Raw genomic sequence first — 57,671 nt, forward strand, 5'->3', positions numbered from 1 at the left:
TCTCGCGGCCGGAATATTCCCCTTCCGCGCCGCACGGATCCTCGGCGTAGGCAAGCACATGATGCCGGTCGCGGCACAGGCGCACGGCATCCTTCAGCAGCCAGCCGCCGTTTGGATCAAGCGTGATGCGCGCATCCGGGAACCGTTCCGCCAGCGCGGTGACCGCCTCGATCTCCTCCTCGCCGCGCAGTACGCCGCCCTTGAGCTTAAAATCATTGAAGCCGTATTTATCATAAGCGGCTTCCGCCAGCGCCACGATCGCTTCCGTCGTCAGCGCTTCTTCATGGCGCAGGCGGTACCAGGCCACCTCGCTGTCCGGCTCGGAGGCGTAGGGCAGATCCGTTTTGCTGCGGTCTCCCACATAAAACAGGTAACCGAGCACATCCACCCGCTCGCGCTGCTGGCCTTCGCCGAGCAACGCGGCGACCGGAACGCCCAGGTACTGGCCGAGCAGATCGAGCAAGGCGGCTTCCACGGCAGTAACGGCGTGAATGGCGACGCGCAGGTCAAAGGTTTGCTGACCGCGCCCGCCGGCGTCACGATCCGCAAACGCCGTCCGCATCCGGGCCAGAATCTGGTTATAGGTGCCGATGGATTGCCCGATCACCAGCGTGCGCGCATCCTCCAGCGTCCGGCGGATGTTCTCCCCGCCCGGCACCTCGCCGACCCCGGTATGGCCGGAGCTGTCTTCCAGGATCACGATGTTGCGGGTAAAATAGGGGCCATGCGCGCCGCTTAAATTCATCAGCATGCTGTCCCGGCCGGCGACCGGAATCACCCGCATTCCAGTAATGACGGGCGTACCATGCAGTACCGGATTTTCTTGTTTGGCTGTTTGATTCAACATATCGATTCTCCTTTCAAGTGATCAGAGTTCCCCCGAAAGTCACGCTTTCTCCGCCCGGATCCCGGTGCCGTACCGCTGCGGAATGAGCATGGTGCGCAATACGGAGGAAACGGCGTGGCGGATATTGGCCGGCGTCTGGGCGATGGCCTGCTCCAGCGTCATCGGAGCCTGGGTGGCCCCGACCACAACGTCAATGCCGCTGTCGTACATGCCGCGGACTTCCGCGTCAATTCCGCCCGAGACGCAAATCACCGGCTTGTTGTGCAGCTTGGCCAGTTTGGCCACACCGGCGGGCGTTTTGCCGAACGCCGTCTGGGCATCGGTATGCCCTTCGCCCGTCAAGACAAGATCGGCATCGCGGACCTCTTCGGCAAATCGCGCGGCTTCCATCACAATGTCGATTCCCCGGGCCATGCCCGCGTCCAGAAAGGCGATCAGTCCCGCGCCGAGACCGCCCGCCGCCCCGGCGCCGGCAACACAAGCGATATCAACGCCAAGCTGTTCTCGTATGACCCCGGCCAGATGCCTCAGGCCATCGTCAAGCCTCGTGACCATCTCCGGCGTGGCGCCTTTTTGCGGGCCAAAGATGCGCGCGGCTCCCTGTTCCCCGCACAGCGGATTAGTCACATCGCTGGCAATCGTAATTTCGCAGCCGGCGACGCCGGGATGGAGTCCCGCCGTATCGATCGAGGCGATCCGGTGCAGTTCGCCGCCGCCGAAGCCGATTTCCGCGCCCGCTGCGTCCAGAAAGCGCACGCCCAGCGCCTGGGCCATGCCGACGCCGCCGTCATTGGTGGCGCTGCCCCCGATGCCGATGATCAGCTGCCGGCAGCCGGCGTCAAGCACGGCCTTGATGAGCTGTCCGGTGCCGTAGGTTGTGGCCGTCAGCGGATTCCTCCGCTCCGCCGGAACCAGCGTCAGCCCCGACGCGGATGCCATTTCAATGACGGCGGCACGCCCCTCGTCGAAGATACCGTACTCGGCGATCACGGGATCGCCCTGCGGGCCGACTACCTCCAGCTTTCGGCATTCACCGCCGGCAGCGCTGAGCATCGCTTCCACCGTGCCTTCGCCGCCATCGGCGATCGGAATTTTACGGATCACCGCTTCGGGCATCACTTCCAGAACGCCCTGTTCCATACAGTCCGCCACCGCCTTGGAGCTGAGACTGCCTTTATACGAATCGGGCGCAATCAAAATTTTCATTCCACCACTCCTACCGTCTCTCTTAGCCTGCAACCAATATCCCCGCAGCGAAAGTAAAGCCCAGTTGACGGCGCTTTCATTTTTACCGCGAAAACACGGGACAGACGCAATCTAGTTTCGGATTTGCAATATAGCCCCAGTCCACGCCTGCCGAACTTTGCCGGGTGTCCCGCGCTGCCCGGACCGGCTAGCTTTATCCGCATGACTTCACTATACACTCTTGTACTGTTTTTCACATTGGTCCGCACTCACAAAGTTTTTTCGCTTTTTCCCGGTAAAATTGGGCGTTCGCACAATGGTTCCACAGCCAAAAAATAGGCCGCCTATCCCGGATAGTCGGCCCTGTTCAGGTGAATAAAGACTACTGTTCATGTAACGGGGGCAGGATTGAAAAGACTTATTGCGTTATGCAGCCCCCATTGCTCGGCCCAAGTTTGCTTGCGCCCGCTGGCTACGTCCAAAATGAATCTGAAGATCTCCCAGCCGACATCCTCGATCGTGGCCTCGCCGTCCGCGATCCGTCCCGAGTTGATATCGATCAGGTCAGGCCATTGCTCGGCCAATGCATTGCGGCTCGCTACTTTAATGACTGGGGCCATCGCCAAGCCGTAAGGAGTGCCCCGGCCGGTCGTAAAGACCTGCACATTGATGCCGGAAGCAAGCTGCAGCGTGCCGCACACAAAATCGCTGGCCGGCGTCGCGGCAAAAATCAGCCCTTTTTGTGCCGCTTTTTCGCCGGGCCCCAGAACCGCCGTAATCGGGCTGCTGCCGGATTTGACGATCGAACCCAGCGATTTTTCCACAATGTTCGCCAGACCTCCTTTTTTGTTTCCCGGTGTCGGGTTAGCGCTCCGATCGGCCTGGCCGCGCTGCAAATAGGCATCGTACCATTCCATTTCACGGATCAGCGCCCGTCCGACCTCCTCATTCACGGCCCGCGGCGTAAGCAGATGAACGGCATCGCGAACCTCGGTCACTTCGGAGAACAGCACGGTCGCCCCGGCGCGCACCAGCAGATCGGCGGCATAACCGACAGCAGGATTCGCCGTAATCCCAGAGAAGGCGTCGCTTCCCCCGCATTGCAGGCCGACCACCAGACCGGAAGCGGGACAGGTAACGCGCTTACGGCGGTTCAATTTTTCCAGCCGTGCTTCCGCCATTTCCATAATCGCTTGAACCATCGGGATAAATCCTTGATAATCCTGCAGCGAAACCACCTTGGAGGCGCTATCTTGATCCGTAATGAGACGATCCGGCTGCAGCTTCTCGCAGCCTAAGCCGACAACCATCAGCTCGCCGCCAAAATTCGGATTAGCCGCGATGTTCCGAATGGTGCGAATCGGGATGACGGCATCGGGGGCCTGGATCGCCACGCCGCAGCCATACGTATGATGGATTGCCGCCACATCGTCCACCTGCGGATATTTGGGCAGCAGCTCTTCCTTGATCCGCTTTACCGCATAATCCAGCACACCCGACACGCACTGTACGCTCGTCGTAATCCCGAGGATGTTTTTGGTGCCGACGCTGCCATCCGGATTGAGGTATCCCTCGAACGTAAAGCCTTCAAGCGGCGGCTGAGACGGCGGCACTTTGGTGGCGAGCGGCAGCTCGCGGAGCAACGGCGGCGTTGGAAGTTCGATTAACGACTCGCCCACCCAACTGCCTTGCAGGATGGAGCGTAGCGCGTAGCCGATGATTTCACCATAACGAACGACAGCTTCTCCCTGGGCCACATTCGCCAAGGCGACCTTATGCCCCTGCGGAACATGCTCCGTTAGCTTAAGGCCGCATGGAAATACGGTGCCTTCGGGCAAACCTCCCGCATTGACAATGATCGCCACATTATCCTTTTCATGAACCTTAATGTACAAAGGAGCATCATTGCGTAAATCATTCATATGAACGGCCTCCTTACTCTTCCGCATGACCTCAATATACTCCCTTGTACTCTTATTCACATTGGCGCCCATCCCAAAGTTTTGCGCTTCTGGCCAGAAAAATTTGGACTCCCGCACAACAATTCGCAATCTACGTCCGCTTAACGTTTATCCTCCCGCGTCCTGCGTGCCGGCTGCCGAGTTTATCGGTTTAATGGGAAGAAGGACGGCCCAATAGGATCAACTGCAATCCCCCACGGCAATCAACTGCAAAAGTGCATTTGATTTCCCGTAAATTTACGTTTTTGAGCGATTGAAATGCAAAAGTGCATCTCATTCGGGGCTGTTCGATAAAAAAGGAACTTTTGACCGGGAATGAAATGCATTTTTGCAGTTGAGCCACCTATTTCGAGGAATTTCGACGAAATTCGCATGCACATTTGCATTTCGCAGGATTTCCCGGATTTCCCCCTCCTCCCACGCCTCTGCATTTTATTTTTTAAGCAAGGCAGTCATTCTAACGGTCGTCAGCGTCGTTAATTCGGAGAAATGTGGAAAAAAACAAATTTAACGGTTGTGTCAGAGCTTATTTCACCATTTTTCTGCGAACTCGAGCCTTGTTCACTCAAATAAGCGCGACTACAACCGTTAGCGAGGGTCTGAAGATCCGTTATTGGGGCAACGGCCGGGGATCGATCCGCCGGTTTTCCTCCCTGTTAAGGCAGCGGTATGTTTGGGCTAAATCATGACGTATCATTCTCCCGCAGCACAAAAAGACATGGCGGAATAATCCCTGCCATGTCTCTAGTCTTTCCATTCACTTTGCATGAACCTGTTATACAATCGTCCGCGCTTCCGGCGTCAAGGTTTTTTAGCTAACCTCTCCCTCGTCCCGGACCAGCGGAACGAATCTTCCTTTCACCTGCTCAGCCAGCAAATGCGGCTCAAGCTCCATCTGCAGCCCGATTTTGCCGGCACTGACCAAAATGGTATCCAGGCTTTCGGCCGTGCTGTCCAGGAAGGTGGGATACAGTTTCTTCATCCCTACCGGCGAACAGCCTCCGCGGACGTAGCCGGTCCGCTGCAGCAAATCCTTCAGCGGCAGCATCTCCACCTTTTTGACCCCGGCGGCTTTGGCCGCCTTTTTTAAATCGAGCTCCGCAGCTACCGGAATGATGAACACAAAAATCGCTTCCCCCTGATGGGCGACCAGCGTTTTATATACCTTCTCCGGCGCTTTGCCGATTTTCTCCGCGACCGCGGTGCCGTGAATCTGTCCGTCTTCCGGGTCGTACGTGTAAACTTCGTATGGCGTCTTGGATTTGTCGAGCAATCGCAAGGCGTTCGTTTTGACATCTGACATAGTTACTTAAAGCGCGTCCTTCCCAAAGGAACCTTCAAACAGCGATTCTTTCAGCGGACGGCGGTCGTTTGGTTGTTCGCGTTCCTGCAGGTTGTCCGGCAGAACTTCCTTTTCGCCTTGGTAACCGATGGCGATGACGGCTTGAATGGCATAATCGTCCGGTACATTCAGCACTTCGCGGGCTTTCCCGGGATCAAATCCTCCCATTGCATGGGTGATCAAACCTTTGTTATGCGCTTCTAAAGCAAGATACCCCCAAGCGGCGCCCGCATCAAAGGCATGCCAGCCGTTGGCTCCCCGTTCGGTCGCCGTTTGGGACAAGATCACGGCCAAGACGGGGGCTTTTGTACACCATACAAGGTTACCCGGCAAAATAAAGGAATGGAATTTCTCCCGATCCTCCTGCGTACGGGCGATAATAAACCGCCATGGCTGCACATTCGATGCCGAAGGAGCCCAACGTGCCGCCTCAAACAGGCTGAGCAGGACATCTTCAGGAATTTCTTTTTCCAAAAAAGAACGCGGCGACCAACGATTTATAAACTGAGACGAAACTTCGAAACCGGGTTTACGCAAGTCTGCGGCATTTGCCATTTTAAACACTCCTTAAGTCTACACTAGTTTGTTTTTTAACCTTCCGATGCCTTCAATCATGACTTCCATCTCATCTCCGGCTTTTAACCACGTCTGCCGGTCCGGCGGATAACCAAGGACAACACCTTCAGGCGTTCCCGTAAAAATAACATCACCCGGCTTCAGCGTCAGGTACCGGGATATGTAACTGATTAACGTCCTGCAGCCAAAAATCATGTTTTTCGTGTTGCTGGACTGCCTCAACTCTCCGTTCACTCTGCATTCGATCGCTAAGCCCGCCGGGTCCAGTTCATCGCCGGTGACGAGATAAGGTCCGATCGGCGCAAAGGAATCCAGCGTTTTGCCAAGCAGCCATTGGCTCGTTTTTAATTGCAGGTCACGGGCGGACACATCGTTGCCGGCGCTGTACCCATATACATAGGAAAGGGCATCTTCTTCGGACACATTTCGCGCCTCTTTGCCGATAACGATCACAAGCTCGGCTTCATAGTCCAGTTGCTGTGCCGATTGGGGCAAAACGATGTCCTGCTTGTGCCCTGCCAAGGCATTGTTGAATTTACTGAACAGTACGGGCGAATCCGGAACAGCCATATTGGACTCCAGGGCATGCGTCAGGTAGTTCAGCCCCACGCACAAAATTTTCTCCGGATTCAGTACAACGGACGCAAACTCGATTTCATCCTCATCGACGCGAAAATCACTTTGTTTGTCCTTCCCGTTCATCGCCCTCAGAACAGCGGCTAATTGCTCTGTCCCTTCGCTTCCGGAACGGATAAGCAAATCCAGCGAAACAGGGAATGGCAAGCCTTCTTTAGCGGCAAAACCGCTTAAATTATAGACGGCATCTTCCGTTTTCCAGCCGATGCATAACCCGCCGCCGTTCCAGAAATGCAGCAATTTCATGTAACGTCCTCCAGTGTGTGCGGGATTTTTCAATTCATTGATTACTGCGCGATGTAGACAAGACTAAACTGGTACAATAATATTAAACCAGAAAGAAATAATTTTCCAGTGGTCAAGAAAGAACGGAGATCAAATATGGCTGATGCATTAAAATTAATATATAATGAAGCGTTTCTGCGGGAATTTGGCGAAAAAGTTCACGCGGCTTACGCGCCGTTCGATACGGAGAAATTTGTGGCCGATACGATGGATACAACTTGGGACACGCTGGAGTTGAAAGCCAGAATGCGGCGGATTACGCTGACGCTGGGCAGCCAGTTGCCGCCGCGCTTTGAGGAAGCCGTATCCGTGCTGTTTGCCATCAACGAATCTTGCGTCGGGTTCCCTTACTTGTTTTTCCCGGACTTCGTGGAGGTTTACGGCAGCGCGGAGGAGGATTGGCTGCTGGCCATGCGGGCACTGGAGCGGTTCACGCCGAAATCGTCGGCCGAATTTGCCGTCCGCTCCTTCCTGCTGCGTGATCCAGAACGGATGATGAAGCAGATGGCGGCATGGTCCCAGCATGAGGATGAGCATGTGCGCCGCCTCGCCAGCGAAGGCTGCCGGCCCCGCCTGCCTTGGGGACAAGCTTTGCCGATGTTCAAGCGCGACCCGGCGCCGATTCTGCCGATCCTCGAGCAGTTGAAAGAGGACCCCAGCCTGTACGTGCGCAAAAGCGTGGCCAACAATCTGAACGACATCGCCAAGGATCACCCCGCGCTCGTGCTCGAACTAGCCCGGCGCTGGAAAGGCGCGGCGCACCCCTACACCGACTGGATCGTGCGCCACGGCTGCCGCACACTGATCCGCCAAGGTGGCCCCGAGGTGCTGGAGCTGTTTGGTTACGCCGCGCCGTCAGACACCAAGCCGGTGGTCTCGTCGGCGGCGCTCGCGGTGGAGCCTGGCACGCTCCGCATCGGCGACAGCTGCGAGCTCCGCTACGAGTTGACCGTGCGCGAAGGGGAGCCGGTGAAGGTACGCGTCGAATACGGCATCGACTTCGTCAAAGCCGGAGGCAAAACATCACGCAAGCTGTTCCTGCTGGCGGACAAAACCGTCCCCGGCGGCGCGGCCGTCAGCGGAACCCGGCGCCACAGCTGGGCGGATCTTACGACCCGCCGCCACTATCCCGGCGCGCACCGGATCGCCCTGCTCGTCAACGGCGCCGAAGTCGCTAGCGCGTTGCTGCAGCTGGAGGCCGCAGCAGCGAACGGTTAGCCGGTCGGCTGCGTTCAGTCGGCTTCTTTTGCTTCGGGCGCGGCCGAAGCGCTGATCAGCGCGCCTCCAACCTTGTCCAGATGGGCGCTCATAATGTCGGCCCCCCTGCGCCGGTCCTGGTTCCGAATCGCCAGGAGCATTTGATAATGCTCCTGGAACAGGCGGTGCGCCGACTCTTTTTCGCTGAACAACCACAGGCTCCTGCTGTCCCGGATCGCTCGCATCATCATCACCGAAATGCTCTCCATCATTTGCAGCAGCAGCGGATTTTGCGTTGCTTTGGCGATCGCGAAATGGAAATTGGCGTCATGCACCCGGCTGATCTCCTCATTGCCGATCGCTTCTTCCATATGGCTCACAATCCGGGCGAGCTCGTTTAAGTCCGCTTCACGCCGGTGCTCGGCAGCCAGCTCAATGCACCCGATTTCGAGGATTTTCCGTACCTGTAGCAACTGGATCAGCTCCTGACGATTCGCGATTTGCCGGGCTTCCATCGTCTCGAGCGCCTGGGCCCTGACATAAGTCCCACCGCCTTGCCTCGTTTCGATCAGCCCGCGGGCTTTCAGATGGCTAATCGCTTCGCGGACGGTGGAGCGGCCGACGTGATAACGCTTTGCCAAGTTTTCGATCGTGTCCAGCTTTTCGCCTGGCTTTACGAGACCGTTTTCGAGAATCCGCTGTAGTTCCTCAATCATAATATCGTAATTTTTTCGACCTAAATCCATATTTATTCCCTCTCCAAAACTGACTTGTTCTCCGAAATGCTTGCTAAATAACAGTCTATACAATTATCGTAAATTATGGTAGATTTATTTTAATTTTTAAATTCATCTGAGGACAGGCAGGGCCGATGGGTTGGTCGGCAGATCAACATCCGCTGTCCAGACGCTTTGCACGATTATCCCGTTTGATCATAAAGCAGAGAAGAAGATAAATTCAGGAGAAGGAGATATATTTGGGGGAAGCAGACATGTTCGAGATTTTTAGACCGATTTATGAGTAAAGGGCAGATTTAGGAGAAGTGAAGCAGTCCTGACGGAAGGGACGGGGCAAGACACCGGGAAAAATGAAAAGATCGTGATCTTGCCGCAGCCTGAATCCGTTTGCAGCACGTTCAAGCATTTCTATCAAGCTGCAGCCGCAAGGGGCTGGTTCGGTTGGCGCGCGATCAGTCGGCGGTAAGGGATCACCGGAATCGCCACACATGCGCAGCAACTTCTGCCGCATCGTTTCTTCCGCTCCGGGCAGGTGCCCGGTATACTCGTTCAGGTACGCCTGCAGAGGCTTCAGTCCCAAGGCTACATACATACTCTTCAGCGATTCCCACGCCTCTCTCACCACTTTTTCCTTATCTCTTTTTTCTTTATCCCATACATTAGCCCCCCTCCCCCCCCCCTTCTGAACGAAAGGGATAATCGTGCAAGGGAGCATGCAGAGACACCAAGACACGAACACTATAGACAGCCACCTCAACCACTCACATCAGCCACCCCCTATATTCTCCTTTTTTTGTCATATCTCAGCTCGCTATGAAAAAGCTCTATTACACTTCTTTTTTCTATGCGATTTTGGGTTTGCTGGTGGGGATTTTTTATCGGGAAGCGACCAGGCATAACGGGTTCACCGGCGAGACCGCGCTGGCTCCGCTGCATACCCACATTCTGGTGCTCGGGTTTTTATTTTTTCTCGTCGTGTTATGTTTGGGCAGGCTGTTCGGCTTGCATGAAGCCAGGTCGTTTGGCGCCTGGTATCTTGTTTACAATCTCGGTTTGCTGATCACCATCGGGACGATAGCCGTTCGGGGCATGCTGGAGGTGAAGGGCAGCGACATTGCTTCCCTGCCCTATATCGCCGGACTTGGCCACATGATACTTGGTGTTGGGGTCATCTGGCTGCTATTTTTGCTCGGAAAACGAATACAACGGGGTTAAGTGCAACCATAAAGCCAAGCCTAACGGACCACAGCGCCGTTATTTCGCCGGAATCTGCAGTTTTTGAAATGTAACGGACACCACTGACCTTATTCGCCATTTAGGTGCACGTATCCGGCCATTTTCGGACAAATAACGGCTCTCCTGTCCGTTAGAAATAAAAATGGTGTCTGTTCAGGCAAATAAGGTCGTTCATGTCCGTTAGCCTTCGGCTTCACCTTTATCCCGGCAATTCAAACCGGATCTCTACAGGCTCGGCGGCGGATGGAGCTTGCGGTATCCCTCCAGATATCCCCAGCTCCAGCGCCGCCGCAATCCGCTCCAGCGGTTTGACGCCAAAGCCCCGGCGCCGTTCCGGATCGTAGATCCACTCGGGTCTGGTCCGGCGTACACCCCAATTTTTCGACTTGGCCAGCAGTTGAAAGTTCTGCACCAGACAGCACGCCGCGGCAAAGTCCTCTTCCCGCTTGTGCGCATCCGCCTCTTCTTTCACCACAACGAGGAGGCAAGCTGGCGCTGGGCCCGAAACAACCGCTTGTGCATGGGCGCCGGTCATCCCGCCAGTCACAAAAATAAACCGCCAAGGCTCTCTTAACCGGTCATTCGGCGCCCAAACGGCATCGTTCAGCACTTCCAGAATGTTCTGCTCGGAAAACGGGGGCTGAAACTCCCTCTCAGGAGGCGCGTCACCAAGGCGAACGGCGGTCCATTTCTGCTCCGCCGGTGTTCTTTTCCGCGCCCTTGGAGCTTTATCGAAATAACCCATATGTAAAATGCCCGCGAATCTTTCGCCTTCCCGTAAACCTATTTCCGTAAAAAACAGTTCGCTTTGAAACAGCGGATCCGTATCCCACAACATGCCCAAACCGAGCTCCCAGCCCAGCAATTGAAAATTTTGCATGATGCCGCAGGCTGCCGCGTAATTTTCGTCGCTTTCCTGCTCGTCGGCTCCTGGTTCCGCCACAACGATCAGGTGCCCCGGGATATCCGCCACCCTCCTGCTCAGGATATCCAGCATTTTGGGAGGAATCAGCTTGCCGAACATGCTCTCTCTCGTTTTGGCCAGCATGCACTCCACCAGGCGCCGGCGCGACTCCGGTGTTCCGATGTAAACGCAGCGCCACCGGGGATTACCGTCAGATTCATACAGCTCCGCCGCCTGCTTTAAAAGGGACTCCACAAGTTCCCGGGAAACCGGGGAGACGTTGAAATTCCGGATCGTTCTGCGCTCCCGGATCGTTTTTGAAGAAATCATAGTTATACCCCTTTCAAATATTGTTTATAAGTAAACAATATGAAGACTTTTAATTAGATGCTGAATAGTCGATAACAATTGATCAATATAGTTTACTTATAAACTAAAATATCACATTTTTCCCGATCCGGCAAAAATCTTCTTACAGTAAGACCCGCATAATCCCGGTGCTCCCCGCTAACACTATTAACGGTTTTTATCAACATTAATGGTGAGTAAACTACGATGATAAACAAAACATTGTTCATGCGGGCTGCCATTTTGACATGGCTGCTTGGCTTCGCGGCTGCTTGCCATGCCGGACCCGCCGGGGCCGATCCCTCGCTCCCCATCATCAAGGAGGAGGGGGTGTATTCGTTGGAGATCTATCCCCGGCAGCATCGGTTAATCGTCAAAGTCCAAGGCCACAAGTACAAAACTTATCTCGTTGCCGTGGGCAACCCGTCCACGCCGACCCCTGTCGGCGAGTACCGGATTTCGTATAAAGGAAGGGATTGGGGACCGGCATTTGGTCCCAGATGGCTTGGGCTTAACGTTCCTTGGGGATACTACGGGATCCATGGCACGAACCGCCCCGACTCCATCGGCCGCCACCTCAGCCACGGCTGCATCCGGATGCGCAACCGAGACGTGCTCGAGCTTTACGATCTGGTCCCGATCGGGACCAAGGTGACCATTTACGGCCATATCCTGGGGGATGCCTGGGAGAATCCGCGGGATTTGGCGGAAGGTGATGTGGGGGGAGACGTGCAGCTGATTCAATCCCGCTTAAAAAGCGCCGGATATTTCCAAGGGGTGTGCAACGGCCGGTTTCGCGCCGACACGGCGGCGGCTTTGCGACAGTTTCAGCGGGATCACAACTTGATCCAGAACGGCGTTGTTTCCAGGAAGGTATACCAGGCCTTGGGATTATGGGAATAAAGGGGACAACCGGGGATAAAAACAAGGCTGCCGCTGGCGTTCCAGGGCAGCCTTTGTAAGTATGCTTGTTTAGATGAATACCTGTTCCAGTTCTATCGACCGTTCTTTCGATAAATCGCGGAAGCGCTCCTCATCGATCCGCACCAGCGGTTTAAAAATGTCCGCCGGATTGTTCCACACGATCGTGACGGTCTCTCCGTTGCTCAGCCGGGCTTTTTTGCCGATGAAATTAGGCAGCAGGTGGCGGGTCAACGCCTGCACTGCTTTTTCGTTCAGCTTCCCGAAACCAAGCTCGTAAGTTTTACGCAGCACGGTCAATAGATCTTGCCGCGAGCGGCTTCCGTCCGGCGCGGTCATCCCGACGAACACGTCGGCCACCGCCACGATTTCCGCATACGGGTGAATTTCCGCTTTTCCCAGGTTTTGAGGATAACCCGTGCCATCCTCCCGCTCATGGTGCTGAAGCGCTACCAATGCCGTCTTCTCTTCACCCATCGAATTCCGGATAATCTCATAACCATACGACGTATGGCGCTGCAATTCCTCCAGATCCTCCCCGGTCAGATCATGCTCGCGGTTGCGGAGCGACTGCCGAACCCGGCTTTTGCCGATATCATGCAGATATCCTGCTCTGCTGATCTCATAACATTCCTCGGCAGAATACCCAAGCCAGGTGGCTATGTAATATGACAACAAACCAACCTGCAACGAATGGTTATAAATATTTACATCGTCTTCGGTAAATGCAATAAGCAGCGAAACGACATCTTTATTGCGGTCAAGCACCTCGAGCATCGGCTCCAAATGCTGGTCGACCAGCGATTGGTTGAACTTGCCTGTAGTCAGCGCTTCAAGGAAAATCGATTGGAAACCTTTCAGCGTAAAATCGAAGTTGTCCTTGATCCGCTCTTTTATATCGGTTTGTTCGCTTTCAGGCTCGGATGCTTCGCTGCCGCGCGTCTCGATATCGACATAGTCGATGCTTTGGCGGATCAGAAGCGCAATTTCCTCCGTACGAATGCTCGTTCCTTTGGGAAGAACATGCAGCCCGGCCCGATTAAACACATCCGTTCTGAGCCGATCGCCTTCCAGAAGCTCCATGACGTGAATTCTCATTTTATTTTATCCCCTTCTTTTCCCCGCGACTCATGAAACGCCGATTAATTAACTTAATTACCTTTAATATCGATCGTGAATAACATTTCATAAATAGTGCTTTAGGAGGGATTTATGAGAAAAGACTGCTATGACTGTTCCTTTTTCCAGGGCGGATCCCCGTAGCGGCGGAATGCCCGGTTGACGGTATAAACTCCCCAGGGAATCGCCGCCGAAAGGACCGCGCACACCCACACCTTCATGGACGGCAAACGGTCCAGCACAAAGTGCCACATCCTCCATTTCCCCTTCCTTATTTCGTCTCGATCGTTGAGCCGAAAATCCGCACTTTGACCCGTGTCTCCAGCTCAATATCAGCCTGCGAAAAATAGTTTCCCCCCGGTCCCAATCGTTTTGGATTTTTTCCACGCCACGGGCTACTCTTACTTTAAATAGGTCCCAAGACCGATGACGTCCGACTTATACCCAAACTGAACTTCGGCCGGTCAGAATATTTTTCCTTTCTCAAGCAAATCTTAATAGGCAAAATCCGGCTTTAGGAAGGAGGAAACGTTCATGCCGTTTTGGAGAAAATTCCTGCGCACAATTCACGCCGGGAACGGAAAAGCCGCCGGAAATCCGGCAAGAGATCAAGGCGGGCCGGCGGCAAACGGGATGGCTTTAACCGGCAGTCTGGCGATCCGGCTCGCCTGGCTTAAGGAAGAGCTGAAAAACAGCTCGGATATTATCTACCGTGAGTTCGTGATCAGTACCGGTCAACGCTGCGTGCTCATCTACGTCCGCGGAATGATTGCCCAGGAAACGGCCCAGCACTACATTGTCAGAAGCCTGCAGCGGGAATCCGCGCAATTGCAGGATAGGAACATCTATCAATTCCTGTTCGAAGACGAAGGCCTCACCGTTTCCCAAACCAGTGTTATCAAAGATCTGAACCAAGGCATAAATGCCGTCTTGGACGCCGGGGCTCTGCTTTTGATCGATGGAGATGCGCGAATGCTGACCTTTTCCATCTCCTCATACCCCACCCGTTCCATTGAGGAGACGCCCAATGAGTCGGTCATCCGCGGGCCGAGGGAAGCGTTTATCGAGGATCTGGAGAAAAATCTGACCTTGCTGCGCAGACGGATCAAGCACAAAAATTTCAAAACGCAGGCTATCACTACGGGGCGGTACACGCAAACCGATATCGTGCTTGCTTACGTTGAGGGCTTATGCAAACCCGAACTGGTCAAAGAAGTGCAGCGGCGCCTGTCGTATCTCAAAATGGATGGTGTCCTCAGCTCTTCCTATGTGGAGGAATGTATAGAAGACAACCCCTACTCTCCCTTCCCGCAATTGCAATACACGGAGAGGCCCGACGTCGTCAGCGCCGCGCTGATCGAAGGCAGGATCGCGATTCTCGTCAACGGGTCGCCCATGGTGCTGATGGCCCCGGTCACGTTTCCAATGCTGCTGCAATCGGCCGAAGACTATTACCAACGGTATGTGGCGGCGAACTGGATTCGCTGGATCCGTTATTTTTTCGTACTGGTGTCTTTGCTGCTTCCGTCGCTTTATATTGCCATTACGACGTTCCACCCGGAGATGATCCCGGCCCAGCTGCTGATTGCCGTAGCTTCCTCCCGGGAAATCGTCCCCTTCCCGGCGCTGCTCGAAGCATTTGCGATGGAACTGGCCTTTGAAGCGTTGCGCGAAGCTTCGATCCGGATCCCCAAGTCGATCGGACAAGCCGTCTCCATTATCGGGGCGCTGATCATCGGCACCGCCGCCGTACAAGCAGGCATCGCCTCCGCGGCCATGGTCATTATTGTCTCTCTTACCGGGATCGCTTCTTTTATCATTCCGCACTTTGATCTGGGGCTCTCTTTCCGGCTGCTTAGGTTCCCCATCATGATCCTGGCCTCGTTGTTCGGGCTTTACGGCATCGCTTGCGGGATGATCCTGATCTACATTCATTTGGTGAACCTGCGATCCTTCGGCATTCCGTACATGTCGTCCATCGCACCGCTGGTTACCGAAGATCTGGCCGATACGCTCCTCAGAGTGCCCTGGTGGAAAATGTACAAACGGCCCGTTCAAATCGCGGATCAAGAAGTTCGGCAACAAAACAATTCCCGCGGCTGGGAATCGGAAAAAAGTGAACTGGAGTGAACAAAAATGCGCAGAGCGATATATACCGCCGCGCTGGTGGTCCTGCTTTTGACAGGCGTTGGCGGTTGCTGGTCTTCGCAAGAGCTGAACAACCGCGCGTTTGCGAATGCCGTTCTCATCGATTTGACCGAGGACGGAGAGATCGAGCTGTCCATCGGGTTTCCGCTGCCCAACCGCATGATCCCGGCGCAAGCCGGCGGTTCGGGACAACCCACAGGCAGTCCGTACACTTTTGTCACCAAACGGGCAAACAATATCAGCCAGGCTTTGCGGTTGATTCAGGTCGATCTTTCGAGAAATATTTCCTTCGGTCAAACGCGCTCCATCATCGTCGGCAGGAGACTTGCGGAACAAGGGCTCGACAGGGTCGTGGAGTTCGTTTTCCGCCAGCCCTCCTTTCGCCTGAGCGCCAATCTGTTCGTAACGCCCAATAAAGTAACGGAGATCACGAGAATTCCGTTGGTGTTTGAAAGAGTCATCGGCGATATTTTGCGAAAATACATCAACAACCATTTCACCTTGGATACGACGGTAAAGGACTATAAGCTCGCGTTGTACCAGGGCGGAGACATTCTTATTCCTTTGCTGACTTTCGGGCAGCAGCCCGAGATCGCCGTGGAGGATCCTAAAAAAGACCGCTGGATGGGTACGGGAGGCGCAGCGATTTTTAGCGGCGGAAAAATGACGAAAACGGTGCTTTCCGTAAAAGATTTAAGAGGCGCACTCTGGATCAGCTCACAGCTCAGCACCACCACCATCACCATCGCTTCCCCAAGCGACGGCAAAGAAATCAGCTGTTTCATAGAAGGGATCAAAACAAGCATCAAGCCTAACGTCAAAGACGGGAACGTCTCTTTTCAAATTACCAGCAGCGCGAGAGCTTTCGTGCAGACCTCCATGTCGGAAATCGATTTGAAGGATCCGGCCGTCATTCAGCAGGTGGAAGTCAATTTGCAAAAAGATGTGGAAGAACGGTTGAATAAGGTGCTCGAAAATACGCGCAAAGCCCGTTCCGACGCGTTTCTGATGAGTCAATATCTCGATTGGAGATACCCGAAAATATGGCGAAGCATGCGGCCGCACTGGAAAGAATATTACGCGGAAGAAATGCCGATCGAGGTTAAAGTCAATATCCTGCTGAACCGCACCGGCGGCGTGTACCGTTCGGTGGTTCAAGAAACCCATATATAGTGAGGAAACGCGATGATCTGGATCGGAACGATATATGTGATTATTATGCTGTTCGATTGGTTTGGGCAGCGCAAAAAGCAGGTAAAGCTTAAAACCCGCCTGCTTGTGCTGCTCATCTCGCTTTGTTTTTTCGCTTGCGCAGAAGTGTTGTTTCTGTTGAAAGAACGTTGGAATGTGCCGATGTTTATTCAATATGTCAGGGAGTCCATCCAACATTGGATGTTTGGATAATTGCTACAGGGGGCTAATCTCATGCTAAAAAACATAACCTCTTCTCAAGTTTATTCGCTTTATAATTTACAGATTTTCACCACCGTCATCGCTTTTTTCATCGGGATTATGATCGCGGGCAGCAAGTACTCCACTCCCGTTGCCACTTTGATTGGAGGCCTTCTGGCGCTGATGCTGGTATACCCTGCCTATAAGGTCGGGGCTTCGCGTCCCGGCGAATTCCTCGTGCAATACGGCGGCGAGCTTGTCGGCCGGCCTTTGCATTACTGCTTCATCCTTTACATCGTGCTGGTCCATATCCTTCTCGCTGCGCTAAGTCTGAGGGAACTAGCCGATTATTTGCTTTCCGAGTATTTGATCGACACTCCCGGTTGGGCCGTTGTGGGCATCTTTGGCATTTGCGTCGCTTATGCCGTGCGCTGCGGATTATATACGATTTTCCTTGCAGCCGAAGGAATATTCCTCGTCACCGCGCTGGCCTTCCTGTCCATCCCGCTGATCGGGTTTCAGGAAATGGAGGTGGATATGTTCATCGCGCTGGCGACCCATTTAACATTAAAGGATTTGTGGGACGGCATCTATGAGACCGTGTCCATTTTCGGTGAGCTGGCCTTCCTGTTTTTGCTGTTTCCTTATTTGAGAAAACCAAAAAAAGTTTACCGGACCTATTTTTTCATCACCTGTACGTCACTTGCGATCATCATTACGCATGTTATCCCCGTCCTGCTTACCTTCGGCCCGAGTCTGGGAGCCAATCTGATATACCCCGATATGGAGTTGGTGCGCTTCATCCGCGTTGGATCCTTCATCGACACGATGGACCCGATTCTGATCATTCTTTGGCTGACGAGCATTTTCGTTAAAATCTCGTTTATTGTGTTTACGGCGGTAACCTGCTTGTCTCAGCTGACCGGCGTGAATGACCATAAGCCCTTTACGCTGCCTGTGGTCGCCTTTATTTTGGTGTTCTCCATCTGCATCGTAAGAACCCCGCCCGAATTAACTCGTTTTCTGTCCGACGACTGGCCTGCGCTGATGATCTTTGCCGAATTTCTGATTCCGTTTGTTTATTGGATGGCGGGGATCGCGCGCGGCTCGATCAAGAAAGCAAAAGCCGAAGGGCATTAACCCGGCTTCTATTTTCTCGACAACCAGGCCCGCTCCTGGTTCCAGCTCAAGCTGACCGGAATTTCAAAAAAGTCGGACAAAAGGGGCTCGGTCAACACATCCCGGCTGTCGCCTTGCTTAAACACTTCGCCCCGGCGCAGCAGCAGGGTCTTGCTGAAAATCGGCAAAATTTCCTCCGTATGGTGGGTTACATACAGCATGTGCGGCGCCTTCGGTTCGGCGGCCAATTGCGTTATGCTCTCCAGCAGTCCTTCCTTGGAAATAAAATCAAGCCCGTTCGTCGCTTCATCCAAAATCAGCAGCTTGGGCGAGGCCATCAGCGCCCGGGCGATGAGCAGCTTCTGCTGCTCGCCCTGGGAGCAGGTTTGGTAAGCGCGGCCGCGCAGATGACTGCAGCGCAGCTGTTCCATGAACGCCGCGGCGCGGTCGTAGTCCTCGGCCCCGGGCTTCTCGTACAGGCCGATCGAGGCGTATTTGCCGCTGACGACCAGGTCCTCGGCTTTTTGACCGCCGTGCAGCTTCTCCTGCAGCGATGAGCTCACCCATCCGATCGATTTGCGCAGCACTCTTAAGTCGACCTCGCCAAACCGCTGTCCCAACACGCTGATCGTTCCGGACGACGGCCACAGGTAACCGCTGATCATGTTAAGCAGCGTCGTTTTCCCGGAGCCGTTTAAGCCCAGCAGAGCCCAATGCTCGCCTTCCCCGATCGTCCAATCCACTCCGTTCAAAATCATTTTCCCTTCCCGCTGCCAGGTCACTTGCTTCATTTCGATGATCGACTTCATATATGAGTTCCTCCCGAGTTGGTTTACAGTACTCTCAAGCTACTCTCGCGAGGAAGGTTTGTCAAGCTCCGCGCCGGCGGACGGCTGCGGAATACGGATTCGCCGGCGTAGGGAAATTCGGCATTAGTTCGTGCCTATTTTGCTGAAATCAGCTAGAATACTAGCGAAGGGAAGTGAGATTTAATTTGACTCATACATTTACATGGGCCGATGTTGCAGCGCTACAAAAAGCCGTTGAACAGCAAGATGGTATTTCTTTAAAGCTAAACTGGGACACATTGCTTGCGGGCAAAGAAGACGACGGTGTGCACTTGGCCGATTTCAGGGACGGGAAGCTTGTGGCTTTTCTCGGAAAATATTCGTTTGGCGGCAGTCTGGAAATTTGCGGCATGGTGCATCCGGATTACCGCAGGCAAGGCATTTTTACGAGTTTGCTGCAACAAGCCCTGGATACGCCGACACGGCAAGCCCACGCGAAAATTTTGCTCAATGCCCCGGGCGGTTCGGAAACCGGCAAGCGGTTCCTGGACGGTGTGAGCTGCCGCCTTGCCTTCAGCGAGTATCAAATGAGGCTGGAAGCCCCCGAATTTGCCGGGGAACACGCCGCTCACACCAATGACGCCGATGTTGTCTCGATCTCGCTCGAACCGGCCGGAGAAGCCGATAAAGCGGTGTTACAGCGACTTGATAGCGAAGGGTTCAAGATGGAGCCGGAAGAGACCCGGCGCTTTTATGAGGAGATGTCCCCCGCGGAATTGGCCCAAAACGAGCTGATTTTACTGGGCGGAGAGCCGGCCGGGAAAATCCGGGTTTCCCGCCATGATGGGGAAGCGTGGATTTATGGGTTCGTCGTTGATGCGAAGCTGCGCGGCCAGGGCATCGGCAGCGCAGCCTTGCGCCAGGTCATCAAACGGGAACGGGCTGCCGGTTACGATGTTTGGCTCGAAGTTGCCCTGGACAACCCAAACGCCAAAAAGCTCTACGAAAACGCCGGCTTCCGCGCCCAGCGGTCCCAGGATTATTACGAGTACGGGCGTAAATAGCTGAAATCGGAAAATCCGCCAAAGCAATTAGCTCTGGCGGATTTTTGCTGGGGGGCACTATGCCTGTCTGTCGCTGTCTGCCGCTGTCTGTCGCTGTCTCTCCCTGTCTCCCCGGAAATAACGGTAAATTGTGGCGCTAATTTTGAGTTTTTGCCCCGCGCTCGCAAATAGCGGAACTTTTAGTACCTATTTCTGCCAACAAGCAAGGAAATACACCTCTTTGCTCGCATTTTCCAAACATAGCGGTAAAAAAGTCCCCTATTATAACAAACTTCTCTTTTTAGAGAAAATAAAGCCGTTTTTTACCGCTATTTCTGCGGCCTCCGCAAAAATGCAGGCGCAGCGCAGCCCCCTGGCGGGGCTTCGTCAACCACGAGAAGCCGCCGAAGCCGAGGCGTTGATCTCCCCGAACTGCGCTCGGTGCAGCCGGCTGTAATGGCCGCCGGCGGCGATCAGCTCGTCATGGCGTCCCTGCTCCGAAATGCCCTCCTCCGTCACCACGACGATGCGGTCGGCATTTTTGATCGTCGCCAGCCGGTGCGCGATGACCAGCGTTGTCCGGCCCGCCGACAGTTCGGCCAGCGACTGCTGGATCGCCAGCTCGGTTTCGGTGTCGAGCGCCGACGTCGCCTCGTCAAGGATCAGGATCGGCGGATTTTTCAGAAACATCCGGGCGATCGCGAGCCGTTGTTTTTGTCCGCCGGACAGCTTCACCCCGCGCTCGCCGATCACGGTGTCCATGCCCTCCGGCTGCGCCAAAATAAATTCCTCCAATTGGGCTCGCCGGGCCGCTTCCCAAATTTCCTCCTCGCTCGCCCCCAGCTTGCCGTAAGCAATATTCTCCCGAATCGTGCCGGAGAACAGGTACACTTCCTGCTGCACGATCCCGATGTTGCGGCGCAGCGAGGCAAGGCTAAGGCTGCGGATATCTTTGCCGTCGACCGTGACCCTTCCTCCGTCTACTTCATAGAAACGCGGCAGCAGGCTGCAAAGCGTTGTTTTGCCCGCGCCTGACGGCCCGACGAAGGCGATCGTCTCCCCGGCCCGGATGGACAGGCTGACGCCATCCAGCACCTTATCCTTCCCCTCATAGCCGAAGGAGACGCGTTCGAATTCGATGTCGCCCCTCAGCTTCCCGGCATCCGCCGCATCCGGAGCGTCCGCCACGTCTGGAGCGGTGTCTATGATTTCCACATACCGCTTGAACCCGGCGATGCCTTTCGGATAACTTTCGATGATGGCGTTGATTTTTTCGATCGGCCGGATAAATACGTTGGCAAGCAGCAGAAAACCGACGAATTCGCCGTAGGACAGCTCGCCGCGGATGACGAACAAGGTGCCGCAGACCATCACGAACAAAGAAACGAGCCGCATCAGCATATAGTTGACCGACAAGCTGCCGGCCATGATTTTGTAAGCCCGCAGTTTGGTCGCGCGATAAGCCAGGTTGTTACCGTTGAACAGCGCCTTCTCATGTTCTTCGTTGGCAAACGCCTGAACCACGCGGATACCTCCGATATTTTCCTCCACCCGGGAATTGAAATCGGCCAAGGCCGAAAACAACCCGCGGTACGTTTTGGTCATTTTCCCGTTGAAATAAAGCGCCGCCCAGACGAGCACCGGTACGACCAGAATCGTTAGCACCGCCAGCTTCCAGTTGATTGTCAGCATGAGCAGGAACGAGCCGACCAGCGTCATCCCGGCGATAAACAGGTCCTCCGGACCGTGGTGGGCCACTTCCCCGATATTGTCCAAGTCGTTGGAAATACGCGACATCAGGTGCCCGGTTTTATGATTGTCGAAAAAGCGGAAGGACAGCTTTTGCAGGTGGTCGAACATTTTTTTGCGCATATTCGTTTCGATGTTGACCCCGAGCATATGCCCCCAGTACGTCACGATGTAGTTCAGCACGGTGTTGAGCACGTAGATCCCTAGCAGCGCTGCGGAAGCCCATACGATCAGGGACCAGTTTTTCCCCGGAAGCAGCTTGTCAACGAACTGGTTCACGGCGATCGGAAACCCCAGCTCCAGCAGCCCCGCCACAACCGCGCAGGTGAAATCCAGCAGGAACAGCTTTTTATATGGCTTGTAGTACGAAAAAAAACGTCGAAGCATCTTTCTCTCTCCCCTATCCATTTCGGCGCTTGGAAAAAAGACTATCATAAATATCCGCTAAAATGAAGAAGTTTTCATGGATGCTGGCATGGGAATAGAAAAATAAGGTACAATAACTACCGGATCAACCGTATTAAGGACAAGTTTCCCAGGAGGGAAAGCCGCGGAAGCTGGCGGCGGAAGGAAGGATCGTAACTATGTACGTAGCAGATGACTGGAAAGATTACGAAGTGATGGATACCGGGAACGGGGAAAAGCTGGAGCGCTGGGGAGACGTGATTTTGCGCCGTCCCGATCCGCAAATCATTTGGCCGATCGAGAGTGAGGACAAACGGTGGCGCGACGTGCACGGCCATTATCACCGCAGCTCCTCCGGCGGCGGCCAATGGGAAATGAAGAAGCAAATTCCCGACCGCTGGACTGTTTCCTACGACCGGCTGAAATTTTATATTCGCCCCACCAACTTTAAACATACCGGACTGTTCCCGGAACAAGCGGCCAACTGGCGCTGGATGATGGACAAGATCGCTGCAGCGGGCCGGCCGATTTCGGTGCTCAACCTGTTTGCTTACACCGGGGGCGCATCGGTCGCGGCCGCTTCCGCCGGCGCATCGGTCGTCCACGTCGACGCGGCCAAAGGCATGGTGCAGTGGGCCAAGGAAAATCTGGCGCTCTCCGGCCTCGGCGACCGGCCGGTCCGCTTCATGACGGACGACGTGTTCAAGTTCGTGCAGCGGGAGCAGCGGCGCGGCAACCGCTATGACGCGATCATCATGGACCCGCCGTCCTACGGACGAGGCCCAGGCGGCGAGATGTGGAAGCTGGAGCAAAGCTTGTACCCGTTTGTGGAATCGTGCCTGTCGATTTTATCGGACACACCGCTGTTTTTCCTGATCAACTCTTATACGACCGGGATATCGCCAACCGTGTTGCACAACATGTTATCAATGACCGTGAAGCGCCGGTTCGGCGGGCGGATTTCCGCCGGGGAGCTGGGCCTGCCGATCACCGCATCCGGGCTGCATCTGCCCTGCGGCATTCTCGGGCGCTGGGAGGAGTAAACGATGATGAATGCCGGAGCAAAACGGACGACGGGACAGCCGGAGATGGCCATCCTGTTCGAGGACAACCATCTGCTCGGGATCGAAAAGCCGGTGAACGTGCCGACCCAAGAGGATGCCAGCGGCGACCCTGATCTCCTGAACCTGCTGAAGGAGGATCTCAAACGCCGCTACCAGAAGCCCGGCAACGTCTACCTGGGGCTGGTGCACCGGCTGGACCGTCCCGTCGGCGGCGCGATGATCTTCGCCAAGACGTCGAAAGCGGCCTCGCGGCTGGCCGAAGCGGTGCGCAGCCGCCGCTTCAGCAAAACGTACGTGGCCGTCGTGCACGGCGCTCCGCCGCAGCGCCAGGGGCGCCTGACCGACACGCTGCTGAAGGACGAGCGCACCAATACAGTGTCCGTCGTTCCGGCCGGGACGCCGGGCGGCAAAGAGGCGCGGCTCGACTATAAAGTGCTCGGCGTAGCGGCCGAGGAGCGCCTCAGTCTGGTGCAGGTGGAGCTGCACACCGGCAGGCCGCATCAGATCCGCGTGCAATTGGGCCGGATCGGCTGCCCGCTGTACGGCGACCAGAAATACGGTGCGGCCCTGAACAAACCGGGCCAGCAAATCGCCTTGTGGTCGCTGTACGTAGGTTTTCCGCATCCGGTCGGCAAGCAGCCCGTCGACCTGATCTCGCTGCCTCCCCGCCAATTTCCCTGGCAGCTGTGGGAGGAGCGCATATATACCAATCTGGCGGCGATGCTCCAAGCGGGGGAAAACGGTTTTTGAGGTTTGGACGGCAACAACAAGACGGCGGGATGTTTGGATTACCGGAAATCCAAACATCCCGCCTCTATTTGGTTTACTCCTCGATTTGCTCCTCGATTTGCTCCTCGGTTCGAGCCTTGGTTCCCGCCTGATTTGCCGCCGTTTCGCCGTTACTTTGTTCCGGCAATTTTCCCCAATAAATAAACAAGCAGTTGCTGATTGTGAGTCGAAATACGATCAAGCACGCCGCTTAAATATTCGTTCCTTACGGATACGCCGCGCTCAACCTCTTGCTGTCCTTTTTCCGTGATCGATATCCATACGTTGCGCCGGTCATGTTCATCGCGGTCGCGCCGGATCAATTCGCCCCGTTCCATCCGATCCAGCAGCATCGTCACCGCCGCCGGCGTCGTTGATAAATGCGGAATCAAATCGGACGGCTTCAGATTGCCCTGCTGCTTGAGCAGCTCCAGCACGTTCAATTGCGACATCGTCAGCGTCGGAGCCAGTTCCTCCTCCATATGGTCCTGATAATCCTTCACGATGAGACCCAGCAATCTGGCAAATTCAGCGGTATGCAATCCTATCCCTCCCTGCTTCACATCATAAAATAGATTCGCCTTCAAAAGTGGAAATTCCTGCTTGTCTGCTTTGATCTTCACGCCAGCGCCAAAAACGGCCATCCGCGGCCGGCGGTTTGCCGGGCGGATGACCGTTTTGACTCTATAGATTCGTTTATTTAACAGTATGTCTCCAGCCATAAGGATCAGGGAGCAGCCCGCGCTGAATTCCGGTGAGCTCGTTGTACAATTTCTCGGAAAGCGCTCCCGTCTGGCCCCCGGAAATTTCAATTTCACGATCTTCCCAGCGCATCGAGCCGATCGGAGATATGACCGCCGCCGTCCCTGTGCCAAACGCTTCTTCCAGCTCGCCCCGGCGGCTGGCTTCAAACAGCTCGTCAACGCCGATGCGCCGCTCCTCCACCGGAATCCCCCATTCCCGCAGCAAATGCAGCACCGAATCCCGGGTAATGCCCGCCAAAATGCTTCCGTTCAATTCCGGCGTAATCACCTTCCCGTTCACTTTAAAAAACACGTTCATGCTGCCGACTTCCTCGATGTATTTTTTCTCCACCCCATCCAACCAGAGCACCTGCGAAAATCCGAATTGCTTGGCGTCCTCCTGGGCTTTGAGTCCGGAGGCGTAATTCCCCGACGTTTTCGCCTCGCCGGTGCCTCCGCGCACGGCCCGCACGTATTGATCCTCCACATAAATCCGTACCGGATGGATCCCTTCCGAATAATAGGCCCCAACCGGCGTTAAAATCACGATAAATTGATATTCCCGGGCTGCCCTGACCCCGAGGCCCGCTTCCGTCGCAATCATAAAGGGGCGGATGTAAAGCGAATTTCCTTCGCCTTCGGGAACCCAAGCCTCATCCAGCTTAATCAGCTTGCAAATCGCCTCCAGAACCGGGCCGCCATCGACTTCGGGCATACCCATACGGACGCACGAGGTGTTCATCCGCCGGAAATTCATCTCAGGCCGGAACAAAACGACATTCCCTTCCGGCGTACGGTACGCCTTCATGCCCTCGAACACTTCCTGACCGTAATGAAACACCATCGCCGACGGGTCCAGCGCAAGCGGACCGTAAGGCACGATTCGCAGGTCGTGCCAGCCCTTATCTTCCGAATAATCCATAAGCAGCATATGATCGGTAAAATACCGGCCAAAACCAAGCTGATCCCCAGCCGGCTTCGTTTTTTTGTGCGAGCTAAGCGTGATTTTTAACTGATCCATGTTCCGCAGCCTCTTTTCTTCTCCATTTTCTATTGCATTTACTATAACGAAATCCCTTTCATTGATCAATGACATAATATCGATTATAATCATAGAAATTATCTATTAACGGCGCAGAAAAATCGGAGGTTGCATCGTGGAGCATCGCTTGTTGGAATACTTTATCGCTTTGGGGGAGGAGCTGCATTTCACTAAAGCCGCGGACCGGCTCGGCATTAGCCAGCCTACGCTCAGCCATCAAATCCGGCTGCTCGAGCAGGAACTGGGCACGCCTTTGTTTCAACGCTCCGGCAAAAAAAATTACTTGACCCAAGCGGGACAAGTTCTAATGGAGCATGCCCGCCGCGTCATTTACGAACTCGAGCAAGCCAAGCTGGAAATCGGCCAGCTGTCGGGGCTTGCGCGCGGGAGGCTGCGGATCGGCTGCTCCGGCAATCATTTGCTGGAAAGCCGGCTGATTTCGTTTTATCGCCAGTTTCCCGGCATTGAGCTGTCCGTGATCGAGCTGGCCACCGAAGAAACGCACGCTGGTCTGCTCGGCAACCAACTCGATCTCGGCGTCGTGTTTCTGCCGCTCGAGGACGAGCAGCTCGTCAGCCGGCCGCTGTTCGACGAGGAGCTTGTGCTCGTCGTGTCCCGCCGGCATGAACTCGCCGAACTGCCCGAGGTGCCGCTCGAACGGCTGAGCCGCATCCCGCTCATATTGTTCCCGCCGAAGTTTTTCGTCCGCCAGCTGTTCGACGCGGCCTGCACCGAACGCGGCATCGCGCTGAAGCCGGTCATGGAGCTGTCGACGATGGATTCCCAGGTGCGGATGGTTCGCAGCAATGTCGGCGGCACGATCCTGCCGGCTTCGTACGCCTGGACGCTGGACGGAACGGTGAGGGGAAGATTGGGCGACGGTTTTGACGCTGGGTTTGGCGATATCGCCATCATTCCGCTTGCCGAGCCCGCTCCGCGCAAACAAGTCGGTTTGGTCTACCGCAAAAATATGTTTATGGACGCCACGCTGGAGGCATTTATCCGCCATCTGACCGGGTAAGCCGAAACGCTTCACGCTTCGTTCACGAAAGGCACGATGCTCTCCTTTAAGGACATAACCGGACGCCCCGTCAAAGCCTCCAAATCGCCCGAGATGGACGAAGTGTCCATTTTCCCAAGAAATCCATACACCCAGTGTTGAATTTGAGGGTCCTCGCGGTGAACGACGGGCTTCCCTGCCAGTTCGGATAAAGCCGCAGCCAATTCGCCAAACGTCCACGGTTTTGGTGCGGTCAGTTCATACGTACGATGGCGGTGCCGCAGACCGGTATCGGACAATACGGCGGCGATCGCCGCCGCCAGATCGTCCCGGGTAACGGTGTTAAACAGCCAATTTCCCGGATAAGTGACCAGTTCCCCCGACCTTATGGCCGCATCAAGCTCAAACAGAGCGGCAATATCCGTGTACAGGGCGTTGCGAAAGAAAGTATACGGAATGCCCGAGGCCAGGATCGCATACTCTGTAGCCAGATGAAGCTGGGTAGGCGGCACTTGGCCGGATCCGGGAAAAGCGATGCCCGTGTACAAAATATGCTCTACGCCCGCTTGTTTGGCCGCTTCGATCACTTGGGCGTGCTGGCGGATGCGCACCGTATCGTCACAATGGGGGCTGGATATCAGCAACAACTTCGTTATCCCGGCAAACGCTGAAGCCAATTCCCCTGGCCGGTCGTAATCGCAGCGCCTAACTTCCACTCCCCATTCCGCCAAAAACTCCTCCTCCTCCGGCCGGCGTACGCAGGCAACGACTGGCTCGTTTTTACTTTGTTGACGCAGCTGCTCCATAATCAAACGTCCTAATTTTCCGTTTGCTCCGGTTATCGCAATTGACATAAATCATCCTCCACATCTCGAAAGTTTATCTTTGACATAAAGTTAAGCGTTTAACTAAATAACCAAAAAGATAGCCAAAAAATTCAATCCTGATTTTTTAGCTTGTTTAACAACGATGCCAGCTGCTCCAGTTCCCCATCCGTAAGCACCTGCAGCCGGTCGGCAATGGAGCGGCGGTTTCCGGGCAAATGGTTCAGCAGAAACGTTTGACCTTCGCTCGTGATGGAAATGACCGCTTTCCGCCCATCGGTAGGATGGCTGTCCCGGCGGACGAACCCGTCCTTTTCCAGCGGTACGAGCAGAAGGCTGATATTGGCTTTCGTCACGCCGATTTTTTGCGCGAGCAAGGAAGGGAGCAAGCTGCCTCCTTCCTTCATGATTTCGACCAGAATACGGATTCTGGCCCCGTTTTGTCCTGTGGACTGCCAGTATTTTTCCGAAACGTCCACAAGCTTTGCGGTCGCTTCAACCAGAGCAAAGAAAACCTGCGTATGCAGCGGCTGATCCCATACGTATTCCTGCAATTTTTCCATAGAACAGACACTCCGATCAAACCATTTAATTAAGCGCTTAACTACCTTTTACTACATCGTTGCCTAAAAGTCAAATGAATCCAGCACGCCGAGCCGAATGATAGCTAATTGCCGGCCGGTTTACTCTACTGCCAAACCCTAACGGACACCAGCGCCGTTATTTCGGTAATATCGAGAGTTTTCAGGATGTAACGGACACCATAGACCTTATTTGGCATTAAAGTGCACCTTTCCGGCCTTTTTTAGCCAAATAAGAGCGCACCTGTCCTTTAGAATTTGAAACGCTGTCTTTTCGGGCCAATAAGGGGATTCATGTCCGTTAGCCGCAATCCACACCGCAGAAAAGCCCCACGCACGTTGTACAAAGAGTACATCCGCACGCGGAGCTTTTTACCGTTACTCAAAACTTATTGGTCACGTCATTCCTTGACGAAAAGATCAACGATCTCGTCGTTTTTGTCCACATGCGCCAGCGCTTTGCCGATCGATTTCCGTTCGGCCAGCGGCGCGTCTTCCGTGCTGAAGCCGTGCATCCGGCCTTCCTTCGTCACCGCCAGCAGCGTCACCGGCTCTTTGCAGTGAACGCCGCCGACCAGCCGGCTGCCATTCGGCTTGACCCGCTTGCCTTCCTTGAACTCGAACGTCTGCAAGCCCTTGCCGCCCCGGCTCTGGAGCGGGTAATCAAGCAGCAGGGTGCGCTTGCCGTAGCCCAGGTCGGAAACGGCCAGAATCTCGCCTTCCTCGCCTTCCACCCAAAGGGCGGCGACGACCTCGTCGTCCTCCTTCAGGTTGATGCCGCGCACTCCCGCAGCGACGCGGCCCATCGCATTGACTTCGCTTTCGGCAAACCGGATCGCCATCCCCTGCTTCGTCAGCAGCACAATTTCCTGCCGCCCCCGGCTTACCGTCACGCTCAGCACCTCATCGCCATCGCCCAGCTTGCAGGCTGCCACCGCGCCGGACCGCTTCGTTTCGTAATCCTTCAGTTCGGTGCGTTTCACCTGGCCCCGCTTCGTCACGAACACGAGGGTGAGTTCCGGATCTTCTTCAAAGCCGCGCAGCGGCACGACGCTGACGATCCGGTCTTCCTTGGCCAGCGGAATGACGTTGACGAGCGCCGTACCGTTGTCCTTCCATTTGAACTCCGGAATTTGATGGACCGGCAGCAGGAAATACTGCCCCCGCTGCGTGAAGATCAGCAGATTTTGCAGCGTATCGACTTCAAACAGATGTTTGATGTAGTCGCCTTCCTTCACCCCGGAGCCGTCCCGCTCGCCGCCGGAGCGCGTAAAGGAAAGCATGCTGGTCCGCTTGATATAACCTTCGTTCGAGAGCGTAACGAGCACTTCCTCCTGGGCCACCAGCACCTCAAGGTTGACCTTTAGCTCCTCCACTTCGTCCTGGATCACCGAGCGCCGGTCGATCCCGTATTTCTCGCGGATTTCCAGCAGCTCTTTTTTGATCAACGCGATCAGCTTTTTGTCGCTCTCCAGAATGCCGCGCAGCACCGTAATTTTCTTCTGGATCTCATCCAGCTCTTTCTGCAGCGAGGTAATTTCCAGATTGGTCAAACGGTACAGCTGCAAGGTCAAAATCGCGTCCGCCTGGCGCTCCGTAAAGCCGAACATCCACTGCAAATTGTTTTGCGCGTCCTGGCGGTTTTTGGAGGCTTTGATCGCTTCGATCACCTCGTCCAAAATGTTCAGCGCTTTGACGAGGCCTTCCAGCACATGAGCGCGATCTTCCAGCTTCTCCAGCTCGTATTGCGTACGATAGGTCACGACCTCGCGCTGATGCGCGATGTACGCTTCCAGCATCGCCTTGAGGCCAAGCTGGCGCGGCGCCCGGTTGACGATTGACACCATGTTGAAATTGTATGTGACCTGCAGGTCGGTTTTTTTCAGCAAATAGGCGAGAATCCCTTGCGCATCCGCGTCCTTCTTCAGCTCCACGACGATGCGCAGCCCGTTCCGGCCGCTTTCGTCGCGGACCTCGGCGATCCCGTCCACCTTTTTCTCCAGCCGGATGTTTTCCATCGCCGACACCAGCCGGGATTTCACGACCTGATAAGGGATTTCGGTAATGACGATCTGCTGCTTGCCGCCGCGCAGCGTTTCGATCTCCGTTTTCGAACGCAGGTAAATCCGGCCTTTCCCGGTCTCGTAGGCCTCGCGGATCCCCTCTTCGCCCATGATGATTCCGCCTGTCGGAAAATCCGGACCCTTGACGAACAAGCGGATTTCCTCCAGCGTCAGCCCCGGCTTCTCCATCAGAGCGATGCAGGCGTCGATCACCTCGCGCAGGTTATGCGGCGGAATTTCCGTGGCAAACCCGGCCGAAATGCCGCTGACCCCGTTGACCAGCAGGTTCGGAAACCGCGACGGCAGCACTACCGGCTCCTTCGCCGTGTTGTCGAAGTTGTCCTTGAACGGTACCGTGCGTTTTTCGATATCGCGCAGCATTTCCATGGCGATCGGCGACAATCTCGCCTCGGTGTAACGCATGGCCGCCGCCGGATCATCGTCCTGGGAGCCCCAGTTGCCGTGGCCGTCGATCAGGACATGGCCCATCTTCCACGGCTGCGCCATCCGCACCATGCCCTCGTAAATCGAAGAGTCCCCGTGCGGATGGTAGTTCCCCATCACGTCCCCGACCGTTTTGGCCGATTTGCGGTACGGCTTATCCGGCGTATTGCCGGCATCGTACATCGCGTACAAAATCCGCCGCTGCACCGGCTTCAGTCCGTCGCGCACATCGGGGATCGCGCGGTCCTGAATAATGTATTTGGAATACCGGCCGAAGCGGTCGCCCACAACCTCTTCCAGAAACGCCGGCAAAAAATTTTCCAGCATGCTCACATCAATTCACCTTCTATTCCTCAAACTCCGTGAAATCCACGTTTTCCACGATCCAGCGCTTGCGCGGATCAACCTTGTCCCCCATCAGCGTAGACACGCGTCGTTCCGCTTTGGCGGCGTCTTCGATCTGCACCTGCAGCATAGTCCGCGTTTCCGGATTCATCGTCGTTTCCCACAGCTGCTCGGGATTCATTTCCCCAAGGCCTTTGTAGCGCTGCAGCTCGAAATTTTTGCCGAACTCCTTCAAGTAATTTTGCAGCTGTTCGTCGCTCCAGGCATACCGCATCGTCTCCAGCTTGCCGGAACGGCGGGTGATTTTGTACAGCGGCGGCTGGGCGATATACACCCGGCCCGCATCGATCAACGGCTTCATGTACCGGTAAAAGAACGTCAGCAGCAGCACCTGAATATGCGCTCCGTCCGTATCGGCATCGGTCATGATGATGATCTTGGAATAATTGCTGTCTTCCACGGCAAATTCCGTCCCGATCCCCGCGCCGATCGCGCCTATGATCGCCCGGTATTCGTCGTTTTTCAGGATGTCCGCCAGCTTCGCTTTTTCCGGATTCATCGGCTTGCCCTTAAGCGGCAAAATCGCCTGAATCTTGGAATCGCGGCCCTGCTTCGCCGATCCGCCGGCGGAATCCCCTTCGACGATAAACAGCTCGGTGCGCGAAAAATCCTTCGACTGCGCCGGCGTCAGCTTGCCGCCGAGGTTCGAGCTCTCGCTTTTTTTCTTGCCCGAGCGCATTTCGTCGCGCGCCTTCCGCGCCGCTTCCCGCGCCTTCGAAGCCTGGACCGCTTTTTTGATCAGCGTCTGGGCGACCTGCGGATTCTCCTCCAGGAACAGCGCCATTTTCTCGCTGACCACCGCGTCGACCGCGCTGCGCGCCGAAGCGCTGCCGAGTTGGTCCTTCGTCTGGCCGACAAACTCGACCTCGGACATCTTTACGCTGATGACGGCCATCATGCCTTCACGCAAATCGTTGCCCTCGAGGTTTTTGTCCTTCTCCTTGAGCATGCCGTTTTTCCGCGCATACTCGTTCATCACGCGGGTATAGGCCGTTTTGAAGCCCGTTTCGTGCGTCCCCCCGCCACGTGTCGGAATCGAGTTTACGAAAGAGGCCAACGTTTCGGTGTAGCCCGAATTATATTGGAGGGCGACCTCCACCTCGATGTCGTCCCGCTCGGCGTAAAAATGCACGACGTCGTGCAGCACGTCTTTGCCGTCGTTCAGAAACTGCACGAACTGGCTCGCACCGCCTTCATAAAAAAACTCGTCGAAACGGTCGGACCGCTCATCTTTTATAGTTACCTTCAGGCCCGAGTTCAGAAAAGCGATCTCCTGTAAACGTTCCGCGAGCGTATCGTAATTGAGGCCGATCCCGGCGGTGAATACGCGAATATCCGGCTTGAACGTCACCTTCGTCCCGGTTTTGTTCGTATTGCCGATGACCTCAAGACCGGTAACCGGTTCGCCGACATGTTCAACGCCCTTATCGTCGACCCAATATTCAAACCGCATCCGGTGAATTTTGCCCTCCCGGTAAATATGAACTTCAAGCCACTCGGACAACGCGTTGGTGACCGATGCGCCAACCCCGTGCAAACCGCCGGATTTCTTATAACCCGCCCCGCCGAATTTGCCGCCGGCATGCAGAATCGTGTAAACGACCTGCGGTGTAGGAATGCCGGTTTTGTGCATCCCGGTCGGAATACCCCGTCCGTTGTCTACGACGGTCACCGAGCCGTCCTTATGCAGCGTAATGTCGATTTTGGAGCAAAACTTGGCCAGATGCTCGTCGACGGCATTATCCACTATCTCCCATACCAAATGATGAAGACCCGACGAGCTCGTACTGCCAATGTACATACCTGGCCGTTTGCGTACCGCGACAAGCCCTTCGAGCACTTGAATGTCGTCCGCGTCGTATCCCGAAGACGCCTTGGCAGAATCCGGTCCGGCAACGTCCTCGAACAAATCGATTTGTTCGGCCATTCATGCTCCCCCTTTAACTTCTTTATGTAATCTTCTTTGTAAAAATAGTGTTCCAACAGTCTTCAAATTAACGTTCAAAAAGTCAGGTTTTCAGCACCGGGAAGGTTGGATGAAGCCAGGGACTGAGGAGCGGAGCGTACGTTTTGGGTACGTGAGCACCGGAAGGCCCGGCTGAATTCAAGATTCAATGTCGATTCCGCTTCTTGACCTGCTTCGTGATCAAAAGATGACTTTTTGAACTACCTCTACTGCATTAAATGCAAACAGATGTTTTGTGGTCCTTGTCCATTTTAATTCAATATATCCTGTTTCGTAAAGACGAGGAATGAAACGACAAGCGATACAGCCCCCCAAACGGCAAGTACAATCAGTGAAAATCCCAGCGTCATCCCTTCGATCGGCGCCGGCGTTCCCGACAAATAATTCGTTAAGCCGAGGTTGACCATAAACAGATATTTGGCGCTCGTCCAGGCGGAAGCCATGTTGGTTAAAATGTTCCCGGCGATCAGCGCCGCCATCATGATGACGATGCTCGCCGAGGTGCTGCGGACCAGCACCGACACCATAAACGCTAGACACGCGACAACGATGCTGACGAACCAGATTAATCCGGTTTGCATGAGGATATATTGCCACTGCGGCACCGCGTGTACTCCCGAGATGTCCACCTCCGCGCCGTGGAGCTGAAACCCGGTAAATACGGGCATCGTAAGCCCGGTGTATCCGAAAAACATGCCGGAGATCAGATAGCAGATGACGCAGGTTGCTAAGATGATCAGCGACACGAACATCAGCAGGGTAATCAGTTTGCCGAGCAGGATTTTCCAGCGGCGGATCGGCCGGGTGAGCAGCATTTTAATCGTTCCGCTCGTTCGCTCCGAGGACACGATATCCGACCCGACGCCCATAATCAGCAGCGGAATGAACAGGGTTGCGGCGTTGTCCAGAAATTCCCGGGTAAACGTAACCCCGCCGGGTTCCTGCGGATTCACATCATGCTCCAAATAATATTTCATCTGCTGAATATAGATCTGCCGGTATTTTTTCCACTCCTCCGGCACCCGGTCGCTGCCCAGCGAGTTTTGGTTATCCGTAATCGCCTGCTGCACTTCCCGGCGCCAATCACTGCCGTATTTCTCCCGTTTCTCCATAGACTCGCGCATCTGCGCGTAAGCAAACATCGGCACCAAGACAATCAAAACGAGCAAAATGACGTAAAAACGCTTTTTACGGATCATCTTGATCGTTTCATTTTTCACCAAAGGAAAAATGTTATTCAAAGCTCTCACCTTCCGTCATTTGCAAAAACAGCTGCTCCAGCGTCGGATTGACCTTCTGCACGGCGCGGACCCGAACCCCTTCCTTCACCAGGCGTGACACCAGTTCATCAACCTGCTCCGGCTGCATCCGGGTGACCAGGGCCGACTTCCCGATCCCCGCGATGATGGTGTCGTCGAGCACGTCCCCGGCCTCCGCAAAAATGTCGATCCCGGCTGTGCGCAGCAACTCCGCTCCCCGCTCGCGCGGTTCAAGCTCCCAGACGACATAATTGGTGCTTTCCTGGATCAATTCTTCAACTTTGCCGACCGTCAGCACGCGGCCCCGGCTAATGATTGCCACCCGGTCGCACAGCAGCTGAATTTCGCTCAGCAAGTGGCTGGACACGAACACGGCCAGTCCCTCCGCCGCCAACCGCCGGATAAAATCGCGCATCTCTTTAATGCCTTTAGGGTCAAGCCCATTGGTCGGTTCATCCAAAATAAGCAGCTTCGGCCGCCCCAGCAAAGCCTGGGCGATCCCCAGCCGCTGCCGCATCCCCAGCGAATAGGTCTTCACCTTATCGTCGATCCGTCCGTCCAGGCCGACGATGTGAACCACCTCGTCAATCCGCCCTGCGTCAATGCCCGGCATCATCCGGGCAAATTGCTCCAGATTTTCCCGGCCTGTCAAATAGGAATACACCTCCGGATTCTCCACAATGGAGCCGACGTATCGCAGCGCAAGCTCAGGCTCCCGCTGCACGTCGTATCCGCAGATGGAAACCTTGCCTTCGGTCGGACGAATCAGGTCCACCAGCATGCGGATCGTCGTCGTTTTACCGGCGCCGTTGGGGCCGAGAAAGCCAAAAATCTCCCCTTCATGGACGTCGAACGTTACCTCATGAACAATCCATTTGCGGCGGATTTTTTTCTTCAGTCCCCGTACCGACAGGACCACTTGCCGCTCATCCAACGCCGCTTCCTGATGTAGTGCCATCGCAGTAGCCCCCTTTGTTGATGTCCTGTTTTGCTTTATTTTTGTCCAATGCTCTGCACGATCCGTTCGGCGATCGCCTGATATCCGTCCCCGTTCGGATGAAAATGGTCGCTCGACAAATACCGCGCCGAGTTATGCGTAAATAAATCATAGGTCGGTACAACCAGAGTTCCGTTATAGGGAGCCAACGCTTTTAGAGCCATCTCATTCCAGCGCATGACCGCGTCATCTCCGAGCTTGCGCATCTCCTTCAGATCGGAAAACGGGTTGTACAAGCTGACATAAACCAACGCGGCCTGCGGGTTGATTTCATGCAGCTTCCCTACCGCCTGCCGGAAGTACTCCGACGCTTTCGCGATTGAGGTATCCAGTTCCGCCGGCGTGGGCAGTTGTTCCCCCGAGGTCAGCTGCTCCGCCCCTTTAAACAGATCATTGCCGCCTATGGAGAGCAAGATGATTCCCGACTGTCCCAGCGCGTACCTTACGCCCTGATCGTCCAGCGACGCAAGCAGTTCCTCCGTCGTCATCCCATTGATCCCGAGATTGTTGATCAACATGGAGGAAGTCCCTTGCGCCTTGAGCAATTCCACCGTTCTGCGGGCAAAGCCATTCCCGGTATCGTCACCGGTGCCCTTCGCCAGCGAATCCCCGATGGCCGTCACATCCCAATTTCCGGCTGCGGCGGGCTGCTCCGTTTTTGGCGGCAAAGCGCTTTCGGCGCCGTTCAACAACGCCGGCTTGGCAATATCCATTACGGCAAAAAGGAAACCGGTTAGCAGCAGCAGCGTCGATATAGCGGAAAAAAGTCCGGCGACCCGCCAAATCCGAGAACTCGATCCCATCGTTATCCTTCCTCCCGTTTTCGTCATATTCCGTTATTAACCTATCCAACTTATGTAAATAACATAAAACTTCTTGTTGGAAGATGCAAATGCCGCAGGTATGGCCCTAACCGCAACCCCTTTTCTTATTTGGCTCCGCCCCCAAAAGCTAGATATAAAAAACTGCCGAGAAGTGTCTCGGCAGTTTCAGGCAGCGCCTAACGCACTGCCTTGAATTTTGCTTGCTTATTAGCTGGCTCGAATGACTTTCACATCGGCCGGAATCACTTTGGTTCCTTCATACAGCATAAACCGTCCGTTTTGCCATTCGATGCGCAGCAGCTCCCCGTTATCTGACTGGTACTGCCAGACATGCTGTTCTCCCCCCTGCATAAAAGGGGTTCTGCCGACGACCGCAACGTATCCGCCGTACTCCTCCTCAAGATGATACAGAGTGCCGTCCAGCTCCATTTGCCCCGGAACCTCCGACGGATCGTCGAGGCGTCCGTCAATCGGCTGATAGAGCTGGTATTGCAGCGTCTCGCGCTCCTCGATGAGCAAGTAGCTGATTCGGCTGCCGTCCTGCAGCGTCAAAACAACGGCATTGCGGCTGCGGTTGTTTACCCGTCCAGTTACTTCATACGAAACGAGCGAAACCTCGCAAATGTCTCCCGGAGCCAGCGACAGCATGCTTTTCTCCATAAGCGGCGGCTCCGGCTTGGCGAACAGATTTCCGATTCTCTTCCAAACGCTCATCTTCGGTCAAGCCTCACTTCTTGGGTTCGTCGTCGTTATTTCTTCTCCTCATATTGCTTCATCAAAGCGGCCAATTCAGCTTCAACCTCGCTATCCTTGTTCAGGCTGGCGAATTCCTCGTCAAGGGACTTGTCTTTCGAGGCCAGTTCATTGCTGGCTTCCGCCTGCGCTTCCATTTGCAGCATTTTTTCTTCCATCCGCTTCAGGCCGCTCGCCGCAGTGTCCGAATTGAAGCCGCCCATCGCCTTGTTGATTTCGTTCTGGGCTTTGGCTGCGTTGTAACGCGCTACAAGCGTCTCGCGTTTGTTTTTCATTTCCGTCAACTGTTTGCGCATTTCGTCCAGCTTGACGCGGAGGTTGTCGGCCGCCGCTTTGTTTTGCTCATAGCTGGCTTTGTATTCCGCAGCCTTCGCTTCGGCCGCTTTTTTCTCCTCCAGGGCGCGGCGGGCCAAATCGACGTTTTGCGCCTGCGCCGCCGTATGAGCCTGCTGGGTGCGTTTTTCGACGAGCGCCTGCTGCTCTTCATACAAACCTTTGAATTTCTTTTCAATGGCGATTTGCGCGGCTACGGCTTTTTCCGCGTCCTCCAGATCCTCCTGCATGTCCCGGATATATTGGTCCGTCAATTTGATCGGGTCCTCCGCTTTGTCGATCAGGGCGTTAATATTGGACATCGTCAAGTCGCGCAATCTTTTAAAAATGGACATTGTTTTTTTCCTCCCGATAAAAAATTCAGATTATGTTTATGTTTACGCTGTAGCTTTCGAGAGGTTTCAATTTTTAGATATTACTTCTCGAATTACTTCCCGATAAATTCTTGGACCCAGTATCCGTTAAAATAACCGACGCCGATCAGCTTATAGTTCGGATTCAGCATATTTGCTTTATGTCCTGGACTGTTCATCCAATCCTTTACGGCCTCCTTGGCCGATCGCTGCCCCCTGGCTATATTTTCGCCAGCATAAGTGAATGTGATATTGGACGCGTCCATCATGTCGAAGGGCGAGCCATATTTCGGCGAATAATGATCGAAGTAATTGTTTTTGAACATATCGATCGCTTTGGTTTTGGCCATTTTGGTCAGGTTGGTATGTACCACGAGCGGTTTCAGCCCCGCCGCGACTCGTTCTTTATTGACAAGCGCCACGACCTGCGACGCGTTTTCCGTTTGAATGCGGGCATAAACCGCTGCCAATGATTGGGTGTTGGACGCGGCCGCATGAGCCATGTCCACTCCCCCGTGAGCAGGTGCCAGCACCGCGGCCAGGAGGGAGATAAACAGCCCTGCCGTTACGATTTTTTTGCTCCGTTTGCCCATGACAAAAAAAACTCCTTCTCAGCCGAATGGGTTTATCGGCTTTTTTCTCTGTTCTTGTCACATTTTAACATATAGCCGGTCTTGATGCGCGTCCAAAACATGGAAAAACGCATAAGAAAAACCTCGCCGTTGGGGGTCCATTTATCGTGCTACCCCATTCCTCGGAGGCAAAGAGAAGGATGGGTATGGTGGTTATGGGGTTTCACGGTAGAACCTGACTCTAACGCCCCCCTTCCCTCTTTCCTCCCTTTCCACCTGCCAGAAAACAAGGGTAATTTAGGGGCTCAAAACCAAAATCAATGTTTCCAGGGTTGGTATCCTGGTGTCCCTACCTGTTGCCTTTGCACGATTATACCTTTCGTTCAGGGAGCAGGGGGGCTAGTGTAAGGGTAAAAGAAAAAAAGAGATAAGGAAAAAAATGAAACGGGTCAGGTGAGATTTTCGGCTTGAGTCAAGAACGTATGTTTGGTATAATGAGGATGAACCAAACAAACGTTCGTAATTTCTTGATTCGGGGGCGAGAGAACATGGATGTCAATGCGGGAACGGAACTTCAACCATTCACCAGCCGTTATAACAGCGAGCAGGCCTGTATGGAAGCGCTGATCGCGATGAAGTGGCCAAACGGCTTCGTTTGCCCGCGCTGCGCTCACACCCGGTGCAGTCGTTTGACCTCTCGGCATATCCTCTTGTTCGAGTGTGGAAAGTGCAAGCATCAAACGTCGGCTTTGGTCGGTACGATTTTTGAAGGAACGCATCTGCCCCTGTTGAAGTGGTTCGAGGCCCTGGATTTGTTCCTGCTTGAGGGCGGCATCTCGGCGATGCGGCTGAGCCAAGTGATCCGGGTCACCTACAAAACCGCCTGGTTAATGCTTCACAAAATACGCCATGCCGTCGGGGAATTCGATGCCCAAGAGCTGCTCTGCGGAGACGTGAAGGTGAACAGTGATCTGTATGGGCGTAACCCGTCCCGGTGTCAGTTTTCGCATCCGTATGCCTCGGTGGTCGTAGCGGGATGTACGGTGACGGAGTCGGGCGAGCCGGAGCAGGTCAAAATCCGCCTGGTGCCGCATAAGCGGGGAAGCGAAAACAGAGCAAACCGTCACGAACTCGCCGCGTTCATCAATGGGCATGTGGATGTCCGTACATCGGTGGTGCAGTCGTTTCCTCTAGCATTTCGGCTGTATGCGCCCTTGCGGAAAGTGGTGAGAGAGGCGTGGGAATCGCTGAAGAGTACGTATGGAGCCTTGGGACTGAAGCATCTGCAGGCGTATCTGAACGAGTACACTGGACGCCGCCAGCTGCACCTGCCCGGAGCGGAAGAAACGATGCGGCAGAAGTTGCTGCGCATGTGTGTGGCGATTCCGGCGATCCCTTACCGCCGGCTGATCGCACGCCAACCGAATCAGCCCCTTGCGGCTGCAGCCTAATCGTGGCGCTGGAACGGTGGGGGGAGTTTGATGCGGATCAATTGCTTGATGAGGATCAACTTGCTTGGTGTGGGTTAGCATGGACGGTGCGGGCGTTGCTGCAGATGGAAAGGTTCAGGCTATGGCAAAAATCACGGTCTTTTCGTTTCCCTCACGTCTTGTCCTTGATCTCCCGTCCGGTCTGCTTCACTTCTTCTAAACCTGCTTCCTTCTCCTAAGATCGTCTTAAGAACATCTCATTATCTCGAACCTCTCTGCTCCTCCACCAAATATTTCCTTCTCCCGAGCCTGTATGTTTCTCTGCTACCTGATCAAACGGGATAATCGTGCAAAGCGTCCGGACAGCGAATGTTAATCTGTCGCCCAACCCCAAGGACGCCGACGGCGTCCTCAGAGCGTTGAACTATTCAACCGTTACTTCCTGCTTGCGTACTTGCGCATATCGAACGCTACGGCGGCGACGATAATCGCGCCTTTGATAATTTGCTGCCAGTAAGGGCCAACGCCAACGAAGGTCAAGCCATAGTTGATGACGGTGAAAATAAGCACCCCGGCCATGATGCCCGGCACGGTACCGATCCCGCCGGTGGTGGAAACGCCGCCGACAACGCAGGCCGCGATCGCGTCAAGCTCGTACATGTTCCCGTAGTTGTTGGTCGCGCCGCCGGTTCTCGCCGCTTCCAGCACCCCGGCAAGGCCGTACAGCGCGCCGGCGATCGAGTAGATCAGGATCAGGTTTCTGGCTACGTTGATCCCGGAAACCTTGGCCGCCTGCTCATTGCCGCCGATGGCATACATGTTTTTGCCGAGCCGCGTTTTATTGAACAGGACCCACACGATAAAGCAGACCGCGATCGCGATCAGGACGATATAAGGAATCGAGAAATCCCCGCTGCCGATGCTTCCCGAACCTAAAAGCGTTGTAAAGTCTTCCCGCAAACCGCCGATCGGCTGCGATTGGTTCGGCTCCGTATCGAAATACAGCGAGTTGATCCCGTAAATCGCAACCATGGTGCCGAGCGTGGCGATAAATGGCGGAACCTTGAATTTCGAGACGATGATGCCGTTAATAAGGCCAAAAAATAAACCTACCGCAATCGCGATCAAAACCGGAACGAACAGCGGAAGCTCCGGCAAATTCGGGAAAAACCGCCGGGGATAGTCTTGAATCTGCAGCATGGAAGCCGACACGACCGCCGTCAAACCGACCATCCGGCCGGCGGACAGGTCCGTCCCCCCGGTAATGAGAATAAAAGCGACGCCAAGCGCGATGATCACCCGGGTCGAGGACTGAATCAAAATGTCGCGCAGCGTGTTTAATCCGATAAAGCTGGGGTCATACACGGCAATGCCGATCAGCAGCACCGCCAAAACGATATATATCGCGTTTTCGGTCACAAAACCTTGAATTTTTTTCGTATTCATGATTTTCTCCTCCTTCTTTAAGCCTTAATGCTGGGCAGCCAAACGCATAACTTCTTGCTCCGTGGCCTTGTCTCCATCCAAAATCCCGGTGAGGCGGCCTTCGGACATAACCATGACACGGTCGGACATCCCCAGCAGTTCGGGCATCTCGGATGAAATCATGATGATGCTTTTGCCTTGCTGCGCCAAATCCGCAATAATGGTATAAATTTCGTATTTCGCCCCGACATCGATGCCCCGCGTCGGTTCGTCCAGCAGCAAGATATCCGGTTCGGTGAGCAGCCATCTGGCCAGCAGCACCTTCTGCTGATTCCCCCCGGAGAGATTCATGATGAGCGTTTTGGGCGACGGCGTTTTGGTCCGCAGCTTTTCGACCATTTGGTTGACCTCGCTTTTCTTCCTCCGTTCGTCCAGCAGGCCATAAGGCTTCACGTAACGTCTGAGGTTGGCGATCGCCCCGTTTTCGTGAACGGACAGCACCGGGAAGATCCCCGTCGTGCGGCGTTCCTCGGTCAATAGGGCCAAACCGTGCTTTTTGGCTTCACCCGCACTGCGGATTTTCACCTGCTTCCCGTTAATCGAAATCGTGCCCGATTTGACCTCGCGAAGCCCAAACAACGCTTCGATCAGCTCGGTCCGCTGCGCCCCGACCAATCCGCCGACGCCGAGGATTTCCCCTTTGCGCAGTTCGAACGACACGTCCTTGAACGACCTTGGATCGATCGACGTCAAATTTTCCACTTTCATAACGACGCCATTCGGTACGTTGTGCCGATCCGGGAACCGCTGCGTTAAATCGCGGCCGACCATCTTGGAGATGATCAGATCAGTGGTCATTTCCGCCGCCAGCCAGGTGCCGATCTTTTTCCCGTCGCGCATAATCGTCACATCATCGGAGATTCGCAAAATTTCTTCCATTTTATGTGAAATGTAAATGATGGAAACACCGCGACTCTTCAGGTCGTTAATGATGCGGAACAGATGCTCCACCTCGACGCTGGTCAAAGATGACGTCGGTTCGTCCATCACGATAATTTGCGAATTGAACGATACGGCCTTGGCAATCTCGATCGATTGCACTTTGGAAACGGACAGCTTGCCGACGATCGTATCGGGTTGCAAATCGATATCGAGTTGCTTAAACAGTTTTTCCGTGTCCTTGTACATCTTCTTGTGATCAATGAATTGCAAAGGCCCCCATCCGATGCGCGGAAAACGGCCGAGCCATATATTTTCCATCACATTGCGAAAAGGCACCGGATGCAGCTCCTGGTGAATCATCGACACGCCAAGCTTTAACGCATCGCTGGAATTGTGGATTTCCGCTTTTTGCCCGCCTATAAAAATCTCTCCGCCGTCCGGCTTGTAAATGCCGAACAGGCATTTCATGAGCGTCGATTTGCCCGCCCCGTTTTCGCCCATCAGCGCGTGCACGGTGCCGGGTCTAACCTGCAGAGTTACGCCGTCCAGCGCTTTAACGCCGGGAAATTCCTTGGAGATGCCCTTCATCTCCAGCAAAAATTTCGGTTCAGACATCCTTTGTCGCCCCTTTCTATGGTCTGTAAACTTAGAGGCCAGCTTCGTTTCCTCCGGTATCCTATCCCTGTAAGAAGAACCGGGAGGCTCGCACCGTTTGGCGCTAAAGCCTCCCATGAACCTTATGAGTATGAGAAGCGCTGCCAGTCAGGCCGCCGAAAGCTTACTTGAAGTCGGCCGCGTTTTCCTTCGTTACTTTTTGGTATGGAATCCAGACGTATTGATTGTCGGTGATTTCAAAGCCGACGGAGTCCTTGTTCACTTCCTCGCCTTTGGCCAGCAGGGAGGCAAGTGTTACAGCGGCTTTACCTTGGTTTTCGGCATCGTTGAGCACCGTTCCCAGCATCGTGCCTTGCTCAAGCGCCTGAATGGCGGGAGCCGTAGCGTCTACGCCGACAACCGGCATGTACTTGTCGCCCGTAAAGTAACCGGCGGCTTTCAAAGCTTCGATCGCGCCCAGCGCCATGTCGTCGTTGTTGGCCAGCACGGCTTCGATTTTGTCGCCGTTTGCGGCAAGGAATGCGGCCATTTTTTCCTGGCCTTTTACACGGTCCCACATCGCCGTATCTTCGGCGACTTTTTCCACTTTGATGCCGGCATCTTCAATCGCCTGTACGGAATATTGCGTGCGGAGCTCGGCGTCCTGGTGTCCCGGCTCGCCTTTCAGCATGACGTACTGCAGCACGCCGTCGCCGTTTTTGTCGGCTTCAGGATGCGATTTCCAGTAGTCGACAATGATTTGGCCGGACAGGGTGCCGGATTCTTCGGCTTTCGCGCCGACATAATAAACTTTGTCCCATTTCTTCATATCTTCCGGCAGCGGCTCGCGGTTCAGGAACACCACCGGCGTATCCTTCGCTTTCGCCTTGTCGATAATGACGCCTGCCGCCGTCCGGTCCACCGGGTTGACGATCAGCGCGTTTGTCTTTTTCGTAAGGAACAAATCGATCTTGTCGTTTTGCGTCGGCTGCGAGTTTTGGCTGTCTACGATATCTACCTTGGCGATGCCGTCCGCGTTTTTCTCGATCGCGTTGCGGACGCCGGTCATAAACGTGTCGTCAAATTTGTAAATCGCCACGCCGACGCTTGGCGTAGAGCTTCCCCCTCCGTTGCTGCCGCCGCTTGGCGAACTCCCGCCGTTGGAGCAGCCCGCCATCGTTGCCCCCAGCATGGCCGCAGCCAACATTACCGTAGTCATCTTTTTCATTCGTATTTGACCTCCTGAATCATTTTGGATTTCTGTGAGTTCTCTCTTGGATACGTTTTCATTATGCATTGTTTAGTGCCGAATTCGAATCTAAAATCCTGAGATGTTCTATAAAAATTCTAATGAGGTTGATGAGGAAAACGAACGCAAACCCATACGTTGGATACACGGGAGGGATCTATCATGAGCAGAAGCAACGAGCACTTCAGCTCTTTCTAATCTGTGGACGCTGCTCTAATGGACTCCAGCGACCTTATCCGCCCATTTCCCGTGTATTTCCCAGCCTAACGGACTCAAATGACTCTATTTCACTCTAAACCCTTTAATCCGGACCGATTCGAGCGAAATAAGGTCATATGGGTCCGTTACATTTTGCAAACCGTCGTTTTTCCGCAGATAACGGCTCTGGAGTCCCTTAACCTCCCGATTCCTCTTTCCCCCTCTCTCTACCTGCGCACGGTCTTGGTCCACTGTTGAATGAATAGTTGCAAAATGTACAGTTACTTATCCGAAATGCTGCCACATCGCTTGATTAAGTGTAAAACCTGCAGTTACTCCGCTATCTTTCGGAGGAATGAGGCCAAAAACGAGGAAATAAAGTTAGTTGTATGATTTGCAATTAATGATCAGAGTAGGGCCGGTCAAGCATCTAAAAAACAGCAAGCCGCTCGGAAGGTTCCGAACGGCTTGCTGCCGGTTGTTTCTGTTACTAATTAACGCATCCCTTCAGCTACATATCTTCCCCGCTCCGGGACTGCGAGCTCTTCAAAACGCTCGGCTAGACGCCTCAGCCCGGCACGCAAGGCTTCCCCGCCAAGCGGCTGCCCATGCCCGGTCACCGCTGTCTCCGGCGAAAGTGCCGCCAAGCGCTCGACCGAACGCCCCGCCGCCGGCCAGTCCGGCGTAAAATACATCGGCGGTCCGTGCACTTCCAACGTTTGCGCGGCTACGGCCAACGCCGATTCTTGCTTGACGGTGATGAAGGCGTCGCCGGCGATCAGAAAGCGGTCATGCTCGCGGAACAACGAGATATGCCCCGGACTATGCCCGGGCGTATAAATCCACTTCCATGCCGGCATCCCGGGCACCTGGCCATCATCCGGCAAAGCGCGAACCCGCCCGCCCAAATCGATCGCCCGGTTGGGATAGAGCGGCGCCACGCCCGCCATAAGGCCGCCGCCAACGGTAGGATCGCCCTCCGGGTAATCTTTTTTCCCCGTTAAATAAGGCAACTCCGCTGGGTGGGCAAATACCGGGACATCCCATTTTTCCGCGAGCTCTTTCACGCCCCCGACATGGTCAAAATGGCCGTGCGTCAAAACGATGCACACCGGCGGCCGTTGAAAAACGGACTCGGCTTCCTCCACTAGCGCTTCCGTCAAAGGCCCGATCCCGGTATCCACCAGCACCCAATCCCCTTGCTTCACATCCCCGACAAAACAGACGTTAACGATGAGCATGCGGACGCTCCACACATCTTCGGCCGCCCGTACTGTGTCCACCAATCCCGTGGTCAGCAAACTTCTTTCCATCACAGATTTCCTCCCAGGGCTAAAGTTACGCAGGTAAAGCGCAGTTACCCAGTAATATGCCCCGCGTTCGCCGATTCCCCTCATTATATAGAACAAGGAGCTTCACTTGACGAAAGGAAACAGCAGCTTTTGATTTTCCGGCCACAGCATGTTGCCAAGATCAATCAGCTTGGTGTCGGTCGGCATTTTGTCTTCCAGTTTCTCGCCATGCGCCGCCTTCACCGCGGCAGCCACGGCCAAATACCCGTTGTTAAACGGATTTTGCACGACCATCGCCTGCACTTTCTCCTCCTGCAGCAGCTCCAGCATTTCCGGCGGATTGTCAAAAGCGATCATTTTCAAATGATCGTTTCCCGATTCATCCACCGCTTTGCCCGCCCCGATCGAGGACTCCGCGCTTAGCGAGACGATGCCGTCCAGGCCGGGGAACCGTTTCAGCATATCCACCGTCAAGTTGTACGCCAGCGTTTCATCCGAGCCGCAATACAGGGTATCGACGACCTTGACCCCGGGAAACCGGGCGACATAGTCGAGAAAGCCTTCCTCCCGCTGACCTGCGTTGCGAGCCCCTTTCACGAAATTGATGATACCGATTTCGCTATCCGGACCGGTCAGCTCCACCAGACGTTCCGCCGCCTTCTGCCCTGCCTCGTAATTGTTGGTCCCAACGTACGTTTTCACTTTCGTGGAAGCCACCTCCGAATCGATGGAGATGACCGGAATATTGGCGTAGGATGTCCGGTCAGTTACTTGCCCCAGCGCTTCATAGTCAGTCGCCGCCAGAACGATCGCGTCCGGTTTGCGCTGGATCGATTCCTCCATCAGCCGAATCTGGCCCTCCACATCGTTTTCGTTATCCGGTGCGAGAAAATTCAGCTGGACATTGTACTCTTTCGCGGCAACCTCCGCCCCCAATTTTGTCGTCTTCCAATAATCGCCGCGATCCATTTTGACGATCATATCGACAACGACTGGTCGCTCATAATCCGGGGGCAAATTCCCGGACCCGGGAGTGCATGAAGACAACAAAACGGCCAGCACCACCGGCAGCATTCCCGATACCGCTTTTGCCATACGTCTGCTCATGGTTCCACCCCGTCCTTTTGCGTATTATCCAGGTGGACCGCCGGAATCGTAATCGTTACCAATGTCCCTTCCTCCGGTTCACTGTCAAACTTTAATCCGTACCCCGGGCCGTAATACAGCGCGATCCGCTCCTGCACATTGCGCACGCCGACGCCTGAACCGGATTCGCTGCGCACCGCGCCTTTCATCAGCTTCACCACCGTCTCCGGCGGCATGCCGATGCCGTTGTCGCGGATGCGGAATACCAAATGCTCTCCCTCCAAACGGGCCTCCACACCGATAAAACCCGCGTCCGCCGATTTCTCGATGCCATGATGGATTGCATTTTCCACCAGGGGCTGCAGGATCAGCTTCAACGTCCGGCATTCGAGCGCCGCTTCATCGGCCACGATCTCGTACCGAAACTTGTTCTTGAAACGGATCGTCTGGATGATCAGGTAGTGCCGCACATGCTCCAGCTCTTCCTGGACGGAAATGATATGGCTGCCTTGGCTTAAACTGATGCGAAAAAACCGCGACAGCGACGTGATCGTCGTCACGACTTCCTCGTTCCGTCCCAGCTCCGCCAGGCGTGTTGCCGAATTCAATGTATTATAGAGGAAATGCGGATTGATTTGCGACTGCAAAACATCGAGCTCGCTTTTCCGCTTCGCTTCCTGCTCCTGAATGATCTGGTCCATCAGCTCGCGGATCCGCCGCAGCATCAGGTTGAAGCGTTTGGACAGTTGCTCCACCTCATAAGCGCCGCTCACGTACACATTGGTGCCGAAATCGCCGCCTTCGACCATCTGCACCGATCTTTCCAGCCTGCGGATCGGCTGTGAAATGCGTGCGGACACGTAGATGTTGATAGCGAGGATAATGACGATCACCACGGGCAGGAACCAGGACAAAAAGCCGCCGAGCTCCCGCTTCGTCGTCAAAAACTCGTCCGCGTAAGCCACACCGACGATTTTCCAGTTGGCCGGCTTGACCGTCTGAATCGTAATGATGCGCTGCTCCCCGTCGGATTCGTCGAAATACCGGCCGTAAGCGTAGTTAAGCACCGGCTCGATATTTTCGTATTTCAATCCGGCATATATGAGCTGCTGCTGGGGGTGGTATACGATATTTCCGACCGCGTCGATGATGTAAGCGTAACCCTTTTTGCCGAGGCTGACGCGCTGGCTGAGCTGATCGATCGTGCGGAAGTTGATGTCGATGACCAGCAAGCCCTGTTTCAGTGAATCCCGGTCCCAATATTGGACCGTTTTGCTCATCGACACGACCCAGCGGTACTCCCATTTGAATAAATTTTGAATATGGGGCGGTGTAAACTGCAGCTTGCCCGGGTGCTCCATCGCGGATTCGAACCATAGCTGCTCCTGAAGCCGCGTATTTTGCCGCATCGGGATCGCCGGCACATTGCGCACCAGCTCGCCTTCTTCGGTAAACAGCGCGATCGAAACCAGATCCTCCCGCGTATTCAGCACCGTACCAAGCTCTTCCCCAAGCCCTTCGTCCGAGGCGGCTTCAGGCGTTGAAGCGATTTTGCGCTCCGTAAGTTCGAACACGTCCTTCATGCCGCTCACGTAGAGCTCCAAATTGGAGTTCACCTGTTCAACGATTTCCCCTAAGCTAAGATACACGTTCTCCTCGGCGGCGCGGGTAAAGCGGTTGTACAGCATCGTGCTGACCAGCAGTACCGTAAGCACCGTAACGGTGATGGAGGATAAGGAAATGAGCACCTGAATATTCCGGATATGAAAGCCGCCAAGCAGCTGTTTAGCCGATTTCCACAGCCTCATGGATTTCTTGCCCCGCCGCGGTATTCTTTCGGGGAGATGCCGAATTTTTTGCGGAAACAAAAGCTGAAATAGTTCGGATCGGAGAATCCGACCCGCTCGGCGATTTCAAACGCCTTCAAATCGGTGGCAGCGAGCAAATGCTGGGCGGCTTCCATCCGCGCCCCCATCAAATAGCTTACAAAGGTCGTTTTCGTTTCTTTTTTGAAAATATTGCTGAAATAACCGGCGCTGATATGCAAATGCCGGCATACTTTGGCAATCGAGAGATCGTGGTCCCCGTAATTTTCCAATATGTATTCCTTCGCCTCCTCCACCAGTTTGTTGTAGCTGGACTGGCGGTCCGAAGCAATCGAATGCTTCAGCTTCATACAGATGTCCAAAAGCCAGGATTTCGCCTCATCCGCATGGGCAAATTTGGCAAACTGACCAAGAAAACCTGGCCCCTCGCCAAACAACTTGTCCAGATCCGCGCGGCTGTCCTTGGCCACTTTGATGACCGAAGTCAACATTTCCAGCAGGTAAACCTGGAAGTCCTGGTAGGATACTTGGTTGTCGGCCAATACGCCAAACATGTCCTCGAGAAGCTGCTTTAGCTCCTGGTCGCTTCCAACTTTCAGGCAGCGGACCAGTTCCTTCTCTTTCAGTTCATCAACCGCCAGCGGAACGTACTCCCGGGACTCCACGTCCTCGATCCAGATCACCTTGTTTCCGCCGAGGATCACCCGGTAATCAAGCGCTTTCAGCGCTTCTTCATAGGAGGATACGGCATCGTTCAGACGGGGGGCCGCCCGGCCAGCTCCAATCGTGACCGTCAACTTCAGAAAACGCTCCACGCTGAAGCGGATTTCCTCCAGCAGTTGCAGCGTCCGGCCGGCAAGCTCCTCGCTGCCTTCATGGCGCCGGACGCTCAGCAAAACCACCTCGTCATGATGAATAAACGCTTTATAAGCCGGATACCGCTTGACGATTTCATCGGCGATATTATAGACAGCAAACAGCTGCAGTTGGGTGTCGTTCGTGTCCTGCAAAGATAGCCAACCGCTTGCCTTGCGGTAGTCGGCCTCGCCGCTGCCGGTACTCACGGCTTCCTTGCGGCCGGTTGCGGCATCGATGCGAAGAATCGACACCATGTATTCGCTGCCGCTTAAATCAAGCCCGTAATGCTGGCTTTTTTCCTGGATCTCCGTTTCCTTCAGCCGCCTGGATACGAGCGAAGATAGGAACAGGCTTTGGAGCACGGGGAGGTTTTTGCGGTAATGCTCGGTCAACAGCTGCACATTTTCCTTTTCGTCAAGCTCCGCGTCGATCTGCTTCTTAACCTTGCGCAAAATGTCCGCCAGTTCCGCAGCCGAAAACGGTTTCAAAATATACTCGTCGATGCCGAGCCGGATCGCTTTTTGCGCATACTCAAATTCCTCGTAACCGGTCAGGATTATGATCTTCGTCGCCGGATAATGGCCGCGAATCCACTCGGCCAACTGCAGGCCGTTCATAAACGGCATTTGAATATCGGTAACGACCACGTCGGGCACATGCTTCTCCACCATTTCCGCGGCTTCCTTACCGTTTTCGGCCGTGTCCGCCACCGTAAAACCGACGCTTTCCCAGTCGATCAGCTGCAGCAGCCCTTCCCGCACATCTTCTTCGTCATCGGCCAAAATCAACTTATACATCGCTGGACCATCCTCTTTCTTCCTCTTTATCCCTGGATTCCCCCCGATTTTATCGTATCGCCTGCGAAATGTAAATGACCGCTCAGGTAAGGCGCGGAAGGATGCAAGCAAGACCTTAGTCCAGTTTTATTTCCGCCTCCGGTCTGTTTTTGTATTCCCGCAAACGAAGTACCATGATAATATCAAATGGAACTGTAATCAATTCAAATGGTGGTTAAACAATGTCAAATCAAATGCAAATCTACATCCTATTAAGCAATCCGAAAACCTGGGTCGCCAAAATGATCGGCCTCTACACCAGAGCCCCGTTCAATCATGCATCGATCGCTTTTGACCCTGAACTCCGCGAAGTATACAGCTTCGGGCGAAAGCACCCGCTGATTCCGATGTACGGCGGATTCGTCAAGGAAGACATTCACGGCGGCGTGTTCGAAAAAGCAACCTGCGCCTTATACAGCTGCAAAGTCAGCCAAGAAACCTATCTGCACATGCGAAACTACGTGAAAAAATTCGAAGAGAACGGCGAACAGTATAACTATAATTTTCTTGGCCTTCTGGGCGTCATCCTCAATATGGAGCTGGGCGGGGAAAAATCCTATTTTTGCTCCCAGTTCGTCAGCGCCGTGTTTCAGGAAGCCGGCGTCAAGCTGCTCGACAAATCCGCCGGGTTAACAACCCCCTCCGATCTGTCGACCTGCTCTTTTCTGAAGCTGGTATTCCGCGGAAAGCTGGAAACGTACCGCGAGCTTAACTGCTATTCCCGCAGAACCGCGGCTTCGATAGAGCAGCATCATTTGTATGCCGCGAATTAATGCTGGCAAGCGAGCACATAAGGGGAAAAAAATGCCGTTATTTCGGCCATATCCCCCATTTCGAGTGAAATAGAGGAAAACGATGTCGCTATTCTCTCGAATCACAGGAGGATGACCGCTTTTGGCATCATTCATCGGAAAATAAGGACATAAAATTCCGCTAATGGGATGAACATGCTTCATTCCGGAAAATAAGACCACAAAGTTCCGCTATTTATATGGGGTTTTCAGACCAGTCAAACGAAAAGGACTGCCTTCCTCTCCGGCAGCCGGCCACCGGCTGCGCATGCATTGGGGAAACGCAGTCCTTGTTGTTTTTACGCACTTGCCGTCCGCAGACATTACGGCGATACGACCGGCTCGCTTTCCTTATCGGGAAGGGCCGGGGAACGCTTGCTTCCCGAAGCCCAGCTGTGTAGAATCATGCCGGCGACAACCAGCAGCATTCCGAGCAAAGACGGCAAGGCGGGAAGCGGAACGGGCAGCAGCAAAAGCTCGCCCACGGTCGCAAACACCACTTCCCCCGATTGCGTAGCCTCCACGGCGGCGAGCTTCCGCGCCGAACCTCTCGCCATATCCGTCGCCGCGAAAAACAGCACGGTAGCGATGACCCCCGAGCAAACGGCGACAAGCAGCGCCTGGCCGGCCTGGCTTGAACTCGGGGGACCGTCCTGCCAGAAGGCGGCAGCGGAGAGCAGCAGCCACAGCGGCAAGGTGGCCAGCGCCATGCCCAGCACGCGCTGATACGCGTCCAGCCGCCCGCCGCAGACGGCCATCATCTTGCGGTTGCCCAGCGGATACGCAAACGCTGCGACTACAACCGGCACGGCGCCGAGCAGCAGCTCGCGCGCCGAAATCGCTTGCGCCTGGCTAAACTGCATCATCAAAACGCCAACCAGGATGATCAGCGAGATGCCAAGCCCCCGCCAATGGACCTTTCCCCTCCTGCGGACAGGTCCTGCCGGCGTGTCGACCATCACGGAGAAAGCCGGGGCCACAAGCAAACCCGCCACAATCGTAATTTGCCAGGTTCCCGCAATCAGCCAGCCCGGTTCGTACTCCGCCGCAAAGCACACGGGAACGTACATGATGCCGAAGCCGACGAAACTCCAGCCAAGCCAGGTCCACGGCCGTTTCCTCATTTCCGCGAACAACGGGGCAAGCCTCCCGCGAACGCCTACAATCACCAGTAAAAACGGAATCATAAACAAAAAGCGCAGCGAGGCGGTATACATCCAGTTCCCGCCCGACCATTTCATCGTCTGGTTCAGCACAAATGTCGACGAGAAAAACAGGGAGGCTAAAATACCATACAGAATCGGTCGCATCTTTAGGCCAGGTAAGCCTCCTTAACCTGCTCGTTGGACAGCAGCCGGCCGGCTTCATCCTCCAGCAAAATTTCCCCGGTCTGCATCACGTAGCCGCGATGGGCAATCTGCAGCGCCTGAAAGGCGTTTTGCTCCACCAGCAGCACGGTCATGCCTTCCCGGTTCAACTCCTGAATGATTTCGAAAATCTGCTCCACAATGATCGGGGCCAGCCCCATCGACGGCTCATCGAGCAGCAGGATTTTCGGCTCCATCATCAGCGCCCTGCCGATGGCCAGCATTTGCTGTTCCCCGCCGCTCATCGTTCCGCCCATTTGCCCCAGCCGCTCCTTCAGCCGCGGAAAATAGGCAAACACCCGCTCCATCCGCTGTTTGACCGCCTTTTTGTCGCGAGTGGAGAACGCCCCCAGCTCCAGATTTTCCTTCACCGTCAGACGCGGGAAAATACGCCGCCCCTCCGGCACATGCGCAATCCCTTTCAGCGCCGCCCGATGCGGCGGCAGAGAAGACATCTCGCTCCCGGTAAAGCGGATTTCGCCGGAGGTGTTCACCTGTCCGCATATCGCTTTCAGCGTCGTTGATTTGCCGGCGCCGTTCGAGCCGATCAGCGAGACGATTTCCCCTTCCTCCACCTTGAGGGTGATCCCCTTCAACGCTTCGATGGCGCCGTAATATGCGCGGACTTCGCGCAGCTCCAAGAGACTCATAAAATCACCTCAAGCTTGCGTGCTTCCGGAGTAACCGCGCTTTTTCCCAAATACGCTTCAATCACTTTCGGATGGCTGCGGATCGTCTCAGGGCCGCCTTCGGCAATCTTCATCCCGTAATCCAGCACCAGAATATGCTCGGACAACTCCATCACCAGCTTCATATCGTGTTCGATCAAAATAATCGTCATCCCGGTATTCTCCTGGATCTGCCGGATGAGTCCGATCAGCTCCGCCGTTTCCCGCGGGTTCATGCCCGCCGCCGGTTCGTCCAGCAGCAGCACCTTCGGCTCCGCCGCCAGCGCCCGGGCGATCTCCAGCCGTCTTTGCGCGCCATAGGGCAAGCTTCCCGCCTGCTCGTTGAGCAGCTCCGCCAGGCCGACAAATTCCAGCAGCCGGTAAGCCTTAAGCTGGGCTCGCTCCTCTTCCTGACGAAATTTCGGCAAGGATAGCAAAGTCCCGAGCACCCCCGCTTTCAAATGAATATGCCTGCCGACCATCACGTTTTCGAGCACAGTCATGCTGCCGAACAGGCGGATATTTTGGAACGTCCGGGCAATTCCTTGGCTTGCCACCTGATGCGGTTTGACGCCAACGATCGATTTCCCTTCCAATTCGATCACGCCTTTGTCCGGCGCATAGATGCCCGTAATCATATTGAAAAAAGTCGTTTTACCGGCTCCGTTTGGCCCGATTACGGCGGATATTTTACCGCGGGGGAACGAAAAGTCGACGCCGCCCACCGCCGTCAGTCCGCCGAAGCGTTTCACAAGCCCCTGCACCTTCAAAATGGTCATTTGCCAACACCTCCGCTCTGTTGTTTGCCTTGCTGCCGAAGCGAAAGCACGGGGGAAGAACGCCGGCCCCTAAGGCGCTCGCCGTCCACCTTGCGGTTTTTGGCCGAAATCAAGCCATTAGGCCTGAATATCGCGATAAGCACAAGGATGGCGCCGAATATGAGCCGCTGCATTTTGGACGGGGAAATCGAGTTCGGGATATTGAGCACCCCTTGCAGCGTCAGCTGGTTCAGCCAATTGGTCAGCTCCGTCAGCACCTGCAAATTGAGGATCGTCACCAGCGCCGCGCCGAGGATGACCCCCGGCACACTGCCCATACCGCCCAGCAGCACCATGACCAAAATCGTAATCGATTCCAGCAGCGTAAAGCTGGTCGGATCGATGAACGTCTGCTTGGCGGCGAACACAACGCCCATCATCCCGGAAAACGAAGCCCCGATGGCAAAAGCGGTCAGCTTGGTCCGAATCAGCGGCACGCCCATCGATTGAGCGGCGATTTCATTTTCCCGGATCGCCTTCCAAGCCCGTCCAAGCCGGGAATGCTCCAGTTTCTTAACACTGAAGATGACCAGCGCCAAAATGAACACCACGATAAAATAATACTGGTTCGGAAATGTAAACTTGTAGCCAAACAAGCTGGGCGCCTGAATCGAAGACAACCCCATCGCTCCGTTCGTAATATTCACCGGCTTATCCAAATTGTTGAAAATAATCCGGATGATTTCGCCGAAGCCCAGCGTGACGATCGCCAGGTAATCGCCTTTGACGCGCAGCACCGGCAGGCCAAGCAGCAAGCCAAACAATGCGGCCATCAACCCGCCGATCGCGATAAAGATCCAGAAGGCTCCGCCGGACAACGGGAACAGATTGCCGGAAATAAATTCATTGGCCTGCGGGGTGGCAAAAATCGCGTACGTGTAAGCCCCGACGGCGAAAAAAGCGACAAACCCCAGATCGAGCAAGCCGGCGAACCCGACCACGATGTTGAGGCCAAGCGCCATCGCGATGTAAATGCCGCACTGCGTCGCGACCTCCATATAGGATTGATGCGAAGGCCCGCCCGAAGTGGCGAACGGAATGACCAGCAGCACCAGAACGGCTCCGACCGTCCATTTAATGGAAACCGGAAACGTAGTGTAATAAAGCAGCAGTAAGGAACCCAGGAGCAGCAAAAACGCAACCACTGATTTATCCGAAAAATAAACGCTTGCGGCCGTAACGATCACAAACAACGAAAAAAGCGCGGCTTGCGCGGCTTTGCTGTGTTCCAGCCATGCACTCAGGCGATTCATGAAGTTTCACCTACACTTTCTCTTTGAGGGCTCTGCCGAACAGCCCCTCCGGTTTGAAAATCAGGACCGCTATCAAAATCAGAAAAGCGACGACATCCTTGTATTCCCCGCCCAGCGTTCCGCCGGTTATGACCGACAGGTTGGCCGAGGAGAACATTTCCAGCACGCCGATAAACAATCCGCCGAACATCGCGCCCCGGATATTTCCGATTCCACCCAGCACCGCCGCAGTGAATGCCTTCATGCCCAAAATAAAACCGATGTAAGGGTCGATCGTTCCGTATTGCTGGGCGAACAGCACGCCGGTGCCGCCGCCAAGCGCGGAGCCGATAAAAAACGTCAAGGCGATCACCTTGTTGACGTTGATTGACATCAGCGCCGCCGTCTCCCGGTCCTGGGCCACGGCGCGCATCGCTTTGCCCCACTTGGTCCGGTTGACGAACAGATCAAGACCGATCATCAGGACGACGGCAACGGCCACGACGATGATCGTGTTTATTTTCAGAAAAGCGTCGTTAAACCCGCCCCACAGTGACGACGCCCCCAGCATGAGGTTATCGCCGTACAGCGAAATGCCGGTAATGACGAAGTTGCCGGTGCGCAAATCGGCGATAAACCGCACGATATCCTGAAGCAGAAAGGAGACGCCGATCGCGGAGATCAGGGAGATCAATTTGGGAGCATTGCGGAGTGGCCGGTAGGCCACCCGCTCGATCCCGATTCCCATCACCCCCGTGAACACCATCGCCGCGGCGAGGATCAGAAAATAAGCCAATCCGGCCGGCAGAGCGCCGAGCCAGCCGGCGGAGCTCATCCCCAGCAGCACCGCCGTCCCTACAAAAGCGCCGGTCATAAATATTTCGCCATGGGCAAAATTAATGAATTCAAGAATGCCGTAAACCATCGTATACCCGATCGCCACCACGGCGTAAACCGCGCCCAAAGTAAGGCCGTCCACCAATACCTGGGGAAGAGTTTGCAGGATCGTATCCATTATGGCCTAACCCCTTTTTTAGAAGTCTGTACGAGCTTATTTGAGCTGTTCAATTTCCGAAACCATCGCGCCCGGGTATGATTGATTTTCAAACTTATAGATGAACACCTTCGCGTATTTGTTGTCCCCTATGTCATCAAAGCTGACTTTCGTGGCCACCCCATCGAAATCGGTGGTCGCCCGCACGGCGTCGCGCACCTGTTCACGCGCCGGCAGCTTACCGCCGTTAGCTTCAATCGCCTTTTTCACTCCGTTCAAAATAACGTTCATCGCGTCATAGGAATATGCCGAATAGTTTTCGACCGCTTTGCCGAATTTCTCCTTATATTTATCCGCCCAGGCCTGATTCGATTTGGTGATGTCGGTCGATACGGAGCTGTAGGCCACCTCCGTCAATTTATCCCCGGCAATGTCGACCATCCCTGAGGAATCAAGCGCGTCCCCGCCCATGATCGGAACGGTAATGCCCTTCTCCCGCGCCTGCTTCACAATGAGTCCGGCCTCCGCATACATCCCCCCGAAAAAGATGAAGTCCGGCTTTTTGCTGAGCACCTGGTTCAGGACGCCGTTGAAGTCTTTTTCACCGACCGTGATTCCTTCGTAACCCGCGATCGTGGCCCCAAGCTCCTCGGCCGCAGTTTTGAAGGCGCCAGCCAGCCCCTGGCCGTAAGCCGTTTTGTCCTGAATCACAAAAATGTTTTTGGCACCCACCGTTTTGACGGCATATTCAGCGCCGGCTGGCCCTTGAAAATCATCGCGGGCGACGACCCGGTTCACCACCTTCAGCTTGCGGTCGGTAAATTCCGTGGCCGTGCTGGCCGGAGATACCATCGGAATGCTGTATTTCTCATAAACGACCGAGCTCGGAATGGATACGCCGGAGTTCAAGTGCCCCAGCACCGCCATGACCGCCTGATCGGCGCCGATCAGCTCGGCGTTAGCCACGCCTTTTTTCTGATCGCCTTGATCGTCGTATGGAACATACTGCAGATCGAAGCCAAGTTCCTTAAATTCCGCTTGCCGCTCCTCCAGCGCCATTTGGCCCCCGAGCTTAATCGATTCCCCCTGGATCGCCGATCCGCCGGATAAAGGCGATTGGGAAGCGATCTTGATGACGGTCAAATCACCGCCGGATGAGCCTCCAGCCTCCCCGCTTCCCTTGCCGTCTCCGGCTCCGTTACCGCCGCTCGCGCTTCCTCCCCCGCTGGAACCGCACGCCGAAAGCAAACCCATGATGAGAAAAGAAACCAAAAAAACCGCTAAAGCTTTTTTCACCTTCATCCTTTAACCCTCCCAGAAATTGTATGCGTGTAGGTCACCGGACTTAATCCCCTTCGGTGGCCTGCACAATGGTTTGCGTTTCTCACTGACCGCCTTTTATTATGTCATGTTTGTGTAAGTTATTTTTACGCAAATCAGTATAAAAACCTCTACAACTCCATATTTACACGAGAAAGGCGATTTTTGTCAACTGTTTATTTCATATATGTTAGATATTTGAACAATTTATGATATGTACAATAACTTTATATGGTGTTTTAATTTCTAAAAAGTTAACATTTAAAATTTCAAAGATGCCTCGCAATCCCCAAGAACAGTCGCAGCCGAGCATGAGTTTGCTGTGGTGCGAGGATTGAAAAATGATAAATGGGCGCGAGTTCAGTTGCTGCAGATTGAAGTGCATACGGGTTGAGGAAGCATGTGAATTGGGGCGTAAAGCTAGTTGAAAGTGAAGTGGCGGTCTGGTGGCAGTGAGTACGGGTGTGGTGGGAATGAGGCAGGCGTGAGGTAGGAATGAGGTGGGAATGAGGTGGGAATGAGGTGGGCTTGAGACAGGCGTGAGGTAGGAATGAGGCAGGCGGGAGAAAGGATGAGGCAGGAACGAGACAGAAGTGCGGCATGCGTGAGGCAGGAGTAGGCAGCGGCGAGGTAGGAGTGAGGCAGGAACGAGGCTGGGTTAGGTAATATCATCTTGTATAGTAACAGTATCCTGCGAAGTATCAGCGTTCTACGAGGTGCAGAATTCCACGAAATGCAAAAGTGCATGCGAATTTTGTCAAAACCTCCCGAAACGGGCCAATGTAATGCAAAAGTGCATTTCATATCCCGTTAAAA

General features: G+C 54.7%; 51 protein-coding genes (1 of these 51 cut by a window edge). 13 read left to right on the plus strand and 38 right to left on the minus strand.

What is annotated here, in order from left to right:
* The 6 genes from gudD to ACLD72_RS21835 form a co-directional block, all read right to left on the minus strand.
* Positions 1-847, minus strand: the 5' portion of a protein-coding gene (gene gudD / locus ACLD72_RS21810; RefSeq protein ID WP_411002016.1) for a glucarate dehydratase. Its footprint begins 521 nt before the window's first position; only the first 847 of its 1,368 coding nucleotides appear in the window; the start codon lies at positions 845-847; the stop codon falls past the left edge of the window.
* A gap of 39 nt (positions 848-886) precedes the next feature.
* Entirely contained in the window at positions 887-2,053 is a 1,167-nt protein-coding gene (locus ACLD72_RS21815; protein ID WP_411002017.1) for a glycerate kinase, read from the minus strand.
* 368 nt (positions 2,054-2,421) lie between these two features.
* Entirely contained in the window at positions 2,422-3,954 is a 1,533-nt protein-coding gene (gene garD, locus ACLD72_RS21820) for a galactarate dehydratase (RefSeq protein ID WP_411002018.1), read from the minus strand.
* A gap of 850 nt (positions 3,955-4,804) precedes the next feature.
* A complete protein-coding gene (ybaK, locus tag ACLD72_RS21825) occupies positions 4,805-5,296 on the minus strand; it encodes a Cys-tRNA(Pro) deacylase (RefSeq protein WP_411002019.1) in 492 nt (163 codons plus the stop codon).
* A gap of 6 nt (positions 5,297-5,302) precedes the next feature.
* Entirely contained in the window at positions 5,303-5,890 is a 588-nt protein-coding gene (locus ACLD72_RS21830; protein WP_411002020.1) for a nitroreductase family protein, read from the minus strand.
* Between the two features lie 18 nt (positions 5,891-5,908).
* Positions 5,909-6,793, minus strand: coding sequence for a fumarylacetoacetate hydrolase family protein (locus ACLD72_RS21835; RefSeq protein WP_411002021.1), 885 nt, complete (start codon positions 6,791-6,793; stop codon positions 5,909-5,911).
* A 135-nt stretch (positions 6,794-6,928) separates the two neighbouring features.
* Between ACLD72_RS21835 and ACLD72_RS21840 the strand changes: the two genes are divergently transcribed.
* Positions 6,929-8,050 carry a DNA alkylation repair protein gene (locus ACLD72_RS21840; RefSeq protein ID WP_411002022.1) on the plus strand — a complete coding sequence of 374 codons (1,122 nt, stop codon included), beginning with the start codon at positions 6,929-6,931 and terminating at the stop codon, positions 8,048-8,050.
* Positions 8,051-8,064: 14 nt separating this feature from the next.
* Here ACLD72_RS21840 and ACLD72_RS21845 read toward each other — a convergent pair whose 3' ends face one another.
* Both ACLD72_RS21845 and ACLD72_RS21850 read right to left on the minus strand, forming a co-directional pair.
* Positions 8,065-8,775, minus strand: coding sequence for a FadR/GntR family transcriptional regulator (locus tag ACLD72_RS21845; RefSeq protein WP_458476155.1), 711 nt, complete (start codon positions 8,773-8,775; stop codon positions 8,065-8,067).
* A gap of 268 nt (positions 8,776-9,043) precedes the next feature.
* On the minus strand, positions 9,044-9,388 hold the full coding sequence (locus ACLD72_RS21850; protein ID WP_458476156.1) for a hypothetical protein: 345 nt from the start codon (positions 9,386-9,388) through the stop codon (positions 9,044-9,046).
* Between the two features lie 191 nt (positions 9,389-9,579).
* On the opposite strand from ACLD72_RS21850, the gene ACLD72_RS21855 reads away from it, so the two are divergent.
* Positions 9,580-9,981, plus strand: a complete 402-nt coding sequence (locus ACLD72_RS21855) for a DUF2871 domain-containing protein (RefSeq protein WP_411002024.1) — start codon at positions 9,580-9,582, stop codon at positions 9,979-9,981.
* Between the two features lie 220 nt (positions 9,982-10,201).
* Here the strand turns inward: ACLD72_RS21855 and ACLD72_RS21860 are convergent, their stop codons facing one another.
* Entirely contained in the window at positions 10,202-11,236 is a 1,035-nt protein-coding gene (locus ACLD72_RS21860) for a nitroreductase family protein (protein WP_411002025.1), read from the minus strand.
* A 225-nt stretch (positions 11,237-11,461) separates the two neighbouring features.
* Here ACLD72_RS21860 and ACLD72_RS21865 point away from each other — a divergent pair, with 225 nt between their 5' ends.
* Positions 11,462-12,157 carry a L,D-transpeptidase family protein gene (locus ACLD72_RS21865; protein WP_397334036.1) on the plus strand — a complete coding sequence of 232 codons (696 nt, stop codon included), beginning with the start codon at positions 11,462-11,464 and terminating at the stop codon, positions 12,155-12,157.
* Between the two features lie 69 nt (positions 12,158-12,226).
* On the opposite strand, the gene ACLD72_RS21870 is transcribed toward ACLD72_RS21865, so the two are convergent.
* A complete protein-coding gene (locus tag ACLD72_RS21870) occupies positions 12,227-13,273 on the minus strand; it encodes an HD-GYP domain-containing protein (protein WP_411002026.1) in 1,047 nt (348 codons plus the stop codon).
* A 128-nt stretch (positions 13,274-13,401) separates the two neighbouring features.
* Positions 13,402-13,548 carry a hypothetical protein gene (locus tag ACLD72_RS21875; protein WP_411002027.1) on the minus strand — a complete coding sequence of 49 codons (147 nt, stop codon included), beginning with the start codon at positions 13,546-13,548 and terminating at the stop codon, positions 13,402-13,404.
* Between the two features lie 280 nt (positions 13,549-13,828).
* Between ACLD72_RS21875 and ACLD72_RS21880 the strand changes: the two genes are divergently transcribed.
* From ACLD72_RS21880 to ACLD72_RS21895, 4 genes are read left to right on the plus strand one after another with little or no spacing between them, the layout of a single operon-like run.
* Complete coding sequence (locus ACLD72_RS21880; protein ID WP_411002028.1) at positions 13,829-15,424, plus strand: spore germination protein; 1,596 nt, start codon at positions 13,829-13,831, stop codon at positions 15,422-15,424.
* A 6-nt stretch (positions 15,425-15,430) separates the two neighbouring features.
* The gene (locus tag ACLD72_RS21885; protein WP_411002029.1) at positions 15,431-16,615 is read left to right on the plus strand and encodes a Ger(x)C family spore germination protein; all 1,185 of its coding nucleotides are present in this window, start codon (positions 15,431-15,433) and stop codon (positions 16,613-16,615) included.
* Between the two features lie 12 nt (positions 16,616-16,627).
* Positions 16,628-16,846 carry a hypothetical protein gene (locus ACLD72_RS21890; RefSeq protein WP_411002030.1) on the plus strand — a complete coding sequence of 73 codons (219 nt, stop codon included), beginning with the start codon at positions 16,628-16,630 and terminating at the stop codon, positions 16,844-16,846.
* 21 nt (positions 16,847-16,867) lie between these two features.
* Positions 16,868-17,974 carry a GerAB/ArcD/ProY family transporter gene (locus ACLD72_RS21895; RefSeq protein WP_411002031.1) on the plus strand — a complete coding sequence of 369 codons (1,107 nt, stop codon included), beginning with the start codon at positions 16,868-16,870 and terminating at the stop codon, positions 17,972-17,974.
* Between the two features lie 8 nt (positions 17,975-17,982).
* Here the strand turns inward: ACLD72_RS21895 and ACLD72_RS21900 are convergent, their stop codons facing one another.
* The gene (locus ACLD72_RS21900; protein ID WP_411002032.1) at positions 17,983-18,762 is read right to left on the minus strand and encodes an ABC transporter ATP-binding protein; all 780 of its coding nucleotides are present in this window, start codon (positions 18,760-18,762) and stop codon (positions 17,983-17,985) included.
* A 185-nt stretch (positions 18,763-18,947) separates the two neighbouring features.
* On the opposite strand from ACLD72_RS21900, the gene ACLD72_RS21905 reads away from it, so the two are divergent.
* Entirely contained in the window at positions 18,948-19,805 is an 858-nt protein-coding gene (locus ACLD72_RS21905; protein WP_411002033.1) for a GNAT family N-acetyltransferase, read from the plus strand.
* A gap of 366 nt (positions 19,806-20,171) precedes the next feature.
* Here the strand turns inward: ACLD72_RS21905 and ACLD72_RS21910 are convergent, their stop codons facing one another.
* Complete coding sequence (locus ACLD72_RS21910; RefSeq protein WP_411002034.1) at positions 20,172-21,920, minus strand: ABC transporter ATP-binding protein; 1,749 nt, start codon at positions 21,918-21,920, stop codon at positions 20,172-20,174.
* 197 nt (positions 21,921-22,117) lie between these two features.
* Here ACLD72_RS21910 and ACLD72_RS21915 point away from each other — a divergent pair, with 197 nt between their 5' ends.
* Both ACLD72_RS21915 and ACLD72_RS21920 read left to right on the plus strand, forming a co-directional pair.
* On the plus strand, positions 22,118-22,981 hold the full coding sequence (locus ACLD72_RS21915) for a class I SAM-dependent methyltransferase (protein ID WP_411002035.1): 864 nt from the start codon (positions 22,118-22,120) through the stop codon (positions 22,979-22,981).
* Between the two features lie 6 nt (positions 22,982-22,987).
* Positions 22,988-23,752 carry an RluA family pseudouridine synthase gene (locus tag ACLD72_RS21920; RefSeq protein WP_411002063.1) on the plus strand — a complete coding sequence of 255 codons (765 nt, stop codon included), beginning with the start codon at positions 22,988-22,990 and terminating at the stop codon, positions 23,750-23,752.
* Positions 23,753-23,901: 149 nt separating this feature from the next.
* Here the strand turns inward: ACLD72_RS21920 and ACLD72_RS21925 are convergent, their stop codons facing one another.
* Together ACLD72_RS21925 and ACLD72_RS21930 are read right to left on the minus strand one after the other, a co-directional pair.
* Complete coding sequence (locus tag ACLD72_RS21925; RefSeq protein ID WP_411002064.1) at positions 23,902-24,312, minus strand: MarR family winged helix-turn-helix transcriptional regulator; 411 nt, start codon at positions 24,310-24,312, stop codon at positions 23,902-23,904.
* A gap of 154 nt (positions 24,313-24,466) precedes the next feature.
* Positions 24,467-25,534, minus strand: a complete 1,068-nt coding sequence (locus tag ACLD72_RS21930; protein WP_411002036.1) for a branched-chain amino acid aminotransferase — start codon at positions 25,532-25,534, stop codon at positions 24,467-24,469.
* Positions 25,535-25,670: 136 nt separating this feature from the next.
* Between ACLD72_RS21930 and ACLD72_RS21935 the strand changes: the two genes are divergently transcribed.
* A complete protein-coding gene (locus tag ACLD72_RS21935; RefSeq protein WP_411002037.1) occupies positions 25,671-26,576 on the plus strand; it encodes a LysR family transcriptional regulator in 906 nt (301 codons plus the stop codon).
* Between the two features lie 11 nt (positions 26,577-26,587).
* Here the strand turns inward: ACLD72_RS21935 and ACLD72_RS21940 are convergent, their stop codons facing one another.
* The 10 genes from ACLD72_RS21940 to ACLD72_RS21985 all read right to left on the minus strand — a co-directional run bounded on the left by ACLD72_RS21940 (position 26,588) and on the right by ACLD72_RS21985 (position 37,950).
* The gene (locus tag ACLD72_RS21940) at positions 26,588-27,409 is read right to left on the minus strand and encodes an NAD(P)H-binding protein (protein ID WP_411002038.1); all 822 of its coding nucleotides are present in this window, start codon (positions 27,407-27,409) and stop codon (positions 26,588-26,590) included.
* A gap of 83 nt (positions 27,410-27,492) precedes the next feature.
* Complete coding sequence (locus tag ACLD72_RS21945; RefSeq protein ID WP_251586125.1) at positions 27,493-27,942, minus strand: MarR family winged helix-turn-helix transcriptional regulator; 450 nt, start codon at positions 27,940-27,942, stop codon at positions 27,493-27,495.
* A gap of 419 nt (positions 27,943-28,361) precedes the next feature.
* Positions 28,362-30,800, minus strand: coding sequence for a DNA gyrase subunit A (gene gyrA, locus ACLD72_RS21950; protein WP_411002039.1), 2,439 nt, complete (start codon positions 30,798-30,800; stop codon positions 28,362-28,364).
* A 13-nt stretch (positions 30,801-30,813) separates the two neighbouring features.
* Positions 30,814-32,799 (minus strand): DNA topoisomerase IV subunit B, encoded by a 1,986-nt coding sequence (gene parE / locus ACLD72_RS21955; protein WP_411002040.1) that lies wholly within the window; start codon positions 32,797-32,799, stop codon positions 30,814-30,816.
* Between the two features lie 290 nt (positions 32,800-33,089).
* The gene (locus tag ACLD72_RS21960) at positions 33,090-34,079 is read right to left on the minus strand and encodes an ABC transporter permease (RefSeq protein ID WP_411002041.1); all 990 of its coding nucleotides are present in this window, start codon (positions 34,077-34,079) and stop codon (positions 33,090-33,092) included.
* A complete protein-coding gene (locus ACLD72_RS21965; protein ID WP_411002042.1) occupies positions 34,072-35,055 on the minus strand; it encodes an ABC transporter ATP-binding protein in 984 nt (327 codons plus the stop codon). The genes ACLD72_RS21960 and ACLD72_RS21965 overlap by 8 nt, the downstream gene beginning before the upstream one ends.
* A 35-nt stretch (positions 35,056-35,090) precedes the next feature.
* Positions 35,091-35,897 (minus strand): GDSL-type esterase/lipase family protein, encoded by an 807-nt coding sequence (locus ACLD72_RS21970; protein ID WP_411002043.1) that lies wholly within the window; start codon positions 35,895-35,897, stop codon positions 35,091-35,093.
* A 228-nt stretch (positions 35,898-36,125) separates the two neighbouring features.
* Positions 36,126-36,632 carry a DUF4178 domain-containing protein gene (locus tag ACLD72_RS21975; RefSeq protein ID WP_411002044.1) on the minus strand — a complete coding sequence of 169 codons (507 nt, stop codon included), beginning with the start codon at positions 36,630-36,632 and terminating at the stop codon, positions 36,126-36,128.
* Positions 36,633-36,667: 35 nt separating this feature from the next.
* The gene (locus ACLD72_RS21980) at positions 36,668-37,339 is read right to left on the minus strand and encodes a PspA/IM30 family protein (protein WP_411002045.1); all 672 of its coding nucleotides are present in this window, start codon (positions 37,337-37,339) and stop codon (positions 36,668-36,670) included.
* A gap of 92 nt (positions 37,340-37,431) precedes the next feature.
* On the minus strand, positions 37,432-37,950 hold the full coding sequence (locus tag ACLD72_RS21985) for a CAP domain-containing protein (RefSeq protein ID WP_411002046.1): 519 nt from the start codon (positions 37,948-37,950) through the stop codon (positions 37,432-37,434).
* A gap of 527 nt (positions 37,951-38,477) precedes the next feature.
* Between ACLD72_RS21985 and ACLD72_RS21990 the strand changes: the two genes are divergently transcribed.
* On the plus strand, positions 38,478-39,380 hold the full coding sequence (locus tag ACLD72_RS21990; protein WP_411002047.1) for a transposase: 903 nt from the start codon (positions 38,478-38,480) through the stop codon (positions 39,378-39,380).
* A 414-nt stretch (positions 39,381-39,794) separates the two neighbouring features.
* Here ACLD72_RS21990 and mglC read toward each other — a convergent pair whose 3' ends face one another.
* From mglC to ACLD72_RS22025, 7 genes are all read right to left on the minus strand, one after another.
* A complete protein-coding gene (mglC, locus tag ACLD72_RS21995) occupies positions 39,795-40,805 on the minus strand; it encodes a galactose/methyl galactoside ABC transporter permease MglC (RefSeq protein WP_251586144.1) in 1,011 nt (336 codons plus the stop codon).
* Between the two features lie 24 nt (positions 40,806-40,829).
* A complete protein-coding gene (locus ACLD72_RS22000) occupies positions 40,830-42,341 on the minus strand; it encodes a sugar ABC transporter ATP-binding protein (protein ID WP_411002048.1) in 1,512 nt (503 codons plus the stop codon).
* Positions 42,342-42,504: 163 nt separating this feature from the next.
* Positions 42,505-43,548: a galactose ABC transporter substrate-binding protein gene (locus ACLD72_RS22005; protein WP_411002065.1), complete on the minus strand. Its 1,044-nt coding sequence runs from the start codon at positions 43,546-43,548 to the stop codon at positions 42,505-42,507.
* 713 nt (positions 43,549-44,261) lie between these two features.
* Complete coding sequence (locus ACLD72_RS22010) at positions 44,262-45,080, minus strand: MBL fold metallo-hydrolase (protein ID WP_411002066.1); 819 nt, start codon at positions 45,078-45,080, stop codon at positions 44,262-44,264.
* A 102-nt stretch (positions 45,081-45,182) separates the two neighbouring features.
* Positions 45,183-46,166: a substrate-binding domain-containing protein gene (locus ACLD72_RS22015; protein ID WP_411002049.1), complete on the minus strand. Its 984-nt coding sequence runs from the start codon at positions 46,164-46,166 to the stop codon at positions 45,183-45,185.
* On the minus strand, positions 46,163-47,953 hold the full coding sequence (locus ACLD72_RS22020; RefSeq protein ID WP_411002050.1) for a sensor histidine kinase: 1,791 nt from the start codon (positions 47,951-47,953) through the stop codon (positions 46,163-46,165). The genes ACLD72_RS22015 and ACLD72_RS22020 overlap by 4 nt, the downstream gene beginning before the upstream one ends.
* A complete protein-coding gene (locus ACLD72_RS22025; RefSeq protein ID WP_411002051.1) occupies positions 47,950-49,626 on the minus strand; it encodes a response regulator in 1,677 nt (558 codons plus the stop codon). The genes ACLD72_RS22020 and ACLD72_RS22025 overlap by 4 nt, the downstream gene beginning before the upstream one ends.
* A 221-nt stretch (positions 49,627-49,847) precedes the next feature.
* On the opposite strand from ACLD72_RS22025, the gene ACLD72_RS22030 reads away from it, so the two are divergent.
* Positions 49,848-50,438 carry a hypothetical protein gene (locus tag ACLD72_RS22030; protein WP_411002052.1) on the plus strand — a complete coding sequence of 197 codons (591 nt, stop codon included), beginning with the start codon at positions 49,848-49,850 and terminating at the stop codon, positions 50,436-50,438.
* Positions 50,439-50,779: 341 nt separating this feature from the next.
* On the opposite strand, the gene ACLD72_RS22035 is transcribed toward ACLD72_RS22030, so the two are convergent.
* Genes ACLD72_RS22035 through ACLD72_RS22060 form a run of 6 tightly spaced genes read right to left on the minus strand, consistent with a single transcriptional unit; the run spans position 50,780 to position 56,837 of the window.
* Complete coding sequence (locus tag ACLD72_RS22035) at positions 50,780-51,766, minus strand: multidrug resistance efflux transporter family protein (RefSeq protein WP_411002053.1); 987 nt, start codon at positions 51,764-51,766, stop codon at positions 50,780-50,782.
* Positions 51,767-51,768: 2 nt separating this feature from the next.
* A complete protein-coding gene (locus ACLD72_RS22040) occupies positions 51,769-52,473 on the minus strand; it encodes an ABC transporter ATP-binding protein (RefSeq protein WP_411002054.1) in 705 nt (234 codons plus the stop codon).
* On the minus strand, positions 52,470-53,270 hold the full coding sequence (locus tag ACLD72_RS22045; RefSeq protein WP_411002055.1) for an ABC transporter ATP-binding protein: 801 nt from the start codon (positions 53,268-53,270) through the stop codon (positions 52,470-52,472). Before ACLD72_RS22045 ends, ACLD72_RS22040 begins: the two co-directional genes overlap by 4 nt.
* A complete protein-coding gene (locus ACLD72_RS22050; RefSeq protein ID WP_411002056.1) occupies positions 53,267-54,562 on the minus strand; it encodes a branched-chain amino acid ABC transporter permease in 1,296 nt (431 codons plus the stop codon). Before ACLD72_RS22050 ends, ACLD72_RS22045 begins: the two co-directional genes overlap by 4 nt.
* 10 nt (positions 54,563-54,572) lie before the next feature.
* Positions 54,573-55,556 (minus strand): branched-chain amino acid ABC transporter permease, encoded by a 984-nt coding sequence (locus ACLD72_RS22055; RefSeq protein WP_411002057.1) that lies wholly within the window; start codon positions 55,554-55,556, stop codon positions 54,573-54,575.
* A gap of 36 nt (positions 55,557-55,592) precedes the next feature.
* Entirely contained in the window at positions 55,593-56,837 is a 1,245-nt protein-coding gene (locus ACLD72_RS22060; protein ID WP_411002058.1) for a branched-chain amino acid ABC transporter substrate-binding protein, read from the minus strand.
* Positions 56,838-57,671 lie beyond the last annotated feature (834 nt).

It is taken from the genome of Paenibacillus lacisediminis (assembly GCF_046567315.2).

What these genes read in the sequence shown, in the direction of transcription:
- ACLD72_RS21815 (WP_411002017.1), bottom strand. Translation starts at nt 2,053, where the DNA reads ATGAAAATTTTGATTGCGCCCGATTCGTATAAAGGCAGTCTCAGCTCC.
- garD (WP_411002018.1), bottom strand. Translation starts at nt 3,954, where the DNA reads ATGAATGATTTACGCAATGATGCTCCTTTGTACATTAAGGTTCATGAA.
- ybaK (WP_411002019.1), bottom strand. Translation starts at nt 5,296, where the DNA reads ATGTCAGATGTCAAAACGAACGCCTTGCGATTGCTCGACAAATCCAAG.
- ACLD72_RS21830 (WP_411002020.1), bottom strand. Translation starts at nt 5,890, where the DNA reads ATGGCAAATGCCGCAGACTTGCGTAAACCCGGTTTCGAAGTTTCGTCT.
- ACLD72_RS21835 (WP_411002021.1), bottom strand. Translation starts at nt 6,793, where the DNA reads ATGAAATTGCTGCATTTCTGGAACGGCGGCGGGTTATGCATCGGCTGG.
- ACLD72_RS21840 (WP_411002022.1), top strand. Translation starts at nt 6,929, where the DNA reads ATGGCTGATGCATTAAAATTAATATATAATGAAGCGTTTCTGCGGGAA.
- ACLD72_RS21845 (WP_458476155.1), bottom strand. Translation starts at nt 8,775, where the DNA reads ATGGATTTAGGTCGAAAAAATTACGATATTATGATTGAGGAACTACAG.
- ACLD72_RS21855 (WP_411002024.1), top strand. Translation starts at nt 9,580, where the DNA reads ATGAAAAAGCTCTATTACACTTCTTTTTTCTATGCGATTTTGGGTTTG.
- ACLD72_RS21860 (WP_411002025.1), bottom strand. Translation starts at nt 11,236, where the DNA reads ATGATTTCTTCAAAAACGATCCGGGAGCGCAGAACGATCCGGAATTTC.
- ACLD72_RS21865 (WP_397334036.1), top strand. Translation starts at nt 11,462, where the DNA reads ATGATAAACAAAACATTGTTCATGCGGGCTGCCATTTTGACATGGCTG.
- ACLD72_RS21870 (WP_411002026.1), bottom strand. Translation starts at nt 13,273, where the DNA reads ATGAGAATTCACGTCATGGAGCTTCTGGAAGGCGATCGGCTCAGAACG.
- ACLD72_RS21875 (WP_411002027.1), bottom strand. Translation starts at nt 13,548, where the DNA reads ATGTGGCACTTTGTGCTGGACCGTTTGCCGTCCATGAAGGTGTGGGTG.
- ACLD72_RS21880 (WP_411002028.1), top strand. Translation starts at nt 13,829, where the DNA reads ATGCCGTTTTGGAGAAAATTCCTGCGCACAATTCACGCCGGGAACGGA.
- ACLD72_RS21885 (WP_411002029.1), top strand. Translation starts at nt 15,431, where the DNA reads ATGCGCAGAGCGATATATACCGCCGCGCTGGTGGTCCTGCTTTTGACA.
- ACLD72_RS21890 (WP_411002030.1), top strand. Translation starts at nt 16,628, where the DNA reads ATGATCTGGATCGGAACGATATATGTGATTATTATGCTGTTCGATTGG.
- ACLD72_RS21895 (WP_411002031.1), top strand. Translation starts at nt 16,868, where the DNA reads ATGCTAAAAAACATAACCTCTTCTCAAGTTTATTCGCTTTATAATTTA.
- ACLD72_RS21900 (WP_411002032.1), bottom strand. Translation starts at nt 18,762, where the DNA reads ATGAAGTCGATCATCGAAATGAAGCAAGTGACCTGGCAGCGGGAAGGG.
- ACLD72_RS21910 (WP_411002034.1), bottom strand. Translation starts at nt 21,920, where the DNA reads ATGCTTCGACGTTTTTTTTCGTACTACAAGCCATATAAAAAGCTGTTC.
- ACLD72_RS21915 (WP_411002035.1), top strand. Translation starts at nt 22,118, where the DNA reads ATGTACGTAGCAGATGACTGGAAAGATTACGAAGTGATGGATACCGGG.
- ACLD72_RS21920 (WP_411002063.1), top strand. Translation starts at nt 22,988, where the DNA reads ATGAATGCCGGAGCAAAACGGACGACGGGACAGCCGGAGATGGCCATC.
- ACLD72_RS21930 (WP_411002036.1), bottom strand. Translation starts at nt 25,534, where the DNA reads ATGGATCAGTTAAAAATCACGCTTAGCTCGCACAAAAAAACGAAGCCG.
- ACLD72_RS21940 (WP_411002038.1), bottom strand. Translation starts at nt 27,409, where the DNA reads ATGTCAATTGCGATAACCGGAGCAAACGGAAAATTAGGACGTTTGATT.
- ACLD72_RS21945 (WP_251586125.1), bottom strand. Translation starts at nt 27,942, where the DNA reads ATGGAAAAATTGCAGGAATACGTATGGGATCAGCCGCTGCATACGCAG.
- parE (WP_411002040.1), bottom strand. Translation starts at nt 32,799, where the DNA reads ATGGCCGAACAAATCGATTTGTTCGAGGACGTTGCCGGACCGGATTCT.
- ACLD72_RS21965 (WP_411002042.1), bottom strand. Translation starts at nt 35,055, where the DNA reads ATGGCACTACATCAGGAAGCGGCGTTGGATGAGCGGCAAGTGGTCCTG.
- ACLD72_RS21970 (WP_411002043.1), bottom strand. Translation starts at nt 35,897, where the DNA reads ATGGGATCGAGTTCTCGGATTTGGCGGGTCGCCGGACTTTTTTCCGCT.
- ACLD72_RS21975 (WP_411002044.1), bottom strand. Translation starts at nt 36,632, where the DNA reads ATGAGCGTTTGGAAGAGAATCGGAAATCTGTTCGCCAAGCCGGAGCCG.
- ACLD72_RS21980 (WP_411002045.1), bottom strand. Translation starts at nt 37,339, where the DNA reads ATGTCCATTTTTAAAAGATTGCGCGACTTGACGATGTCCAATATTAAC.
- ACLD72_RS21985 (WP_411002046.1), bottom strand. Translation starts at nt 37,950, where the DNA reads ATGGGCAAACGGAGCAAAAAAATCGTAACGGCAGGGCTGTTTATCTCC.
- ACLD72_RS21990 (WP_411002047.1), top strand. Translation starts at nt 38,478, where the DNA reads ATGGATGTCAATGCGGGAACGGAACTTCAACCATTCACCAGCCGTTAT.
- mglC (WP_251586144.1), bottom strand. Translation starts at nt 40,805, where the DNA reads ATGAATACGAAAAAAATTCAAGGTTTTGTGACCGAAAACGCGATATAT.
- ACLD72_RS22000 (WP_411002048.1), bottom strand. Translation starts at nt 42,341, where the DNA reads ATGTCTGAACCGAAATTTTTGCTGGAGATGAAGGGCATCTCCAAGGAA.
- ACLD72_RS22005 (WP_411002065.1), bottom strand. Translation starts at nt 43,548, where the DNA reads ATGAAAAAGATGACTACGGTAATGTTGGCTGCGGCCATGCTGGGGGCA.
- ACLD72_RS22010 (WP_411002066.1), bottom strand. Translation starts at nt 45,080, where the DNA reads ATGGAAAGAAGTTTGCTGACCACGGGATTGGTGGACACAGTACGGGCG.
- ACLD72_RS22015 (WP_411002049.1), bottom strand. Translation starts at nt 46,166, where the DNA reads ATGAGCAGACGTATGGCAAAAGCGGTATCGGGAATGCTGCCGGTGGTG.
- ACLD72_RS22020 (WP_411002050.1), bottom strand. Translation starts at nt 47,953, where the DNA reads ATGAGGCTGTGGAAATCGGCTAAACAGCTGCTTGGCGGCTTTCATATC.
- ACLD72_RS22025 (WP_411002051.1), bottom strand. Translation starts at nt 49,626, where the DNA reads ATGTATAAGTTGATTTTGGCCGATGACGAAGAAGATGTGCGGGAAGGG.
- ACLD72_RS22030 (WP_411002052.1), top strand. Translation starts at nt 49,848, where the DNA reads ATGTCAAATCAAATGCAAATCTACATCCTATTAAGCAATCCGAAAACC.
- ACLD72_RS22035 (WP_411002053.1), bottom strand. Translation starts at nt 51,766, where the DNA reads ATGCGACCGATTCTGTATGGTATTTTAGCCTCCCTGTTTTTCTCGTCG.
- ACLD72_RS22040 (WP_411002054.1), bottom strand. Translation starts at nt 52,473, where the DNA reads ATGAGTCTCTTGGAGCTGCGCGAAGTCCGCGCATATTACGGCGCCATC.
- ACLD72_RS22045 (WP_411002055.1), bottom strand. Translation starts at nt 53,270, where the DNA reads ATGACCATTTTGAAGGTGCAGGGGCTTGTGAAACGCTTCGGCGGACTG.
- ACLD72_RS22050 (WP_411002056.1), bottom strand. Translation starts at nt 54,562, where the DNA reads ATGAATCGCCTGAGTGCATGGCTGGAACACAGCAAAGCCGCGCAAGCC.
- ACLD72_RS22055 (WP_411002057.1), bottom strand. Translation starts at nt 55,556, where the DNA reads ATGGATACGATCCTGCAAACTCTTCCCCAGGTATTGGTGGACGGCCTT.
- ACLD72_RS22060 (WP_411002058.1), bottom strand. Translation starts at nt 56,837, where the DNA reads ATGAAGGTGAAAAAAGCTTTAGCGGTTTTTTTGGTTTCTTTTCTCATC.